This window comes from Streptomyces piniterrae (assembly GCF_005048155.1).
GTDB lineage: Bacteria > Actinomycetota > Actinomycetes > Streptomycetales > Streptomycetaceae > Streptomyces > Streptomyces piniterrae.
On the sequence record NZ_SUMB01000014.1, the window covers coordinates 115,056 to 171,908 of the forward strand.

General features: G+C 72.3%; 49 protein-coding genes, 1 tRNA gene and 1 pseudogene (1 of these 51 cut by a window edge). 27 read left to right on the plus strand and 24 right to left on the minus strand.

Annotation, left to right across the window (positions count from 1 at the left end; translation table 11 throughout):
- The 6 genes and pseudogenes from FCH28_RS32320 to FCH28_RS32345 form a co-directional block, all read left to right on the plus strand.
- Positions 1-462, plus strand: partial view of a molybdopterin-dependent oxidoreductase gene (locus FCH28_RS32320; RefSeq protein WP_136743762.1) — the 3' end only. Its footprint begins 1,773 nt before the window's first position; the window shows 462 of its 2,235 coding nt (coding positions 1,774-2,235); its start codon lies off the left edge, out of view; the stop codon is at positions 460-462.
- 134 nt (positions 463-596) lie between these two features.
- Positions 597-2,024 carry a CitMHS family transporter gene (locus tag FCH28_RS32325; protein WP_136743763.1) on the plus strand — a complete coding sequence of 476 codons (1,428 nt, stop codon included), beginning with the start codon at positions 597-599 and terminating at the stop codon, positions 2,022-2,024.
- A 3-nt stretch (positions 2,025-2,027) separates the two neighbouring features.
- Positions 2,028-3,294: pseudogene (locus FCH28_RS32330) on the plus strand (MFS transporter).
- A gap of 113 nt (positions 3,295-3,407) precedes the next feature.
- The gene (locus FCH28_RS32335) at positions 3,408-4,826 is read left to right on the plus strand and encodes an aldehyde dehydrogenase family protein (RefSeq protein ID WP_136743764.1); all 1,419 of its coding nucleotides are present in this window, start codon (positions 3,408-3,410) and stop codon (positions 4,824-4,826) included.
- A gap of 95 nt (positions 4,827-4,921) precedes the next feature.
- Positions 4,922-6,004, plus strand: a complete 1,083-nt coding sequence (locus FCH28_RS32340; RefSeq protein WP_136743765.1) for a Zn-dependent alcohol dehydrogenase — start codon at positions 4,922-4,924, stop codon at positions 6,002-6,004.
- Positions 6,005-6,217: 213 nt separating this feature from the next.
- Positions 6,218-7,585: an MFS transporter gene (locus tag FCH28_RS32345; RefSeq protein ID WP_136743766.1), complete on the plus strand. Its 1,368-nt coding sequence runs from the start codon at positions 6,218-6,220 to the stop codon at positions 7,583-7,585.
- A 33-nt stretch (positions 7,586-7,618) separates the two neighbouring features.
- On the opposite strand, the gene FCH28_RS32350 is transcribed toward FCH28_RS32345, so the two are convergent.
- Both FCH28_RS32350 and FCH28_RS32355 read right to left on the minus strand, forming a co-directional pair.
- Positions 7,619-8,695, minus strand: coding sequence for an urea transporter (locus tag FCH28_RS32350; RefSeq protein WP_246103427.1), 1,077 nt, complete (start codon positions 8,693-8,695; stop codon positions 7,619-7,621).
- 129 nt (positions 8,696-8,824) lie between these two features.
- Positions 8,825-9,469 (minus strand): TetR/AcrR family transcriptional regulator, encoded by a 645-nt coding sequence (locus tag FCH28_RS32355; protein WP_136743767.1) that lies wholly within the window; start codon positions 9,467-9,469, stop codon positions 8,825-8,827.
- Positions 9,470-9,594: 125 nt separating this feature from the next.
- Here FCH28_RS32355 and FCH28_RS32360 point away from each other — a divergent pair, with 125 nt between their 5' ends.
- The 3 genes from FCH28_RS32360 (at position 9,595) to FCH28_RS32370 (ending at position 12,841) form a co-directional block, all read left to right on the plus strand.
- Positions 9,595-10,746, plus strand: coding sequence for an acyl-CoA dehydrogenase family protein (locus FCH28_RS32360; RefSeq protein ID WP_136743768.1), 1,152 nt, complete (start codon positions 9,595-9,597; stop codon positions 10,744-10,746).
- A gap of 120 nt (positions 10,747-10,866) precedes the next feature.
- Positions 10,867-11,508: a TetR/AcrR family transcriptional regulator gene (locus tag FCH28_RS32365; RefSeq protein ID WP_136743769.1), complete on the plus strand. Its 642-nt coding sequence runs from the start codon at positions 10,867-10,869 to the stop codon at positions 11,506-11,508.
- A 115-nt stretch (positions 11,509-11,623) separates the two neighbouring features.
- Complete coding sequence (locus tag FCH28_RS32370; protein ID WP_136743881.1) at positions 11,624-12,841, plus strand: RNA-guided endonuclease InsQ/TnpB family protein; 1,218 nt, start codon at positions 11,624-11,626, stop codon at positions 12,839-12,841.
- A gap of 15 nt (positions 12,842-12,856) precedes the next feature.
- Here the strand turns inward: FCH28_RS32370 and FCH28_RS32375 are convergent, their stop codons facing one another.
- Positions 12,857-13,318: a MaoC family dehydratase gene (locus FCH28_RS32375; protein WP_136743770.1), complete on the minus strand. Its 462-nt coding sequence runs from the start codon at positions 13,316-13,318 to the stop codon at positions 12,857-12,859.
- Between the two features lie 165 nt (positions 13,319-13,483).
- Here FCH28_RS32375 and soxR point away from each other — a divergent pair, with 165 nt between their 5' ends.
- Positions 13,484-14,026: a redox-sensitive transcriptional activator SoxR gene (gene soxR, locus FCH28_RS32380; RefSeq protein ID WP_136743771.1), complete on the plus strand. Its 543-nt coding sequence runs from the start codon at positions 13,484-13,486 to the stop codon at positions 14,024-14,026.
- 73 nt (positions 14,027-14,099) lie between these two features.
- On the opposite strand, the gene FCH28_RS32385 is transcribed toward soxR, so the two are convergent.
- The 3 genes from FCH28_RS32385 to FCH28_RS32395 form a co-directional block, all read right to left on the minus strand.
- Positions 14,100-15,542 carry an amidase gene (locus tag FCH28_RS32385; protein WP_136743772.1) on the minus strand — a complete coding sequence of 481 codons (1,443 nt, stop codon included), beginning with the start codon at positions 15,540-15,542 and terminating at the stop codon, positions 14,100-14,102.
- Between the two features lie 255 nt (positions 15,543-15,797).
- Positions 15,798-16,550 (minus strand): 3-keto-5-aminohexanoate cleavage protein, encoded by a 753-nt coding sequence (locus FCH28_RS32390; RefSeq protein ID WP_136743773.1) that lies wholly within the window; start codon positions 16,548-16,550, stop codon positions 15,798-15,800.
- Between the two features lie 97 nt (positions 16,551-16,647).
- The gene (locus FCH28_RS32395) at positions 16,648-17,262 is read right to left on the minus strand and encodes a hypothetical protein (RefSeq protein ID WP_136743774.1); all 615 of its coding nucleotides are present in this window, start codon (positions 17,260-17,262) and stop codon (positions 16,648-16,650) included.
- A 261-nt stretch (positions 17,263-17,523) separates the two neighbouring features.
- On the opposite strand from FCH28_RS32395, the gene FCH28_RS32400 reads away from it, so the two are divergent.
- Together FCH28_RS32400 and FCH28_RS32405 are read left to right on the plus strand one after the other, a co-directional pair.
- A complete protein-coding gene (locus FCH28_RS32400; RefSeq protein WP_136743775.1) occupies positions 17,524-20,343 on the plus strand; it encodes a penicillin acylase family protein in 2,820 nt (939 codons plus the stop codon).
- A gap of 179 nt (positions 20,344-20,522) precedes the next feature.
- Positions 20,523-21,542 (plus strand): LysR family transcriptional regulator, encoded by a 1,020-nt coding sequence (locus FCH28_RS32405; RefSeq protein WP_136743776.1) that lies wholly within the window; start codon positions 20,523-20,525, stop codon positions 21,540-21,542.
- Positions 21,543-21,605: 63 nt separating this feature from the next.
- On the opposite strand, the gene FCH28_RS32410 is transcribed toward FCH28_RS32405, so the two are convergent.
- Both FCH28_RS32410 and FCH28_RS32415 read right to left on the minus strand, forming a co-directional pair.
- On the minus strand, positions 21,606-22,850 hold the full coding sequence (locus FCH28_RS32410; protein WP_136743777.1) for an MFS transporter: 1,245 nt from the start codon (positions 22,848-22,850) through the stop codon (positions 21,606-21,608).
- A gap of 289 nt (positions 22,851-23,139) precedes the next feature.
- The gene (locus FCH28_RS32415) at positions 23,140-24,417 is read right to left on the minus strand and encodes an exo-beta-N-acetylmuramidase NamZ family protein (RefSeq protein WP_136743778.1); all 1,278 of its coding nucleotides are present in this window, start codon (positions 24,415-24,417) and stop codon (positions 23,140-23,142) included.
- Between the two features lie 278 nt (positions 24,418-24,695).
- On the opposite strand from FCH28_RS32415, the gene FCH28_RS32420 reads away from it, so the two are divergent.
- The 3 genes from FCH28_RS32420 to FCH28_RS32430 all read left to right on the plus strand — a co-directional run bounded on the left by FCH28_RS32420 (position 24,696) and on the right by FCH28_RS32430 (position 27,893).
- A complete protein-coding gene (locus FCH28_RS32420; protein WP_187363981.1) occupies positions 24,696-25,466 on the plus strand; it encodes an SDR family oxidoreductase in 771 nt (256 codons plus the stop codon).
- Positions 25,467-25,581: 115 nt separating this feature from the next.
- Positions 25,582-27,249: an AMP-binding protein gene (locus tag FCH28_RS32425; RefSeq protein ID WP_136743780.1), complete on the plus strand. Its 1,668-nt coding sequence runs from the start codon at positions 25,582-25,584 to the stop codon at positions 27,247-27,249.
- A gap of 38 nt (positions 27,250-27,287) precedes the next feature.
- The gene (locus FCH28_RS32430; protein WP_136743781.1) at positions 27,288-27,893 is read left to right on the plus strand and encodes a TetR/AcrR family transcriptional regulator; all 606 of its coding nucleotides are present in this window, start codon (positions 27,288-27,290) and stop codon (positions 27,891-27,893) included.
- 25 nt (positions 27,894-27,918) lie between these two features.
- Here the strand turns inward: FCH28_RS32430 and FCH28_RS32435 are convergent, their stop codons facing one another.
- The 7 genes from FCH28_RS32435 to FCH28_RS32465 all read right to left on the minus strand — a co-directional run bounded on the left by FCH28_RS32435 (position 27,919) and on the right by FCH28_RS32465 (position 33,751).
- Positions 27,919-29,145 carry an acyl-CoA dehydrogenase family protein gene (locus FCH28_RS32435; protein WP_136743782.1) on the minus strand — a complete coding sequence of 409 codons (1,227 nt, stop codon included), beginning with the start codon at positions 29,143-29,145 and terminating at the stop codon, positions 27,919-27,921.
- Between the two features lie 9 nt (positions 29,146-29,154).
- Positions 29,155-30,207 carry a phosphotransferase family protein gene (locus tag FCH28_RS32440; protein WP_136743783.1) on the minus strand — a complete coding sequence of 351 codons (1,053 nt, stop codon included), beginning with the start codon at positions 30,205-30,207 and terminating at the stop codon, positions 29,155-29,157.
- A gap of 148 nt (positions 30,208-30,355) precedes the next feature.
- Positions 30,356-31,288, minus strand: coding sequence for an MBL fold metallo-hydrolase (locus tag FCH28_RS32445; RefSeq protein WP_136743784.1), 933 nt, complete (start codon positions 31,286-31,288; stop codon positions 30,356-30,358).
- Positions 31,289-31,465: 177 nt separating this feature from the next.
- Complete coding sequence (locus FCH28_RS32450; RefSeq protein WP_342781680.1) at positions 31,466-31,789, minus strand: DUF202 domain-containing protein; 324 nt, start codon at positions 31,787-31,789, stop codon at positions 31,466-31,468.
- Positions 31,790-31,831: 42 nt separating this feature from the next.
- Positions 31,832-32,242, minus strand: a complete 411-nt coding sequence (locus tag FCH28_RS32455; RefSeq protein ID WP_136743786.1) for a YidH family protein — start codon at positions 32,240-32,242, stop codon at positions 31,832-31,834.
- Positions 32,239-32,787: an NUDIX hydrolase gene (locus FCH28_RS32460; protein WP_136743787.1), complete on the minus strand. Its 549-nt coding sequence runs from the start codon at positions 32,785-32,787 to the stop codon at positions 32,239-32,241. Before FCH28_RS32460 ends, FCH28_RS32455 begins: the two co-directional genes overlap by 4 nt.
- Before the next feature lie 70 nt (positions 32,788-32,857).
- Positions 32,858-33,751 (minus strand): DMT family transporter, encoded by an 894-nt coding sequence (locus tag FCH28_RS32465; protein WP_136743788.1) that lies wholly within the window; start codon positions 33,749-33,751, stop codon positions 32,858-32,860.
- Between the two features lie 211 nt (positions 33,752-33,962).
- On the opposite strand from FCH28_RS32465, the gene FCH28_RS32470 reads away from it, so the two are divergent.
- The 6 genes from FCH28_RS32470 (at position 33,963) to FCH28_RS32495 (ending at position 42,040) form a co-directional block, all read left to right on the plus strand.
- Positions 33,963-35,618, plus strand: a complete 1,656-nt coding sequence (locus FCH28_RS32470) for an FAD-binding dehydrogenase (protein WP_136743789.1) — start codon at positions 33,963-33,965, stop codon at positions 35,616-35,618.
- A 233-nt stretch (positions 35,619-35,851) separates the two neighbouring features.
- Positions 35,852-36,823, plus strand: coding sequence for a hypothetical protein (locus tag FCH28_RS32475; protein WP_136743790.1), 972 nt, complete (start codon positions 35,852-35,854; stop codon positions 36,821-36,823).
- Between the two features lie 64 nt (positions 36,824-36,887).
- Positions 36,888-38,492: an APC family permease gene (locus FCH28_RS32480; protein WP_136743791.1), complete on the plus strand. Its 1,605-nt coding sequence runs from the start codon at positions 36,888-36,890 to the stop codon at positions 38,490-38,492.
- A 2-nt stretch (positions 38,493-38,494) separates the two neighbouring features.
- Positions 38,495-40,411, plus strand: a complete 1,917-nt coding sequence (locus FCH28_RS32485; protein WP_136743792.1) for a primary-amine oxidase — start codon at positions 38,495-38,497, stop codon at positions 40,409-40,411.
- 197 nt (positions 40,412-40,608) lie between these two features.
- On the plus strand, positions 40,609-41,370 hold the full coding sequence (locus FCH28_RS32490) for a molybdopterin-dependent oxidoreductase (RefSeq protein WP_136743793.1): 762 nt from the start codon (positions 40,609-40,611) through the stop codon (positions 41,368-41,370).
- Positions 41,354-42,040, plus strand: coding sequence for a cytochrome b/b6 domain-containing protein (locus FCH28_RS32495; protein ID WP_246103428.1), 687 nt, complete (start codon positions 41,354-41,356; stop codon positions 42,038-42,040). Before FCH28_RS32490 ends, FCH28_RS32495 begins: the two co-directional genes overlap by 17 nt.
- Before the next feature lie 109 nt (positions 42,041-42,149).
- On the opposite strand, the gene FCH28_RS32500 is transcribed toward FCH28_RS32495, so the two are convergent.
- The 3 genes from FCH28_RS32500 to FCH28_RS32510 form a co-directional block, all read right to left on the minus strand.
- Entirely contained in the window at positions 42,150-43,337 is a 1,188-nt protein-coding gene (locus FCH28_RS32500) for a sensor histidine kinase (RefSeq protein WP_136743794.1), read from the minus strand.
- Positions 43,334-44,098 (minus strand): response regulator transcription factor, encoded by a 765-nt coding sequence (locus FCH28_RS32505; RefSeq protein WP_136743795.1) that lies wholly within the window; start codon positions 44,096-44,098, stop codon positions 43,334-43,336. The genes FCH28_RS32500 and FCH28_RS32505 overlap by 4 nt, the downstream gene beginning before the upstream one ends.
- Before the next feature lie 104 nt (positions 44,099-44,202).
- Positions 44,203-44,607 (minus strand): (2Fe-2S) ferredoxin domain-containing protein, encoded by a 405-nt coding sequence (locus FCH28_RS32510; protein WP_136743796.1) that lies wholly within the window; start codon positions 44,605-44,607, stop codon positions 44,203-44,205.
- A gap of 298 nt (positions 44,608-44,905) precedes the next feature.
- Here FCH28_RS32510 and FCH28_RS32515 point away from each other — a divergent pair, with 298 nt between their 5' ends.
- Positions 44,906-46,348 (plus strand): cytochrome P450, encoded by a 1,443-nt coding sequence (locus FCH28_RS32515; RefSeq protein WP_136743882.1) that lies wholly within the window; start codon positions 44,906-44,908, stop codon positions 46,346-46,348.
- Positions 46,349-46,445: 97 nt separating this feature from the next.
- On the opposite strand, the gene FCH28_RS32520 is transcribed toward FCH28_RS32515, so the two are convergent.
- The 3 genes from FCH28_RS32520 to FCH28_RS32530 form a co-directional block, all read right to left on the minus strand.
- On the minus strand, positions 46,446-46,880 hold the full coding sequence (locus tag FCH28_RS32520) for an NUDIX hydrolase (RefSeq protein WP_136743797.1): 435 nt from the start codon (positions 46,878-46,880) through the stop codon (positions 46,446-46,448).
- 34 nt (positions 46,881-46,914) lie between these two features.
- Positions 46,915-47,589 carry an HAD family hydrolase gene (locus FCH28_RS32525; protein ID WP_136743798.1) on the minus strand — a complete coding sequence of 225 codons (675 nt, stop codon included), beginning with the start codon at positions 47,587-47,589 and terminating at the stop codon, positions 46,915-46,917.
- A gap of 131 nt (positions 47,590-47,720) precedes the next feature.
- Positions 47,721-47,805: transfer RNA gene (locus tag FCH28_RS32530), tRNA-Leu, on the minus strand.
- A 307-nt stretch (positions 47,806-48,112) separates the two neighbouring features.
- Here FCH28_RS32530 and FCH28_RS32535 point away from each other — a divergent pair.
- The 3 genes from FCH28_RS32535 to FCH28_RS32545 all read left to right on the plus strand — a co-directional run bounded on the left by FCH28_RS32535 (position 48,113) and on the right by FCH28_RS32545 (position 50,897).
- Positions 48,113-49,438 carry a M20/M25/M40 family metallo-hydrolase gene (locus tag FCH28_RS32535; protein WP_136743799.1) on the plus strand — a complete coding sequence of 442 codons (1,326 nt, stop codon included), beginning with the start codon at positions 48,113-48,115 and terminating at the stop codon, positions 49,436-49,438.
- A gap of 153 nt (positions 49,439-49,591) precedes the next feature.
- A complete protein-coding gene (locus FCH28_RS32540; RefSeq protein ID WP_136743800.1) occupies positions 49,592-49,825 on the plus strand; it encodes a chaplin in 234 nt (77 codons plus the stop codon).
- A 199-nt stretch (positions 49,826-50,024) separates the two neighbouring features.
- Complete coding sequence (locus FCH28_RS32545; protein ID WP_136743801.1) at positions 50,025-50,897, plus strand: chaplin; 873 nt, start codon at positions 50,025-50,027, stop codon at positions 50,895-50,897.
- 120 nt (positions 50,898-51,017) lie between these two features.
- Here FCH28_RS32545 and FCH28_RS32550 read toward each other — a convergent pair whose 3' ends face one another.
- Positions 51,018-51,206, minus strand: a complete 189-nt coding sequence (locus FCH28_RS32550) for a DUF5703 family protein (RefSeq protein ID WP_018537156.1) — start codon at positions 51,204-51,206, stop codon at positions 51,018-51,020.
- 47 nt (positions 51,207-51,253) lie between these two features.
- Between FCH28_RS32550 and FCH28_RS32555 the strand changes: the two genes are divergently transcribed.
- Complete coding sequence (locus FCH28_RS32555; protein WP_136743802.1) at positions 51,254-51,937, plus strand: hypothetical protein; 684 nt, start codon at positions 51,254-51,256, stop codon at positions 51,935-51,937.
- A gap of 80 nt (positions 51,938-52,017) precedes the next feature.
- Here the strand turns inward: FCH28_RS32555 and FCH28_RS32560 are convergent, their stop codons facing one another.
- Both FCH28_RS32560 and FCH28_RS32565 read right to left on the minus strand, forming a co-directional pair.
- The gene (locus FCH28_RS32560) at positions 52,018-54,423 is read right to left on the minus strand and encodes a helix-hairpin-helix domain-containing protein (RefSeq protein WP_425472054.1); all 2,406 of its coding nucleotides are present in this window, start codon (positions 54,421-54,423) and stop codon (positions 52,018-52,020) included.
- Positions 54,408-55,391 (minus strand): aldo/keto reductase, encoded by a 984-nt coding sequence (locus FCH28_RS32565; protein ID WP_136743804.1) that lies wholly within the window; start codon positions 55,389-55,391, stop codon positions 54,408-54,410. Before FCH28_RS32565 ends, FCH28_RS32560 begins: the two co-directional genes overlap by 16 nt.
- A gap of 126 nt (positions 55,392-55,517) precedes the next feature.
- On the opposite strand from FCH28_RS32565, the gene FCH28_RS32570 reads away from it, so the two are divergent.
- On the plus strand, positions 55,518-56,573 hold the full coding sequence (locus FCH28_RS32570) for an LLM class F420-dependent oxidoreductase (protein ID WP_136743805.1): 1,056 nt from the start codon (positions 55,518-55,520) through the stop codon (positions 56,571-56,573).
- Positions 56,574-56,853 lie beyond the last annotated feature (280 nt).

The following is a 56,853-nucleotide window of genomic DNA, read 5'->3' on the forward strand; positions in this document are numbered from 1 at the left end:
GTCGAGCTGTGCCCGGAGCCGATCGCCGCCGAGGCGGCCCGGCTGCGCGGCCGGCTCGGCGCCGCCCCGGACGGGGTGCTGCTGGTCGGCCGCCGCCATCTGCGCTCCAACAACAGCTGGATGCACAACGTCCCGGCCCTGAGGGGCGGCAGCAACCGCTGCACGGTCCATGTGCACCCCGACGACGCCGCACGGCTGGGCCTGGCCGACGGCGGCCTGGCGCGGCTGAAGGGCGACGGAGGCGAGCTGGAGGTCCCGGTGGAGATCACCGACGCGGTACGCCCCGGCGTGGTGAGCCTGCCGCACGGCTGGGGCCACAACCGGCCCGGTGCCCGGCTGACGGTCGCCGCCGCCGACCCCGGCGTCAACGTCAACCAGCTCAACGCCGGCCGGCTACTCGACCCGCTCTCGGGCACCGCGGTGCTCAACGCACTGCCGGTACTGCTCACCCCCGTCCCCTGACATCCCGCGTTGACCTGGGGTTTTGCTCGTATTGCTCGCACGTCAAGGCCTTGTTAACAAAACTTTGACGGACCTAACGTCGCCTGAACCGCCACCCCCGGCAGATGTTCAAGGGCGAACGTGAGGTACCCCCAATGCTGACAATCCTCGGATTCGTCATGATCGCCACCTTCCTGGTGCTGATCATGATGAAGAAGATGTCACCGATGGCCGCGCTGGTGCTCATCCCGGCGCTGTTCTGTGTCCTGGTCGGACAGGGCGCCCACCTGGGCGACTACGTCCTCAAGGGCATCGGCGACCTGGCCCCCACGGCCGCGATGCTGATGTTCGCCATCATCTACTTCGGGGTGATGATCGACGTCGGGCTCTTCGACCCGGTCGTCCGCGCCATCCTCAAGTTCTGCAAGGCCGACCCGGTACGGGTGGTGGTCGGTACGGCGCTGCTCGCCGCGATCGTCTCGCTCGACGGCGACGGCTCCACCACCTTCATGATCACCGTCTCGGCGCTCTACCCGCTCTACAAGCGGCTGAAGATGAGCCTCGTCGTCATGACCGGCGTCGCCGCCACCGCCAACGGCGTGATGAACACCCTCCCCTGGGGCGGCCCCACCGCCCGCGCCGCCACCGCGCTCAAGCTCGACGCCGGCGACATCTTCGTCCCGATGATCCCCGCCCTGGCCGTCGGCCTGGTCGCGGTCTTCGCCCTCGCCTACGTCCTCGGCCGCCGCGAGCGCAAGCGGCTCGGTGTGCTGACCCTCGGCGACACCCGGGTGCTGGCCGAGACGGTGACGGAGAAGGAGACCGAGCAGGTGCTCGTCGGCGCGGGAGCGGGCGCGAAGGGCGGCTCCCCGGCGGCCGCCCGGCCCGGCACCGGCGGCTCCGCCGCCACCGGCGCCGACGGCGGCACCCAGGAACCCGACCTCCAGGTCCTGGACCCCGAGCGGGCCACCCTGCGCCCCGGGCTCTACTGGTTCAACGCGGCGCTCACCGTCGCGCTGCTCACCCTGCTGATCATGCAGACGCTGCCGATCCCGGTGCTCTTCCTGCTCGGCGCGGCTATCGCCCTCACCGTCAACTTCCCGCAGATGAAGGACCAGAAGGCCCGGGTCGCGGCGCACGCCGAGAACGTCCTCAACGTCTCCGGCATGGTCTTCGCCGCCGCCGTCTTCACCGGCGTCCTCACCGGCACCGGCATGGTCGAGCACATGGCCCGCTGGCTGGTCAGCGGCATCCCGGACGCGCTGGGCCCGCACATGGGCATCGTCACCGGCGTGCTCAGCATCCCGCTCACCTACTTCATGTCCAACGACGGCTTCTACTTCGGCATCGTGCCGATCCTCGCCGAGGCCGGCGCCGCGCACGGGGTCGCCCCCATCGAGATCGCCCGCGCCTCCCTCGTCGGCCAGGCCCTGCACATGTCCAGCCCGCTGGTCCCCGCCGTCTACGTGCTCGTCGGCATGGCCAAGGTCGAGTTCGGCGACCACACCAGGTTCACCGTCAAATGGGCCGCACTGACCTCCCTGGTGGTCCTGGGAGCGAGCCTGCTCTTCGGAATCATCTGATCAATGGTCGCGAGCGATACCGCGGGGCCCGGCAGGAGCTGGCTGCTGCGTCTGGTCCTCACCTTCTCCTTCGCCCAAGGAGCGGTGAGCATGGCCAGACCGGCCGTCTCCTACCGGGCCCTCGCGCTGGGCGCCGATGAGCGCGCCGTCGGCGTGATCACCGCGGTCTACGCGCTGCTGCCGCTGCTCGCCGCCGTCCCGCTGGGCCGCCGCACCGACCACGGCCGGTGCGCCCCGCTGCTGGTCGCCGGCGTCGCCCTGATCACCGGCGGCTGCGCGCTCAGCGGCCTGGCCGGGTCGCTGCCCGCGATGGCCGCCTGGAGCGGGGTGATGGGCCTGGGACACCTCTGCTTCGTCATCGGCGCCCAGTCGATCGTCGCCCGCCGCAGCGCCCCCGACGAACGCGACCGCAATTTCGGCCACTTCACCATCGGCGCCTCGCTCGGCCAGCTCATCGGGCCCGATCGCCGCCGGACTGGTCATCTCCGGGCACGACGGCGCGATAGCCCGGACCAGCGCCACCGCGCTGCTCGTCTCCGGAGCCGTCGCCGCCGCCTCCTACGCCTCCCTGTGGCGCCTCGAACGGCGCACCCCGCCCGCCACCGCCGGCCGCCCGGACCGTACGTCCGGCCCGCCCGTCCCGATACGCGGCATTCTGCGCACCCGGGGCGTACCGGCCGGCATCTTCATGAGCCTGGCCGTGCTCTCGGCGACCGACATCCTCACCGCCTACCTCCCCGTCATCGGTGAGGACTGCGGTATCGCGCCCACCACCATCGGTCTGCTGCTCAGCCTGCGGGCGGCGGCCACCATCGCCTGCCGGCTGGTGATGACGCCGATGATCCGGTGGCTGGGCCGGACCGTGCTGATGGCCGGCAGCTGCGCGCTGGCCGGTCTGCTCTGCGGCGGCATGGTGCTGCCGGTGCCGGTCTGGGCGCTTGCCGTCATGCTCACGGCGCTGGGCTTCTGTCTGGGCGTCGGCCAGCCGCTGTCGATGACCACCGTCGTCCAGGCGGCGCCCGACCGGGCCCGCGGTACGGCGCTGGCGCTCCGCCTCACCGGCAATCGCCTCGGTCAGGTGGCCGCCCCGGCCGGCGCCGGGCTGCTCGCCGGTCTCGCGGGCACCGCGGCACCGTTCGTCATGCTCGGTGTGCTGCTCCTGGTCTCGGCGGGCACGGCGGCCCGCCCAGGGGAGCGGCACGAGGCCGGGGGCGAGGCGCCGACCGTCGGCCTGAAGGCGCGCCTCTCCTCGCGCACCCGGCTACGGTGACCCAGGGCACGTACCGGGCTCCCTGGCGCCACTAAACTACCGGCGCTAGTTTAGGTTCGTCCCCCTGCCCCCAGGAGGACGGATCACCACCGGCCGGTCGGGAGGACCAGGACGTGAAGCAGCACGACGCGATGTACATCGACGGAAGCTGGCGGCCCGCCGAGGGGAGCGGCACGATCGATGTCGTCAACCCGGCCGACGGGAAGGTCATCGGCACCGTTCCGGCCGGCTCGGCGCAGGACGTGGACACCGCCGTACGCGCCGCCCGCGCCGCGCTCCCCGCCTGGGCCGCCACCCCGCCCCAGGAGCGCGCCGCCCACCTGGCCGCGCTGCGCGACCAACTCGCCGCGCGCGCCGAGGAGATCGCCGAGACCGTCACCGCCGAGCTGGGCTCGCCGATCTCCTTCTCCAGGGCGGTGCATGCCGGTGCGCCGATCGCGGTCACCGGCTCGTACGCCGAGCTCGCAGCCTCGTACCCCTTCGAGGAGAAGATCGGCAACTCCACCGTGCTGCACGAACCGGTCGGGGTGGTCGGCGCCATCACGCCCTGGAACTACCCGCTCCACCAGATCACCAACAAGGTCGCGCCGGCGCTCGCGGCGGGCTGCACGGTCGTCCTCAAGCCCGCCGAGGACACCCCGCTGACCGCCCAGCTCTTCGCCGAGTGCGTGGCCGCCGCCGGCATCCCGGCCGGTGTCTTCAACCTCGTCACCGGACTCGGCGCGGTCGCCGGCCAGGCACTGGCCGAACACGAGGGAGTCGACCTGGTCTCCTTCACCGGCTCGACCGCCGTCGGCAAGAAGATCGGCGCGGTCGCCGGTGGCGCGGTCAAGCGCGTCGCGCTCGAACTGGGCGGCAAGTCGGCCAATGTCATCCTGCCCGGCGCCGACCTGGCGAAGGCGGTCAACACCAACGTCGCCGACGTCATGCGCAACACCGGCCAGTCCTGCAACGCGCTGACCCGCATGCTCGTGCACGCCGACCACTACGACGAGGCGGTGGCGCTGGCCGAGGCCGCGGTGGCCAAGTACCTTCCCGCCGACCCGGCTTCGGACGACAGCCGGCTGGGCCCCGTCGTCAACGCCCGGCAGCTCGACCGCGTACGCGGCTACATCGCGCAGGGCATCGAGGAGGGCGCCCGCCTGGTCACCGGCGGCGCGGACGCCCCCGAGGGCGTCGAGCAGGGCTACTACGTACGCCCCACCGTCTTCGCGGACGTCCGCCCGGAGATGACCATCGCCCAGGAGGAGATCTTCGGCCCGGTCATCTCGATCCTGAAGTACCAGGACGAGGACGAGGCGCTGGAGATCGCCAACGGCACCGTCTACGGCCTCGCGGGCGCCGTCTGGGCCGCCGACCAGGACACCGCCGTGGCCTTCGCCCGCCGCCTGGAGACCGGCCAGGTGGACATCAACGGCGGCCGCTTCAACATCCTCGCCCCGTTCGGCGGTTACAAGCAGTCAGGCGTCGGCCGCGAGCTGGGCGCACACGGCCTGACCGAGTACCTCCAGACCAAGTCGCTCCAGTTCTGACGCCGCGGGCCGGCGGGGTGCCCGCCCGCCGGCCCGTCTTCCCGCTCCGACGACCCGCCCTCCCTCCCGAGTTCGCCCCGCCCCGAGGAGACCCCGTGGTCCGCGCCGCCGTACTGCCCGCCGTCAACGCCCCGCTCCGGGTCACCGAGATCGACCTGCCGGAGCCCGGACCCGGCCAGGTCCGTATCCGCCTGGCCGCCGCCGGGGTGTGCCACTCCGACCTGTCGCTGTCCAACGGGACGCTGCGCCAGCCCGCCCCGGCCGTCCTCGGACACGAGGGCGCCGGCACCGTCATCTCCGTCGGCCCCGGGGTCACCGAGGTGGCCCCCGGCGACCAGGTCGTCCTCAACTGGGCGCCGTCCTGCGGCGACTGCCACTTCTGCGGCCTGGCGGAGCCCTGGCTGTGCGCCAACGCCGGGCTCGCCGGGAACGCCCCGTACGCCAGGCTCGCCGCCGACGGCACCGAGCTCTACCCCGCCCTGGGCACCGCCGTCTTCGCCGAGGAGACCGTGGTCCCCGCGCATGCCGCGCTGCCGCTGCCGGACGGAGTGCCGCTGACCGACGCGGCGCTGCTCGGCTGCGCGGTGCTCACCGGCTGGGGCGCGGTGCACCACAGCGCCCGGGTGCGGGCGGGGGAGTCCGTCGTGGTCTTCGGGGTCGGCGGCGTCGGGCTCGCCACGCTGCAGGCGGCGCGGATCGCGGGGGCGGGAGTGATCATCGCCGTGGATGTGACACCCGAGAAGGAGGAGCTGGCCCGCGCGGCCGGCGCCACCGAGTTCGTGGTGGCCGGAGACGACACCGCCAAGCGCGTCCGGAAGCTCACCGGGGGCGTGGGCGCCGATGTCGCGATCGAGTGCGTGGGCCGCGCCGACACCATCCGTACGGCCTGGTCCGCCACCCGGCGCGGCGGCCGGACGACCGTCGTCGGCATCGGCGGCCAGGACCAGCAGGTGGCCTTCTCCGCGCTGGAGCTCTTCTACTTCGGCCGGACGCTCTCCGGCTGCGTCTACGGGGACAGCGACCCGGCACGCGACCTCCCGGTCATCGCCGGTCATGTCCGCTCCGGCGCGCTCGACCTGTCCGCGCTGGTCACCGAACGGATCGGTCTGGACGGCATTCCGGCCGCCTTCGACGCGATGCTGGCGGGCAAGGGCGGCCGGGCGCTGATCGTGTTCTGACGGCGGCGACAGGCGGCGGCGGGGTCCGGGGCCGGGGCGGCGAAGTGCCCCCGGCCCCTCCTGTCATGCCAGGGCTGTCATGTCAGGGCCTCGGCGGCCACGGAAATTGATGCCGCGCAGTGCGTTGACGCCGTACCGGCCGGTCGGTACGGTCGCCCGACATCACGGCGCCGCCCCCCCCATTCCGCCCCGCACCCCCGGAGTGTGCAGCTCATGGACACGGCCCCCTCCGCACCGCCCTCCGCTCCTTCCACCGGAAACCGCCGCAAGGTCGCCACCGCGGCGGCCCTCGCCTCCGCCGTCGAGTGGTACGACTACTTCGTCTTCGGCATCGCCGCCGCGCTCGTCCTCGGCGACTCCTACTTCCCCTCGGGCAGCGAGGCGGCCGGCGTTCTCGCCGCCTTCGCCACCTTCGCCGTCGGCTTCCTCGCCCGCCCGGTCGGCGGCGTCATCGCCGGCCACCTGGGCGACCGGCGCGGCCGCAAGCCCATGCTCGTCCTCGCACTGACCCTGATGGGCCTGGCCACCACCGCCATCGGCCTGCTCCCGACCTACGCCTCCATCGGGATCGCCGCCCCGATCCTGCTGGTCGTCCTGCGCGTCCTCCAGGGCATCGCGGTCGGCGCGCAATGGGGCGGCGCGATGCTGATGGCCACCGAATACGCCCCCGAGGGCAAGCGCGGGCTGTACGGCTCGCTGGTCCAACTCGGTGTCCCCATCGGCGTGATCACCGCCAACACCGCCTTCCTCGCGGCGGGCGCGGCCACCGGCGACCGGGCCTTCGCCGCCTGGGGCTGGCGGATCCCGTTCTTCGTCGGCGTACTGGTCCTCGTCCTCGCCTACTACATCCACACCCGCGTCGAGGAGACCCCCGAATTCCAGGCCGCCGAGAGAGAGTTGGCCGCCTCGGAGAAGGCGGCCGACGCCCAGCGCTCACCACTGCGGACGATCCTCCGCCACCACCTGGGCACGGTCCTTCTGGCCGGCGGCTCCTTCGCGGTGAACACCGCCACCTTCTACATCCTCATCACCGGCGTCCTCGACTACTCCACCCGTGCGCTGCACATGCAGCGCACCTCCGTGCTGATGGTCTCGCTGCTGGTCAGCGTCACCCAACTGGTCCTGATCCCGGCCGCCGCGGCACTCTCCGACCGGGTCGGCAGGCTCCGCGTCTACGCCGCGGGCGCCGTCGGCCTGCTGCTCTGGGCGGTCCCGATGTTCCTGCTCATCGACACCGCGTCGCTGTGGCTGCTGGGCGTCGGCACCCTCGTCGGCAGCTGCTTCCTGAGCATCATGTACGGGCCGCAGGCGGCGCTGTTCGCCGAACTGTTCACGGCCGAGATGCGCTACACCGGCGCCTCTCTCGGCTATCAGATCAGCGCCATCCTGGGCGGCGGACTGGCGCCGTTCGTGATGGTCCTGCTGCTGGAGGCCACCGGCACCTCGATGTCGGTGTCCGTGTACATCATCGCGCTGTCCGTCATCGCGCTGGCCTCCATCTGGCTGCTCGCCCGCCGAGCGGGCGCGGCCGAACGGAGCGAGCGGGCTGAGCCGGCGGCGGGGGCGGCGCGGACGGCGTAGGAGCGGGGTTCCCGCCCCGGCCCCGTAGAGGAATCAGCGGGCGGCCGCCCCGGCCGCCCCGACTGCCCCGGCTCCCCCGACCGCCCTCGCCCCGGCTCTGCGCAGTCGGGGGAACGCCGGTGCCGCCGCCAGGAAGACCAGCGCGACCAGGACGAACGGCCAGGTGAAGGCATGGCCGCCGGACGGGGCGAAGACGGCGGTCAGGGTCGGGCCGAGGGCGGTCGCGGCGGCGGCGCCGGCCAGCGCGTACGTCAGGCTCCAGGCGTCCGCGACGAGAAAGACCCCGCCCAGCGCCATCGCGACCAGCACGGCGTTATGGCCCATGGTGCCCTCGGCCACCTGCTCCGCGGGTGCGCCGAGGGCCCAGGCGGTGAGCAGGGCGACGGCGCTGCCCAGGCAGGCCATCGCCGCCAGCCGGCGGCTGGCGACGAGGATGCCGGCCAGGAAGATCAGGCCGACGTACCACTGCGGCATGAAGAAGATCTGCGCGAAGTTGGCGAAGAAGGCGTGCCAGAGGTCGGTGACGGTGAGCGCGGTGGGCCCGGCCATGGGACGTGCCGTCGCGGCCGGCCCGGGACCGTGGTGCCAGACCCGGGCGAAGCCCGGCGCGCCGATCGTCATCGCGCTCGCCAGCAGGCAGAACGGCAGGGTGCAGGCCGGCAGCTCCCAGGTCGCCAGGATCCGGGCGACCGCGCCGCCGACGACGGTGACCAGCGCGCTCCCGGCGAGCGCGAGCAGCGCGGTGGAGAGATGGCCGGCGCCGAGGAAGACGGCGCAACCGACCGCCACCAGGCAGGCGTTGAACCCTTCGAGCCCGGCCGTGACCCGGTTCCGGTCCACGCCCAGCACCCGGGCGGTGGCGGTGCCGACGGCCGTCCCGGCCAGTCCGTACAGGCCGTACACCCAGCCCCCGGCGAACAGCGCGACCGAGAACACCGCGCCGGTCAGCGCGCTCGGCAGAAAGTCGACCTGCGCCAGACCGCGGAGCACCGGGACGGCGAAGCGCCCGTAGTGCGCGGTGAGTCGGCGGTACGCGGAATCGCCGGCCTCCGCAGATACGCCGGTACCCGTGGACGCGCCGCCGTTTGTGGACATGCTCGGCTCGCGCACGCCGCCTCCCCCTCATGCTGCTGCCCCTGCCCGCCAGGAGGGGATCGACGTGACAACTGTGCCGGGGAGGGGCGGTAGGGGGGTATTGGCGGATGATACGGGCCTGTCGGCCCTCGCCCGGCCGTTCCGTCAGACCTTCGGGGGCACCCGTTCCGGATGGTGCAGGGCGAGGCCGTCGACCAGCGCCTCCAGGCCGGCCTCGAAGGCGCCCTCGTCCACCTGGCGCTGATGCTCGGCCAGGAGGTGGGCCTGCCCCAGGTGCGGATAGTCCGCCGGGTCGTAGGCGCCGGGATCGTCCACGAAGCCGCGGGCGAACGAGCCCAGCGCGGAGCCGGCCACGAAGTAGCGGACCATCGCGCACACCCGGGTCGCCTGCGCGGGCGGCCAGCCCGCCTCGACCATGCCGCCGAACGCCGCGTCGGCCATCTTCAGCCCGGTCGGCCGGCGGCCCGGCCCCTGTGCGAGGAACGGCACGATATGCGGATGCGCGGCCAGCGCCGCGCGATAGGAGCGGGCCCAGTCGAGCAGCCCGGCCCGCCAGTCCCCGCCGGCCGCCAGCGTCGACACGTCGACCTTGGCGATGACCGTGTCGGCGACCGCGTCGAGGATCTCGTCCTTGGTCGTGAAGTGGTTGTAGAGGGACGGCCCGCTCACGCCCAGCTCCGCCGCGAGGCGCCGGGTGGAGAGCGCCGGCAGCCCTTCCGCGTCGATGAGCGTCAGCGCCGTGGTGACGATGCGCTCACGGCTCAGCAGGGGCTTGCGGGGTCGGGCCATGACGCACATAGTAGAGCCGGCAAAGAAAACTAGCAGTGGTAGTTATGAGTGCGGTCATGGCGGGCTCGGCGGGCTCGTCGGGCCGCCGACCGAAGTGCCGAAGACCCGAATCCCAAGGGGCCGAGATGAACCTGGAGCTCAGCGAGGAGCAGGCCGCCGCACGGCGGCTGGCCAAGGACTTCGCCGACCGCGAGATCACCCCGCACGCCACCGCCTGGGACCGGGCGGAACAGGTCGACCGCGGCATCGTCAAGAAGCTCGGCGCGGTCGGATTCCTCGGGCTGACCATCCCGGAGGAGTATGGCGGCTCCGGCGGGGACCATCTCTCCTACGCCCTGGTGACCGAGGAACTGGGCCGCGGCGACTCCTCGGTGCGCGGCATCGTCTCGGTCTCCCTGGGGCTGGTGGCCAAGACCATCGCCTCCTGGGGCGACGAGGCCCAGAAGCGGGCCTGGCTGCCGCGGCTCACCTCCGGCGACGCGGTCGGCTGCTTCGGTCTCACCGAACCGGGCACCGGCTCCGACGCGGGCAACCTGACCACCCGCGCGGTGCGCGAAGGGGACACCTACGTCATCGACGGCGCCAAGATGTTCATCACCAACGGCACCTGGGCCGACGTCGTCCTGCTCTTCGCCCGTACCGGCGGCGCCCCCGGGCCCAAGGGCATCAGCGCCTTCCTCGTACCGACCGACACTCCCGGTCTGGAGCGCCGCGAGATCCACGGCAAGCTGGGGCTGCGCGGCCAGGCCACCGCCGAGCTGGTGCTGGACGGCGTACGGGTGCCCGCGTCGGCCATGCTGGGGGCCGAGGGCAAGGGGTTCGCGGTCGCGATGTCCGCGCTGGCCAAGGGGCGGATGTCGGTCGCGGCCGGCTGTGTGGGCATCGCCCAGGCCGCCCTGGACGCCGCCATCGGCTACGCCGGCCGGCGCGAGCAGTTCGGCAAGTCCATCGCCCGGCACCAGCTGGTGCAGGAGCTGATCAGCGACATCGCCGTGGACGTCGACGCCGCGCGGCTGCTGACCTGGCGGGTCGCCGATCTGATCGACCGCGGCGAGCCGTTCGTCACCGAGGCGTCCAAGGCCAAGCTGTTCGCCTCGGAGGCGGCGGTGCGCGCGGCCAACAACGCCCTCCAGGTCTTCGGCGGCTACGGCTATATCGACGAGTACCCGGTCGGCAAACTGCTGCGCGACGCCCGGGTGATGACGCTTTACGAGGGCACCAGCCAGATCCAGAAGCTGGTCATCGGCCGCGCGCTGACGGGAGTCTCCGCCTTCTGACCGCGCGCCGCCCGGAGCGCGGCCGCCCCCCCCGCACCCCTAAGCGCTTGCTCAGCAGCGCGGTATGGTGTTCGATCCGTCAGAGGAAGGTCCCTGGCGGATCGAGGAGCGGGGTAGGCGATGGGTGCGGCGGCTGAGCGGGCGGCGGAGGAGAGCGAGGAGTGGGCCGGTGTGAGCCCTGACGCCGCGCGGCGGCTGGTCAGCGCCGCCGTCGAAGCGTTCGCCGAGCGCGGCTACCACGCCACCACCACCCGCGACATCGCGGGCCGCGCCGGGATGAGCCCCGCCGCGCTCTACATCCACTACAAGACCAAGGAAGAGCTGCTCTACCGCATCAGCGGCATCGGCCACGAAAAAGCGCTGCGCATCATGGGCGCCGCCGCCGAGGCCGAGGGCAGCGCCACCGAACGGCTCGGCGATGCCGTACGGACCTTCGCCCGCTGGCACGCCGAACACCACACCACCGCCCGGGTCATCCAGTACGAACTCCAGGCGCTGAGCCCCGAGCACTACACCGAGATCACCGATCTGCGCCGCCGGACCGACCGGCTGCTGCGCCAGATCATCCAGGACGGCCAGGACAGCGGCGAGTTCCGCGCCGACGACGTACCGGGCACCACCCTCGCGGTGCTGTCCCTGTGCGTGGACGTCGCCCGGTGGTTCACGGCGGACGGCCCGCGCACCCCCGACGAGGTCGGCGCGCTCTACGCCGACCTCGTCCTGCGCATGGTGGGTGCCGCGGTGGGGCCGGCCCGGGTCTAATCGCAGTGCTCCGCCCTTCAGGGCGGTGGTGAAGCGATTCTGAGGATTGCTCTGACCTCTACCAGTGCCGATGGTGTCGCACTCAGCCATAACCCAAGTACGTATGGTGTTCGCCATGCAGCTTCGGTACAGCTTCCGCCTGTACCCGAACGGTCCTCAGCGCTCGGCGCTGGCCCAGGCGTTCGGGTGTGCGCGAGTGGTCTACAACGACGCGCTCCGCGCTCGTGAGACCGCCCGCGCCGCAGGTGAGGCGTTCCCGAAGGCCGGGGACCTGTCCAAACAGCTGATCACCGAAGCGAAGAAGTCCGAAGAGCGCGCCTGGCTTGGCGAGGTGTCAGCCGTCGTGCTGCAACAGTCCTTGCGAGACCTGGACACCGCCTACCGGAACTTTTTCGACGGCCTCAAGGGCAAGCGCCCGCGCATGGGAGCCCCGCGCTTCAAGTCCCGCAAGGACAACCGCCAGGCCGTACGGTTCACCGCGAATGCCCGGTGGAGGATCACCCCCGGCGGCGATCTGTCCCTGCCGAAGATCGGGGACGTGCGGGTGAAGTGGTCCCGCACGCTGCCCTCGGTCCCTTCCACAGTGACCGTGATCAAAGACGCGGCTGGTAGGTACTTCGCCAGCTTCGTCGTGGAGACCGACCCCGAGGTGCTGTCCGAGGTCGAACCGGTCGTCGGCATCGACCTCGGCCTTGGACACTTCGCCGTCCTCTCGGACGGTACGAAGATCGACGCCCCGCGCTTCCTGCGCCGGGCGGAGAAGAAGCTGAAGCGTGCACAGCGGGCTCTCAGCCGCAAGGTGAAGGGCTCGAACAACCGGGACAAGGCCCGCGTCAAGGTCGCCCGCGCTCACGCACGGGTGGCCGACGCACGGCGCGAGTTCCACCACCAGCTCTCAACGAAGCTCATTCGCGAGAACCAAGCGATTGCCGTTGAGGATCTGGCGGTGAAGGGACTCGCCCGTACGCGCCTGGCCAAGTCTGTGCACGACGCCGGATGGTCCGCGTTCGTCGCGATGCTGGAGTACAAGGCCGCGAAGTTCGGCCGGACCTTTCACCGCATCGGACGGTTCGAGCCGACCTCTCAGGTCTGCTCGGCATGCGGCGTCAAGGACGGCCCCAAGTCGTTGCACTTCCGCGTGTGGGAATGCGGAGCCTGCGGGACCGTCCTCGATCGGGACATCAACGCGGCGGTCAACGTCGCCAAGGCCGCCGGACTGGCGGTGACAGCCTGTCGAGCGCAGGTAAGCCGGGTATCCATGCCCGCACAGCGCGGCGAAGCAGGAACCCACCGAGGCGGTCAGACGACCGTGGTAGGAATCCCCGGCCCCTAGGCCGGAGAGCGGAAGTCAAAGGTAGAAACGGCTGACCGACTCCGCGACGCACACCGGCCTGTCACCGTCCTCGCGCTCGATCGTCACCACCGTCGTGAGCTGCACGCCGCCCTTCACCTCGGCGACGTCGGCGATCTTCGCCGTGGCGCGCACCCGCGAGCCGACCGGGACGGTGGCGGGGAAGCGCACCTTGTTGGTGCCGTAGTTGATGCCCATCTTCACGTTGTCGACCCGCATCAGCTGCGGTACGAGCGCGGGCAGCAGCGACAGCGTCAGATAGCCGTGCGCGATGGTGGTGCCGAAGGGGCCGGCCGCGGCCTTCTCCGGGTCCACGTGGATCCACTGGTGGTCGCCGGTGGCCTCCGCGAACAGGTCGATCCGCTTCTGGTCGATCTCCAGCCAGTCGCTGGTGCCCAGGTCCTCGCCGACCGCGGCCCGCAGCTCGTCGAGCGATCCGAACACTCGGGGCTCTGCCATCTCCGTCTGCCTCCTTGGGATCCGTACGCCGCCGCCGTCTCCGGCTGCACAGGGCGCCGCTTACTAAGCGCTTGCTCAGCATGCTGAGTGGGGCCGCCGCTGTCAACGCCCCCGCGGCCCCGCCTGCGCAGCGGCCTCCGACAGCCCTGCGATTAGGGTTGAGCCGTGCCTCAGCTTCCGTTCAAGGTCCATGAGCTCTCCGTCGGCCAGCTCTCCGCGCGCAGCGGCGCCGCGGTCTCCGCCCTGCACTTCTACGAGTCCAAGGGGCTCATCAGCAGCACCAGGACGGCCGGCAACCAGCGCCGCTACACCCGTGACGCGCTGCGCAGGGTCGCGTTCGTCCGGGCGGCCCAGCGGGTCGGGATCCCGCTCGCGGTGATCCGTGACGCGCTGGCCGAGCTGCCGGACGAGCGCACCCCCAACCGTGACGACTGGGCCCGGCTCTCCGAGGCCTGGCGCTCCGAGCTCGACGAGCGGATCGGCCAACTCGTCGAGCTGCGCGACCGGTTGACCGACTGCATCGGTTGCGGCTGCCTCTCGCTGGAGAGGTGCGCGCTGTCCAACCCGTACGACAACCTCGGCGAGCAGGGCCCCGGCGCCCGGCGCCTGCGTGTCGACCGCGCCGCGAAGGACCCGGTGGCGGTATGCGAGGGCGCCGGCGGCGAGCGGCGGGCCCCGGGCGAGCAGGGGAGCGCGACGGAGTCATGAGGCGTCATGAGGTCCCGTCCCGGGCGGCGGATTCCCGGGCGGGGCCTCATGGCGGCTGGTCAGGCGTTCCCCGTCACCACACCTCCGGCTTGCGTCCCGCCCACGGGCGGGCCCGCTCCAGCTGTGCGGACAGCGCGATCAGGGTGGCCTCGTCGCCGTACCGGCCGCCGAGCATCACACCGATCGGCAGGCCCTCGGCGTTCCAGTGCAGCGGGACGCTCACCGCGGGCTGACCGGTGGCGTTGTAGAGCGCGGTGAACGGCGTGAACGCGCCGATCGCCGCGAACTCGGCCTGCGGATCGGCGTCGTCGCGCAGTCCGCCGACCGGGAACGGCGGCTGGGCGACGGTCGGCGAGAGGATCACGTCATAGCCGCCGTCCGCCGGCATCAGACCGTCGGCGAGGGTCTGGGCCAGCGCCCGGAACGCGTACATACCGCGCGCGAAGTCCATGCCGGAGATCTCGGCGCCGCGCCCGCGCAGATAGCGGGTCAGCGGCATCAGCAGCTCCTCGCCGTCGGGCGGCACCGGGCGGTTCGCGGCCATCACCGACCACACGCGGGTGAAGGCGTAGCGGATGCCGTCGTCGGCCGGGATCGACAACTCCTCGACCTGGTGGCCGAGTTCGCCGAGCAGCGCGGCGGTCTCGGTGACGGCGGTGCGGCAGTCGGTGTGGATCTCGACGTCCGGGATGGGCGCGCCGGTCAGGCAGGCGATACGCAGCCGCCCGGGGTCGCGGCGGGCGTGCCCGGCGAAGGTCTCGCCGGCCGGCAGCGCCGGCGCCGCGTACGGATCGCCGGGCATCGGGCCCGCCAGGGCGTCCAGCAGCGTCGCGGCGTCGGCGACCGTACGGGCCAGCGGCCCCGAGGTGCTCAGGCCGGTGACGTCGTGCAGCAGCGGGCCGGCGCTGACCCGGCCGCGGCTGGGCTTGATGCCGTACAGCCCGCACAGCGACGCCGGAATGCGGATCGAGCCGCCGCCGTCGCTGGCATGCGCGAGGGGTGCCAGGCCGCCGGCGACGGCCGCGGCCGCCCCGCCGCTCGAACCGCCCGCCGAACGCGCCAGGTCCCACGGGGTGCGGGCGGGCGGCGCGACCGCGTTCTCGGTGTAGCAGGGCAGCCCGAATTCGGGGGTGTTGGTCTTGCCGAGCATGATCGTGCCGGCCGCGCGCAGCTTGTCGACCACGTGGTCGTCGACGGTGGGGACGTACTCGGTCAGCGCCCGCGAACCCATCGTGCAGCGCACACCGGCGACCTGGTTGAGGTCCTTCACGGGCACCGGGACGCCGTGCAACGGCGGCAGCTCCCGGCCCTCGCGACGGGCCACGAGGGCCTCGCTCTCGGCGTCCGCGGCCTGCTTGCGGGCCAGCTCAGGGGTGCGGGTGATGAAGGCGCCCAGCGCGTCGTCCAGCCGGTCCATCCGCGCCAGATAGTGATCGGTGAGCTCGACGGGGGAGAGCTCGCCCGAGCGGATCCCCTCGGCCTGTTCGAGCGCGGTCAGATCGTGCAGTTCGGCCATGGACGTCCACCCTCTCGTGTGGCGTCCGCACGGCCCTGCTGCCGCGCGGACGGGAGGAGCTGACGCCTGCGCGGGTCGGCATACGCGGGTGGTCAGCCCGTGAACAGTTGTTTCAGCTTCGGGGCGAGTTCGTAAAGGGCGTCGGCGAACGGCACGCCGACTCACGGCCGGACGAGCACGGGTGGTGGTGTGACGGGCGGTCATGGGCCGGCTTCCTTCGGGGCGGCGGGCTCCCTGCCCGGCTCGCCGGCCCGTTCACCGTTCAGGGGGCCGGGCCGCCGGGGACACCGGCAGGGTATCTGTCAACTCCCGTGCTGCGGTGACCAGTTGGGCATTGTTCGCGGCCGGTGTGCCATCCGGCAGCAGCAGGGTGTCCTCGATGCCGATGCGGATGGCGAGGCCCAGCTCCGCGGCCAGTCGCAGCACCGGCCAGGCTCCGCCGTCCGTGCCGTGCAGCAGCACCGGGCGGCCGTGCGGTGCTGCGGCCGGCGTGGCCAGCAGTGCGCGGGCGGTGGCGGGGGCCGACCCGGCGTCGGTGTCGGTCACCGTGGCCAGTACCCGCAGCACCCGTGGCGCCAGCGGGGAGCGGGCGAACAGCTCGGCGCCGTCCGTGCCGGACCATATGCCGGCGGCTACGCCGATGCCGCGCTCCAGGAGTGTGGCGGCGACGGACTCGGCCCCCGGCTCATGCCAGTTCACCGAGGCGTGATCAGGCAGCACCGGCCAGGCCCTGACGCGCTCCACCATGCGCACCACATCCGGCTCGGCCCGCGCGCCGACCGTCACCCCGACGGGCACGTCCACCACGGCCCGTATCGCCTCAAGGACCGGCGCCACCACACGCGGTGAGAGGGAGTCCTGGCCGCAGGGGGTCTTGGGGTGGACGTGCACCTCGTCGGCACCGGCCGCGACCGCCTCCCGAGCGGCATCGGCGAGCGCGGCCGGCGACATCGGCACGGCCCCGGAATCGGCCGCCGTCCGGGCCCCGTTGAGACATACCTGAACCATGCCTCGATGATGACAGGGGGGTCTGACAACGAGCCGGAAGCCGGAGCCGGCCGGCCGTGACGGCGGGTCGGGGATGCGCGGAGCGAACCGCTTCCCCTCAGGCCGCCGCGAAGGCCCCGTTCCCCCGGGCTCCGCCCGCGGCAAGCAGCGCGTCGGGCGTCAGGACGGACGCGGGGGCCAGCACGCCACACTCGCGGCACGCGGGGCCGGAGGCCGGGCAGCCGGACGGCTCCGGGAGCCAGCTGAAGCGGGTGCCGCCGCACACCGGGCAGTCGCGGCGGGGGCGGCCCGACTCCATGGCGGCGATCATGCGGCGGAGCACCACCGCGAGGCGGGCGGCCGGGTGCCGTTGGGGTGACTCGCAGGGCACGATGTCACAGCCGCCCCAGGTGCGCCGGTGCCAGTCGTCGATGGCGCTCGGCTGACGGATGCCGTGGAACTTCTCCCTGCGGCGCCGGGCGGCGAACTCGTCCTCGTACGCCAGCCAGAGGGTGCGGGCCTCCTCCAGTTCGGCGAGCGCGGCGACCAGCCGCTCCGGGTCCGGGTCACGATCGTGTGTCGCGATCCCGACCCGGGTGCACAGATGGTGCCAGGTCGCCCGATGCCCGTACGGAGCGAAGCGCTCCAGGCATTTGCGCAGGGCGGTGCGCCGCTGAGCCGCGACGAGTCGTGGATTGCGGACCTGTTCCGCGAGGGCTCTGAAACCGGCCATTTTCTACCCACCTCCGTGGGGAGGACCCGACTGGACAGGGAAGGGACGTAGCCGATCACCAGCTGGATCCATCGAATTTTCTTGCGGATCCGGGGTGGTGCGGCCGTGTGGTGCGGAGTGCGGCGCCGCCCGGCGCCGTCTGTGGGGAATTCGAAAAGGTGACTGTTGTTCACCTTCCGGTAACAGGTAACCGCCGGTAACGTCCGCTCCACCCTGCTCCAGGCCCTCCAGGAGCAGGGCGGACCCCACCGAGGAGCAGGAATGCGACGACGTACCGGAAGGCTCAGGACCGCCGCCGCGGCAGCCCTGTTCGCCTTGGGTGCCACGGTTCTGGCACCGCCCCCCACCGCGGCCGCGGAATCCTCCGAGGCCACCGACTACTGCCAGGGCCAGTGCGCCGACATCCTGCCGCCGGGCGCAAACGGCAACGCCACCCTGATGGAGATCCTCGGCAACAAACTGTTCGGCACCCACCCCGGGCACTCCACCGACCAACTCGCCCCCTACGGCGCGCTGGCCGGCGGATACCAGTCGCTCACCGACGACACCCTCACCAACTTCTTCAACGACGCCTCGTTCGGGGTCCCCGAGGGCCAGGTCGGCAAGGTGACCTCGCCGCGCGACGACGTGACGATCACCCGGGACGAGAAGACCGGCGTCCCGCACATCAAGGGCACCACCCGCTACGGCACCGAATTCGGCGCCGGCTACGCCGCCGGCCAGGACCGCCTGTGGCTGATGGATCTCTTCCGTCACATCGGACGCGGCGAGCTGACCTCCTTCGCGGGCGGCGCGCCCGCCAACCAGGGCCTGGAGCAGCAGTTCTGGCCGTCGGCCCCGTACACCGAGGCGGATCTTCAGGCCCAGGTCGAGCGCATACGGGACAGCAACGGAGCGCGCGGCAAGCAGGCCATGGCGGACGCCCAGGCGTATGTCGACGGCATCAACGCCTACCGGGAGCAGTCGAAGAACGGCCGCTACTTTCCCGGCGAATACGTCCTCACCGGACATGTCGACGCGATCACCAACGCCGGTGAGATCAAGCCCTTCAAGCTCACCGACCTGATCGCGCTGGCCTCAGTCGTCGGCGGCCTCTTCGGCAACGGCGGCGGGGGAGAGGTCCCGCAGGCCCTCGCCCTGCTCGCCGCCCAGCACAAGTACGGCGTCGAGAAGGGCACCAAGGTCTGGGAGTCCTTCCGGGAGCGCAACGACCCCGAGGCCGCGAAGACCCTGCACAACGGACAGAGCTTCCCGTACGCCGGCAAACCGGCCAGGGCCAAGGGCACCGCGCTGCCCGACCGCGACTCCGTCACCCCGGAACCGCTCGTCTTCGACCGCACCGGCGCCGCCGCCTCCAAGGACGCGACACCACCACGTAACCCGGTCAAGGCCCCGAAGAAGTTCCGGAAACTGGAAGGGCTGTTCAAGGACGGGGTGCTCCCCAAGGGCAGCCTCGACCCGACCCAGCGCCGCGGGATGTCCAACGCCCTGCTCGTCTCCGGCAAACACACCGCCAGCGGCAACCCGGTCGCCGTCTTCGGCCCGCAGACCGGCTACTTCGCGCCACAGCTGCTGATGCTCCAGGAGATCCAGGGACCGGGCATCAGCGCCCGCGGCGCCTCCTTCGCCGGCGTCGGGATGTACGTCCAGCTCGGCCGCGGCCAGGACTACTCCTGGAGCGCCACCTCCGCCGGCCAGGACATCACCGACACCTACGCCGTCGACCTGTGCAACGCGGACGGCTCCCAGCCCACCAAGGACGCCACGTCCTACCGCTACCACGGCCGCTGCACACCCATGGAGAAGCTGGAGCGCACCAACTCCTGGAAGCCCACCATCGCCGACCCCACGGCCGCCGGCTCGTACCGGATGCAGATCTTCCGGACCAAGTACGGGACCGTCACCCACCGCGCCACCATCGACGGCAAACCCGTCGCCTACACCGCGCTGCGCTCCACCTACCGCCACGAAGCCGACTCCATCATCGGCTTCCAGATGCTCAACGACCCCGCGTACGTCCGCGACGCCAAGACCTTCCAGAAGGCCACCCGGCACATCGGCTACGCCTTCAACTGGTTCTACGCCGACTCCCGCGACATCGCCTACTACAACAGCGGCCTCAACCCGGTCCGCAACCCCGACGTCGACCCCGCACTGCCCATCAAGGCCGCCGCGGCCTACGAATGGCAGGGCTACGACCCCACCACCAACACCACCGACTACACCCCGCCCGCCCAGCACCCCCAGTCCGTCAACCAGGACTACTACATCTCCTGGAACAACAAACAGGCCGAGGACTACGACTCGGCCGGCTTCGGCAACGGCTCGGTGCACCGCGGCAATCTGCTGGACGACCGGGTGCGCGCGCTGACCGAGGACGGCGGGGTGACCCGCGCGTCCCTGACCCGGGCGATGGCCGAGGCCGCCGTCACCGACCTGCGCGGCGAGGACGTCCTGCCGGAACTCCTGCGGGTGCTGCGCAGCAAGCCGCTCACCGACCCCGGGCTGCGGACCGCCGTGCAGCAGCTGGAGGCCTGGCGCAAGGACGGCGCACAGCGCCGCGAGACCACCGCCGGCTCGCACACCTACACCCACCCCGACGCGGTACGCCTGATGGACGCCTGGTGGCCGCTGCTCATCGAGGGCGCCTTCAAGCCGGGCCTCGGCGGCGACCTCTACGACGCGCTGCGCGCCAACCTCGCCATCGACGAGTCCCCGTCGGCCGGTCACGGCCCGACCGGGGCGCACGCGGGATCGGCGTTCCAGTACGGCTGGTGGAGCTACGCCGACAAGGACCTGCGCGCGGTGCTCGGCGACAAGGTGGCGGGACCGCTCGCCGCGCGGTACTGCGGCCAGGGCCAACTGGCGGCCTGCCGTGACACCTTGCTCGCCACCCTGAAGCAGGCGACCGGGAAGACGGCCGAGCAGGTCTACCCGGGCGACGACAGCTGCAAGGCCGGCGACCAGTGGTGCGCGGACGCGATCATCCACCGCGCGGTGGGCGGTCTGACGCACGACGCCATCAGCTGGCAGAACCGGCCGACCTACCAGCAGGTGGTGGAATTCCCCGCGCACCGGTAGGGGGAGGAGCCGAAGGAACGACGCAGCAACTACGCAGCCGGCCCCGGGTATTCGCCCGGGGCCGGCGTTCGCGTGCGTGGCGGACCGTGTGACGGTGGCTACCTCGGGGCCGGTTCCGGAGCCGGGTTATGCTGCACAGTCCTGAATTCCCGGGGGAGTTGGAAGGCGAGTAGGCGCGCATGGCCTTGTTGGGTCCGCAGCAGTATCCGTCCGAACTGCTTGACACGACCATGGACCAGTTGCGCACGCTGATCGTGGTGCGGGAGACCGGTACCGCGCTCGGCGCCGCCCGCAGGCTGGGCCGCGAACAGTCCAGCGTGCAGAAGCAACTGGACACCATGAACCGCACCTTTGCCGCGCTGTGCGGCGAGGAACTGGTCCTCAAGCAGGGGCGCGGGAGAGACGCCCTGTTCACCGCCACCGGCGAGGCGATGGTCGATCTGGCGCGGCGCACGCTCGGAGAATGGTCGGACGGCGTGCACGACGCCCGCCGCCGGCTGGGCCGAACGCTGTCCGTCGGCACCACCCGCTACACGCTCGGCTTCCTCCTGGACGCGGTGGAACGCGTCAGCGAGGACTACGAACGCGACGACGTCGACCTGAAGGTCACCCACGTCCGCACCGGCGACCTCTTCACCAAGCTGCGCTCCAAGGAACTCGATCTGGTCTGCGGCAGCGTGGTGGTCACCGAGGGCGAGGAGGCGGAGCTGCTGGCGCCGTACGAGGTCATGGAATGGCGGCGCAGCGGGCTGTCCCTGCTGACGAACCTGCCGCAGGACCGGCTGCCCGGCACCTCCTTCCGGGCCCGTGACCTGCCCCGGCTGCCCCTGGTCGTCTCGGGCGGTGTGATCGGCCGGGTGCTCAAGGCGTGGTACGGGCCCGAATACCGCCAGAAGCTGTCCATCGCCGCGGAGATAGAGGCCGCGCACTACGGCTTCGAGCTGCTGCGCTCCGGTGTGGTGAGCGGCGCGATGCTGGTCACCCGGGGCATCGGGGAGGCGGCGGCGGACGGCCGCCTCCCGGAGGCCGGCGGGCTGCGGACCCTGGACATCGTCGGGGACGTGGGGCCCACGACCGAGGTGCTGGTCGGGGTGTTCACCCGCCGCGGCGAGCGGGACTCCTACGGCGCGGGCCATCCCCTCAACCTCCTGTGGGAGGCGCTGACCGCGGAGAGCGAGCGGTGGTGGCTCAGGCCGTGACCGGGTGACACGTTCCGGTTGACGGGGGATTCAGCGACACCGAGCGGTCAAACCCCGCTCGCCTCACACCAGTTCGCGCTCCCGTGTCTCGGGCAGTGCCAGCACACACAGCAGCGAGACGACCGCCATGGCGCTGACGTACCAACCCACGGAGGCGGACCCGAAGCCCGACTGCAACCGGGTGGCGACCAGCGGGGCCACCGCGCCGCCCAGCACACCGCCCAGGTTGTAGGCGAGCGACGCACCCGAGTAGCGCACCGCCGTGCCGAACAGCTCCGGCAGATAGGCGCCCATCGGGCCGTACACCACACCCATGCAGAACAGCGCGCCGCCGAGGCCCACGGCGATCAGCACCGGCTGTCGGGTGTCCAGCAGCGGGAAGAGCACCAGTCCCCAGACGGCCGCGAGGCCGCACCCGGTGAGGACCAGCCTGCGGCGGCCGGAGCCGTCGGAGCGGGTGGCGGCGAGCCAGGTGCCGGCTGCCAGGAAGAGGCAGGCGACCAGGGAGAGGCCCAGCATCGTGCTGCGGGGGACACCGAGGGGGCCGGTGACGTAGGAGAGGCAGTAGGTCGTCGCGGTGTAGAAGAGGCCGTACGCGACGATCATGCCGCCCGCGCCCAGGAGCAGTTCGCGCGGATGCCGGCGGAAGACGTCGACGGCGGGGACCCTGCTGGCCTCCCGCGCCTTCATCGCCTTCGCGAAGACCGGCGTTTCGCTGATCTTCAACCGGACGAACAGGCCCACCCCGACCAGCAGGAACGACAACAGGAACGGCACCCGCCAGCCCCAGGAGCGGAACGCCGCGTCGTCGAGCCCGGCGGACAGCAGCCAGAACACTCCAGTCGCCGCCAAGAAGCCGACGGAAGGGCCGAGTTGAGGGAATGCGGCATACAGCCCGCGGCGTTTCCTGGGCGCGTGCTCGACCGCGAGCAGCGCCGCCCCGCCCCACTCCCCGCCCAGCCCGATGCCCTGCAGAAAGCGCAGGGCGATCAGCAGCAGCGGCGCCCAGATGCCCCACGTCCCGTAACCCGGCAGCAGTCCGACGAGCGCCGTGGAAAGCCCCATCAGCAACAGCGAGGCGACCAGCACCGACTTGCGGCCCACCCGGTCGCCGAAGTGGCCGAATATCACCGAGCCGAGGGGCCGCGCGGCGAACGCCACCGCATAGGTGGAGAAGGCCGCGAGGGTGGCGTTGACCGGCGCGAGCGTCGGGAAGAACGCCTGGTTGAGAACGAGCGCGGCGGCCGTCCCGTAGATGTAGAAGTCGTAGAACTCGATGGCCGTCCCGATGAACGAGGCCACGGCCACGCGCCGGAGACTCTCGGTGCTCCCGGCGCTCCGGGCGGGCGCCGCAACGGCCCCGCCTGATGTGGTGTCACTTTCCTTACTCTGCACGGGCCGCACTCTCACGCCGGGTACAGCCGGCAGTCAACAGACACAATGGCCGGTATCGGGTGGCGGCCAGGGGAATACCGCCCGCCTTCCCTGCGTTGTGGACCCGCAGGGGGCCTTCGCGTCCCCTAGGGGATCTGTTCGAAGACCCCCTAGGGGTAGCTCAAGGCACAGCTTCCCCCCACCAGTTCCCCTACGCGGCCCCCTACCGGTACCGCAGATACCTCTCCCGCACCGCACGGAACCGCTCCAGGTCCTCCTCCCAGGCGGCCACCACCTCATCCGTCCCCGCGCCCGCGTCGATCATCTTCCGTACCCTCGGCGAGCCGGTCAGCCGGTCGATGCCGTGGTCGGGGCGCCAGGCGAAGCCGTCCCAGATCCGCTTCGCGGTCACCAGCAGCCCGATGCCGGTGCGTACCGGGTCGAACGCCTCGCGGTCGTGGACGTGCAGCTGGACGCCGCCGATCGTCTTGCCCTGGAACTTGGAGAACGTCGGGGCGAAGTACGCCTCCCTGAAGTGCACACCGGGCAGGCCGAGGCCGCCGGCGGCCTCCGCCCACCGCCGGTCGATGCCGTCCGCGCCCAGCAGCTCGAACGGCCGGGTGGTGCCGCGCCCCTCGGAGAGGTTGGTGCCCTCGAACAGGCAGGTGCCGGAGTAGACCAGCGCGGTGTCCGCGGTGGGCATGTTGGGGCTCGGCGGCACCCACGGCAGGCCCGTCGCGTCGAAGAAGTCGGCCCGCCGCCACCCGGTCATCCGGACGGTCTCCAGCCGCACCGGCCGCCCGGCCGACTTCGGTACGAACTCGCCGTTGAACAGCAGCGCCAGCTCCACCACCGTCATCCCGTGCGCCTGCGAGATCGGCTCCCGGCCGACGAACGAGGCATACGCCTTGTCCAGCACCGGACCGGTGGCCGAGCGGCCGGTGACCGGATTCGGGCGGTCCAGGACGACAAAGCGCTTGCCCGCCAGTACGGCGGCCACCATGCAGTCGTACAGCGTCCAGATGTAGGTGTAGAAGCGCGCGCCGACGTCCTGGATGTCGAAGACGATCGTGTCGACACCGGAGGCCCGGAAGATGTCGGCGAGTTCCTTGCCGCTCTTGTTGTACGTGTCGTACACCGGCAGCCCGGTGGCCGGATCGTCGTAGCGGCCCTCGGAGCCGCCCGCCTGTGCGGTGCCCCGGAAGCCGTGCTCGGGCCCGAAGACGGCGGTCAGCCGCACCCGGTCGTCGGCGTGCATCACATCGACGATGTGCTCCACCCCGGGGGTGACGCCGGTGGGATTGGTGACGATGCCGACCCGGCGGCCGTCCAGGAGCCGGTAGCCGTCGGCGGCCAGCAGATCGAAGCCGGTACGCACCTTACGGGCGCCACCGTGCGGCGGCCGCGTGGCGTGGGCGGGTCCGGCGGCCGCGGTGACCGCGGCTCCGGCCGCTCCGGTCGCCGCCAGGTGTCCCAGAAGAACGCGTCTCGACAGGGCCATGCGCACACCTCCGTGGATCGGGGTAGTGACGGACGTTCGGCCGACGCTGATCGATCGACGCCCGACGACCGACGTTCAGCGATCGACGAGCGTCTCGATGCGGCGATTCCGTGTCGTGCGCACGCTAACGCGGCCGATGTCATTACGGAACGCACCTCGCCCGTGACCGTCCGATGACCGATACCGGCGCTTCCGCCGGGACGCGCTCTTCCGCTGGGACATACCGACTGGTTAGTCTGCTCGTCAGTCGTGTCGACGCTACCGAGGGAGAAACCAGCGTGGAAGCCGTACGGGACAAGGCCGTCGTCGTGACCGGGGCGGGCGGGGGCATCGGTGCGGCACTGGCCCGCCGGTTCGCCGCCGAAGGCGCCCGGGTCGTGGTCAACGACCTGGACGAGGCCAAGGCGAAGCAGACGGCCGCCGAGATCGGCGCCCAGGTGGTGCCCGGCGACGCCTCCGCCATCGTCCCGGCCGCCCGCGACGCGCTCGGCGGCGCCATCGACATCTTCTGTGCCAACGCCGGCGTCGGCACCGGCGGCGGACCCGATGCCCCCGAGGACGACTGGGCGCTGGCCTGGGACGTCAACGTCATGGCGCATGTACGGGCCACCCGCGAGCTGGTGCCGGAGTGGCTGGCGCGCGGCAGCGGGCGCTTCATCTCCACCGTCTCCGCCGCGGGGCTGCTCACCATGGTCGGCTCCGCCCCGTACAGCGTCACCAAGCACGGCGCCTACGCCTTCGCCGAATGGCTCTCGGCGACCTACCGCCACCGGGGCGTCGAGGTGCACGCCATCTGCCCCCAGGGCGTACGCACCGACATGCTGGCCGCCACCGGGGCCGCCGGTGACCTGGTCCTGACCCCGGGCGCCATCGAGCCGGACGCCGTCGCCGACGCGCTGTTCACCGCGATGGAGGAGGGCCGCTTCCTGGTCCTGCCGCACCCGGAGGTGGCCGGCTACTACACCGCACGGGCCGCCGACCCCGACCGCTGGCTGGGCAGCATGAACCACCTCCAGCAGAAGCTGGAGCAGGCCGAGGGCCGGGCGTAGGAGGCTCCGCGCAGGGCGGTGGCGGCCCGGCAGTGCCCGGACCGCCACCCCCACGGCACCCCAGGTGTTCCGCACAGGGATGATCAGGCGATCAGGAAGAAAGGGCCGCACCCCGATGACCTCCTACCAGGACAAGCCGTGGCTGGCGCAGCTCAACGACGCCCAGCGCGCCCCGGTCCAGCCGCCCCCGTCGACACTGCACGCCTTCCGGGCCGCGGTCCGCGGCGCCCCCGACCGCACGGCGCTCGCCTATTTCGACGGCCGGCTGTCCTACGCCGAGACCGACGCGCTCTCCGACGGCATCGCCGCCCACCTCGCCGGCCGCGGATTCCGGCCCGGCGACCGGGCCGCGGTCATGCTCCAGAACACCCCGCACTTCGTGCTGGCGCTGCTCGGCGTCTGGAAGGCGGGTGGCGTGGCGGTGCCCGTCAACCCGATGTACAAGTCCGGTGAGCTGCGGCACATCCTGGACGACGCCGAGGCCACCGCCGTCATCTGCGCCGACCACACCTGGGACGGCTGGCTGCGCGCCACCGCCGCCGCGACGCCTTCCGTGCGGATCGCGCTCACCACCTCGGAATGGGAGTTGCAGACGCGCGACGACGCGCGGGTGCTGCGCGGCGAGCGCCCGTCTCCGGGCTCTCGCGACGGCGCCGACGACCTGCTGACCGTGGCCCGTACGGCCGGGAAGCCACGCGGCGTGCCGGACGAGCCGGAGCCGACCGCCGACGACGTCGCGCTGATCAGCTACACCTCGGGCACCAGCGGCACCCCGAAGGGCGCCACCAACACCCACGGCAACGTCATCTACAACGCCGAACGCCAGCGCATCGGCCACGCCCTGCCCGAAGGCGCCACTTACTTCGCGCTCGCCCCGCTCTTCCACATCACCGGCATGGTCTGCGAACTGGCCACCTGCCTCGCCAACGCCGGCACCCTCGTCCTCGCCTACCGCTTTGAGGCGGGCGTCGTCCTGGACGCCTTCCTGGAGCACCGGCCCGCCTACACGGTCGGCCCCTCCACCGCGTACATGGCGCTGATGGCTCACCCCGACGTCACTCGTGACCACTTCGCGTCGTTCGCCCTGATGTCCTCCGGCGGCGCGCCGGTGCCGCCCGCCCTCATCGAGAAGTTCCGCACCGGCCTCGGCCCGTACCTGCACAACGGTTACGGCCTGACCGAGTGCACCGCCCCCTGCGCCAGCGTCCCGCCCGGCCGGGAGGCGCCGGTCGACAAGGCCTCCGGGACGCTCGCCGTCGGTGTGCCGGGGCCCGACAGCGTCGTGCGGATCATCGACGAGAACGGCCGGGACCTGCCGTTCGGCGAACCGGGTGAGATAGCGGTCAGCGGACCGCATGTCGTCCCCGGCTACTGGCGGCGCCCCGACGCCACCGCGGAGGGCTTCCCGGGCGGCGAACTGCGCACCGGCGACATCGGCTTCATGGACCCCGACGGCTGGCTGTATGTCGTCGACCGCAAGAAGGACATGATCAACGCGTCCGGATTCAAGGTGTGGCCGCGCGAGGTCGAGGACGTCCTGCACACCCACCCGGCGGTGCGCGAGGCGGCCGTCGTCGGCGTGCCGGACGCCTACCGCGGCGAGTCGGTCAAGGCGTATGTGAGCCTGCGTGCGGGTGCACCGGCGGACCCCGCGGAGCTGGCCGCCTACTGCAAGGAACGGCTCGCGGCGTACAAATATCCCCGGGTGGTGGAGATCCTGCCCGAGCTTCCGAAGACGACGAGTGGCAAGATCCTCCGACGGGAGCTGCGCCACCGCGCATGAACCCGCAGGCGCGTACGCACGAAGGACAGGTGAGGGCGATGGCCGGCACGACGGAAGGCAACGGCAACGGGAGCGCGAAGCCCGTGGCACAGCGACTGCTGGCCACCGCCACCCGGCTCTTCGCGGAGCAGGGCTACGACCGCACGTCGGTCCAGGAGATCGTCGACGCGGCGGGCGTCACCAAGGGCGCCCTCTACCACTACTTCGGCTCCAAGGACGATCTGCTGCACGAGGTCTACGGCCGGGTGCTGCGGCTCCAGCAGGAGCGGCTGGACCACTTCGCGGACGCCGACGCGCCGGTCGAGCGGCGGCTGCGGGACGCCGCGGCCGACGTCGTCGTCACCACCATCGAGAACCTCGACGACACCAAGATCTTCTTCCGCTCGATGCACCATCTGAGCCCCGAGAAGGACAAGCAGGTACGGGCCGAACGGCGGCGCTACCACGAGCGGTTCCGGGCGCTGATCGAGGAGGGCCAGCACACCGGGGTCTTCGCCGCCGACATCCCGGCCGACCTCGTCGTGGACTACCACTTCGGCTCGGTGCACCACCTCGGCACGTGGTACCGCGAGAACGGGCCGCTCAGCCCGCAGCAGGTGGCCGACCACCTGGCCGACCTCCTGCTGCGCGCGCTGCGCCCGTAACGCCCTCGCTGCGTCCGTAACGCCGTTACAGATACTTCTTGATCTCCCGGCGCGCCAGCGACCGCTGGTGCACCTCGTCCGGGCCGTCCGCCAGACGCAGCGTCCGCGCGCCCGCCCACAGTTCCGCCAGCGGGAAGTCCTGGCTGACCCCGGCCGCGCCGTACAGCTGCACCGCCTGGTCGAGGATGTCCACGACCGTGCGCGGCGTGGCGATCTTGATGGCCTGGATCTCGGTGTGCGCGCCCTTGTTGCCGACGGTGTCCATCAACCAGGCGGTCTTCAGCACCAGCAGCCGCAGCTGCTCCACCGCCACCCGCGCGTCCGCGATCCACCCGTGGACCACGCCCTGCTGGGCCAGCGGCTTGCCGAAGGCCGTACGGCTCACCGCGCGCCGGCACATCAGCTCGATGGCGCGCTCGGCCATGCCGATCAGCCGCATGCAGTGGTGGATCCGGCCGGGGCCGAGCCGGGCCTGGGCGATGGCGAAGCCGCTGCCCTCCTCGCCGATCAGGTTCGACGCCGGCACCCGGACATTGTCGAAGATCACCTCGGCGTGGCCGCCGTGGGAGTGGTCCTCGTAGCCGTAGACCTGCATCGCGCGCTTGACCACCAGCCCGGGGGCGTCGCGCGGGACGAGGATCATCGACTGCTGGCGGCGGATGTCCGCGCCCTCAGGGCCATCGGCAGTGGCAGTCTTGCCCATCACGATGAAGATCTCGCAGAGCGGGTTCATCGCCCCCGAGATGTACCACTTGCGGCCGTTGATGACGTAGGAGTCGCCATCCCGCTCGATCCGGGTCTCGATGTTGGTGGCGTCCGACGACGCCACCTCGGGCTCGGTCATCGCGAACGCCGACCGGATCTCGCCCGCCAGCAGCGGCTCCAGCCACCGCTTCTTCTGCTCGTCGTCGCCGAACTGCGTCAGCACCTCCATGTTGCCGGTGTCCGGGGCGGCGCAGTTCAGCGCGGTGGGGGCCAGATGCGGGCTGCGCCCGGTGATCTCCGCCAGCGGCGCGTACTGAAGGTTGGTCAGCCCGGCACCGTACTCCTCGTCGGGCAGGAACAGGTTCCACAGGCCCTGCCGCCGCGCCTCGGCCTTCAGGTCCTCGACGATCGCGGGGGTGTCCCACGGCGAGGCGAGCGCGGCCCGCTGCTCGTGGGCGGTCTCCTCCGCCGGGTACACATGCTCGTCCATGAACGTCAGGAGCTTCTCGCGGAGCTCCTCCGTACGGGCGTCGAATGCGAAGTCCATGCGGGTGCCTCAGCCTTCCTTGAGGGTGGTGAGTCCGTGGTCGATGAATACGGGCACCAGCTCGCCGATCCGGTCGAAGCCGGCGCCGACGGTCTGGCCGAGGGTGAAGCGGTAGTGGATGCCCTCGAGGATCACGGCGAGCTTGAACCAGGCGAAGGCCGTGTACCAGGCGATGGCCGAGGTGTCACGGCCGGAGCGGGCGGCATAGCGCTCGATCAGCTCGGCGGGGGAGGGGTGGCCGGCGGCGCCGCTGGTGGTGCTGACCGGCGACTCGGTCAGGCCCAGGTCCGAGCTGTACATCACCAGCAGCCCGAGGTCGGTCAGCGGATCGCCGAGGGTGGACATCTCCCAGTCCAGTACGGCGTTGATGGTGTCGTCCGAGCCGACCAGGACGTTGTCCAGGCGGTAGTCGCCGTGCACGACGGTCGGCGCGGGCGAGGCGGGCAGCGCCCGGCCCAGGGCCTCGTGCAGTTCGTCGATCCCCGGCAGGTCGCGGTTCTTCGAGGCGCTCAGCTGCTTTCCCCAGCGGCGCAGCTGGCGCTCCAGGAAGCCGTCCGGGCGGCCGAAGTCGCCGAGCCCCACCGCCTCCGGGTCCACCGCGTGCAGCTCCACGAGCGTGTCGACCAGGGAGAGCACCACGGCACGGGTGCGCTCCGGGCCGAGCGGCGCGAGCTGCCCCGCCGTCCGGTACGGGGTGCCCTCGACCAGCTCCATCACGTAGAAGGGCGCGCCGATGACCGACTCGTCCTCGCAGAGCAGCAGCGCCTCGGGCACCGGCACCGGCGTCTCGTGCAGCGCGCTGATCACCCGGTGTTCGCGCCGCATGTCGTGCGCGGTGGCCAGGACGTGGCCGAGCGGCGGCCGGCGGACGACCCAGGAGGCCCTGCCGTCGGTGACGCGGTAGGTGAGATTGGACCGCCCGCCCTCGATCAGCCGGGCGCGCAGCGGCCCGCCGGTCAGGCCCGGTCGCTCCCGGTCCAGATGGGCGCGCAATCGCTCCAGGTCCAGGCCGGGGGGTGCCTCCCGGTCCGCCGGCTGCGGGGGAGGGGTGCCCTTGCTCATCGTGCTCCTCCGTACGGAGTGGACGGTTCATCGTTGGTCGCAGCACGATCATGCCGACTAGTCGGTATGGAGTCCAGTGCCGGGGCGTGGGGCGTGGGTCACGCGACGGTTTCCGGCCGTGCCGGGCGCCCTGCGCCGGGGCGTCCGGTCATGCGTGGCAGGCCATCGGGACCCCGCCGTTCATCACCGTCATATCGCCGAATCCGGCCACCGCGTCGAGCGGGGAGCCCGGCTCCGCGCCCGCCAGCTCCGCGTACGCGCGATGCAGATTCGCGACCAGCCGCTCGCTTTCGGCCAGCGCCGCGAACGGGCTCCCGCTGAGATTCGCCTCCCTGGCAACCTCCAGCGGCGTACGGCCGGCCGCCCGGCCCTCCCGCGCCAGCCCGTCGACGAACCGCAGATAGCGCTCGACGCCGTCGTACACCTCGGGGCCCGCCACCGGCCCGTGCCCGGGGACGACCGTGACCGCGTCCAGTGCGCGCAGCAGCTCCAGGGCGCGCAGCGAACCGGTCAGCGAGCCCATGAAGACGAACGGGGTGCCGCCGTGGAAGACCAGGTCCCCGGTGAAGACGACGCGCTGCCGGGGCAGCCAGACGATGGTGTCGCCGGGGGTGTGCGCGACGCCGGGGTGGATCAGGTGCACCTCGATGTCGCCGATGTGCAGCGTCAGGCGGTCCGTGTAGGTGACGGTCGGCGCGGTGAGGCGGATGTCGCCGTACTCCACCTGCGGCCACATCGCGTGCAACTGGTGCCCGGCGGTGAGCAGTTCACGGCGGCAGGCGGTGTGCCCGATGATCGTCGCCTCGGGGGCGAAGACGCTGTTGCCGTAGGTGTGGTCGCCGTGGTGGTGGGTGTTGACCAGCGTGCGGGGCGTCGGCGCGCCGCTCTCCGCGATCCGGTCGCGCAGCAGACGCGCCCGGCGCTCGGTGGCGGCGGTGTCGACCACGAGAGTGGTGTCCCCGTCGGTGACGAACCCCGCGTTGTTCAGGCACCAGCCGCCGTCCGGCTGGATGAACGCATGGACGCCGGCGGCCAGTTGGGTGAGATACGGCTCGGACACGGCCGGCTCGGTGCTGGTCATACGTGTGGTCTCCTCGGGTGATGGCCGGTCACGCCCCGTCGCCGGAATGCGGGTTGAGCCGCTCCCGGCGCCAAGAGGGTCGCGTCACGGTACCCCCGGCGCCGGCTCGCACGGGCCCGGGGAAGCGGGGCTTGTTCTCCGGGGGGCGGGGCTTGTTCGCCGGGCCGCCCGCCGCGCTCACAGCGCCGCGACCGCCCCGCCGACCGCCGCGCCGACCGCCGCCAGCGCGACGGTGCAGCCGACCAGTACCCACGCCGGCCCGTGCGGCAGGTCCGGCGGGCGGCCGGTGGCCAACGACCGCACCCTGCGGTCCGCGACCGCCAGGAAGACGATCCACACCAGCCCCGTCAGCGCCGCCAGCGACACCACCACGGGGACCGGGGCGCCGCTCCGCAGCAGCGCCCGGCCGCCCAGCACCACGACGGCCGCGCAGGTCAGCGTCGTACGCCGCCAGGCCAGCCGGGTCCGCTCCGGCTGCAGCCCGGGGTCCCGGTCGGGCACCGGAAGCCGAGGCGGCGGCCCCTGCGGCTGCCCGCCCATCCGCTAGCCCGCCCAGCCCAGCAGGACCACCACGACCACCGCCGCCGCCAGCGCACCGACGGCCAGCGCCAGGGCCGACGGGAAACGGGAGACCGGCAGGTCCTCGCCTCGCCGCATCGCACGCTCGCAGCGCATCCAGTGGTTGACCGCCCGCAGCGCACACGCCGCACCGCCCACCAGCAGCACGACGGTGAACGTCAGCCGCACCCCCTCGTGCAGCCGGGGCAGGAACTGGTCCACCGCGAAACCGCCGCCCACCAGCGCCAGGCCGGTGCGCAGCCAGGCGAGGAAGGTGCGCTCGTTGGCGAGCGAGAAGCGGTAGTCGGGGGTCGTGCCCTCCTCGCGGATCCGCGCGGGCGAGAACCACAGCCGCACACCCGCGCCGATCGACCGCGGTCCGCCGGCGCGGATCACGGCCGGGACCCCGGGGCGTCGCCCGCCGCCCGCCGCGCGACCAGCTCCCGGTAGGCGGCCAGCCCGTCCGGCGTCCACGGCCACTCGTCCAACCGGCGGGTCAGCTCCTCCTCGGTCAGGAACGCGTGCCAGTCGATCTCCGACTCCTGCGGGGCGACCGGCCGGGTCCAGCGCACCTCGTAGACCGCGGACCACCAGGTGTGCTCCGGCGTCTCGTAGAGGAACTTGAACAGCGGCTCCGGTCGCGCCAGCCCGGTGACGCCGAGCTCCTCCTCGGCCTCCCGCAGCGCCGCCTCGTCATAGCTCTCGCCGGCGCCGACCACCCCGCCGACGAACATGTCGTAGTGCGCGGGGAACACCAGCTTCCGCGGTGTGCGGCGGTGTACGAAGATCCGGTCCTCGGCGTCCCTGACCAGGATGAAGGCGCAGCGGGTGCGCAGCCTGCGGGCGTAGCTCTCAGCGCGCGGGGCCTGCCCCAAGACCTCGTCGTTCTCGTCGACGACATCCAGGAGCTCGTCCGCGTTGAGCGGTTGCTGATCGGTCATGGGGCCATGCAACCACCAGCCGCCGGGACCGCACCGCCCGGTGCCGGCCAGGGCTCTCCGCACAGCGCACCTAGTGCGGCTGCAACTCCCGCACGTTCTCCGCCCGGCCGGCCCCCGGCGGCATCGCCGGATGGCTGCCGATCAGCACGATGCCCGTGATGACGGCCGCGATCCCGGCCGCCTCCCAGGCCAGCGCCGCCGTCGTCACCACCAGTTGGTCACCGAGGAAGCCCACCCCGCAGGCGATACCGGCCAGCGGCTGGGCGGCGGTCAGCGCCGGCAGCGACATCCGCAGCGGCGCCGACTCGAACGCGCTCTGGACCATCACCAGCGCCAGCACACCGAGCACGATGATCGCGTACAGCTGCCAGCCCGTGAGCAGGGCCACCCAGCCGCCGTTCGACAGACGGTCCCCGCTGATCCGTGTCAGCGCGTCCTGCACGCCGTACAGCAGTCCGGCTGCGACGCCCAGCAGCGCCGCCTCCAGGCTGATGTGCACCCGCTCCCGTTTGGCGACGGCCGCCAGCAGCAGGGCGGTGCCCAGCACCACTCCCATGATCAGCCACTGTGTCGGCTGGCCTACGTCGCTGTCGCCGCCGTGCGGCTGGCCGGCCACGATGAACGCGGTCACGCCGCCCGCCAGCAGCCACAGTCCGGCCCAGCCGGTCCGGCCGAGGCGCTGCTTGGTCAGCCACCGCGACAGCGCCATGGCGAACAGCAGATTCGTCGCCAGCAGTGGCTCCACCAGAGTGATGTCGCCCTTGCCGAGCGCTATCGCGCCGAGCGCCATACCGACCACCATCAGGCCGATGCCGGCCACCCAGCGCGGCATCCGTACCAGGTCGAGCAGCAGCCGCAGGGAGAGGTAGTCCTGCTTGGGCGCGTGCTGGGCGGCGGCCTGCTGAAGCACGAATCCGAGTCCCAGACAGCAGGCCGCGCCAAGGGCGAGCAGAATCACCGTCACGTCGCACACCTCGTTCAGGCGGGGCGGGGATGCGCTCGAGGATAGCCATCCGGCGGCGGCCGTGTGGTGGCCCTCGTCACCACCCCATTCTCCCGCGCACCCGTCGGTACCACCCGGTAACAACCGGTTGACGCCCGCCGTTCGTGCGCTGAGGATCGTTTCCACCACGACGGCCAGGGCGTCCGGCGTGCCCCGGTGAGGAGAGCGGAAGATGGCGTACGACGCTGATGTGATCGTGATCGGAGCGGGCCTGGCGGGGCTGGCGGCCACCGCGGAGCTGGTGGACGCCGGACGCAAGGTGATCCTGCTGGACCAGGAGCCCGAGCAGTCCCTCGGCGGCCAGGCCCACTGGTCCTTCGGCGGCCTCTTCCTCGTCGACTCGCCCGAACAGCGCCGGCTGCGGATCCGCGACAGCCACGACCTGGCCTGGCAGGACTGGCTGGGCACGGCCGGCTTCGACCGCCCCGAGGACCACTGGCCGCGCAAGTGGGCCGAGGCGTACGTCGACTTCGCGGCCGGCGAGAAACGCTCCTGGCTGCACCGGCAGGGCATCCGGATCTTCCCCGTCGTCGGCTGGGCCGAGCGCGGCGGCTACGACGCGACCGGGCACGGCAACTCCGTCCCCCGCTTCCACATCACCTGGGGCACCGGGCCGGGCCTGGTCGCGCCGTTCGAGCGCCGGGTGCGGGCCGGTGCGGCCCGCGGCCTGGTGGACCTGCGCTTCCGGCACCGGGTCACCGGGCTCGCGCGCAGCGCGGGTGCCGTGGACACGGTCAGCGGCGAGATCCTCGCAGCGGACGACATGGAGCGCGGCCGGCCCAGCAACCGAGAGGTGACCGGCGCGTTCGAGCTCACCGCCCAGGCGGTGATCGTCACCTCCGGCGGCATCGGCGGCAACCACGACCTGGTGCGCGCCAACTGGCCGGAGCGGCTGGGCACGCCTCCGCGGCGGATGCTCTCCGGGGTGCCGGCGCACGTCGACGGCAAGATGCTGGGCATCGCCGAGGCGGCCGGCGGCCGGATCATCAACCGCGACCGGATGTGGCACTACACCGAGGGCATCGACAACTGGAACCCCATCTGGCCGATGCACGGCATCCGGATCCTGTCCGGCCCGTCCCCGCTGTGGCTGGACGCGCGCGGCAAGCGGCTGCCGGTACCGCTGTTCCCCGGCTTCGACACCCTCGGCACGCTCGAGCACATCATGAGAACCGGCCACGACCACACCTGGTTCGTGCTCACCCAGAAGATCATCGAGAAGGAGTTCACCCTCTCCGGCTCCGAGCAGAACCCGGACCTGACCGGCAAGAGCATCCGCGACGTGCTGGGCCGCGCCAGGGCCGGCGCACCGGGCCCGGTGCGGGCGTTCATGGACCACGGCGCGGACTTCATCGTCGAGCGCTCCCTGACCGACCTGGCGCGCAGGATGAACGAGCTGACCGAGGAGCCGCTGATCGACGAGGCCGCGCTGCGCCGCGAGATCGTCGCCCGGGACCGGGAGATCGCCAACTCCTTCACCAAGGACCTCCAGGTGACGGCGATGCGCGGGGCCCGCAAATACGTCGGCGACCGGCTCATCCGCACCGCCGCGCCGCACCGGCTGCTGGACCCCAAGGCCGGCCCGCTGATCGCCGTACGGCTGAACATCCTGACCCGCAAGACGCTCGGCGGGCTGGAGACCGACCTGTCGTCGCGGGTGCTGACCGAGGGCGGCGAGCCCCTGCCGGGGGTGTACGCGGCGGGCGAGGTCGCGGGCTTCGGTGGCGGCGGGGTACACGGCTACCGTTCGCTGGAGGGAACGTTCCTCGGCGGCTGTCTCTTCTCGGGCCGCACGGCGGGCCGGGCGGCGGCGAAGGCGGTGTCCTGAGGGGCGGTGTCCCGAGGGGCCGGGGCCGGACCTCGGTGCCGGCCCCGTAAAACCCCGCCCCCACAAGGCGAGTTGGTGAATTCGGCCATTCCGATTGCAACCTTGACGCGGAGCACTGCCTACCGCTTTGCTGTGCGTGATGATTTTGTGTGGACCGCGCCACCGCAGTTGCGCAGGCGGGACAATTCAGTGAGGTGAAGATCGGTGCAGCGTGCCATGGAGTCCCCTGGTCCATGACTCCCCCGCCGCCCCCACCACCACCTCCGCCGCCTCCCCTGGGACGTCCCCGCCGCAAGGACGCACCCGTCGTCACCCCGGCCCTGGACGACACCGAACTCGCCGCCGCCACCGACGCGTTGGCGCACGGCCGATGGTCCCGCGTCCGCACCCTGCTCGCCGAGACCGGAGAGGACTGGGACCTCCGCGGCCACCGATTAGCCGTCCTCGGCCGCTGCCCCGGCGGCGCCGCCTGGGCCGGCGACTGGCAGCTCGCCGAACCGGAGAGCGGCGACGCGGCCACCCTCCTCGCCTTCGCCACCGTCCAGCTCGCGTTACGCGGCAAGGGCAGCCCCGAGGCCGCGGACGCCGCCTGCCGGACCGCCGCCCGGATGCTGCCCCACGACCCCACCCCCTGGCTCGGCGTGCTGACCCTCGCCCGCCGCACCGGCACCGTCGACGAACGCGAGCACGCCTTCGACCAGATCAGGGCCCGCCACCCCGACCACCACCACGCGCACCACCTGATGACGGCCTGCCTCGCCGAGCACCAGGAAGGCGACACCGACGACCCGTTGCACCAGGTCTACGACTTCGCCGCCTGGGCCGCCGAACAGGCCCCCGCCGACTCCCCGCTGGCCGTCCTCCCCGTCGTCGCGCACGCCGAGCGCTACCGCGTAATGGCCGCCGCAGGCCTCGAACCACCCGACCCGGCCGCCTCCGGCCACTGGTCCACCCGCCGCGCCCGGCAGGTCATGAAGGCCGCCTTCGACTGGTGGCTGGAGTGGGAGGGCGAGGGCCACCCACGCCGCAAGGTCGACCTCAACTTCCTCGCGCACGCCAAGTTCTACGAGGGGAGGATGGCCGAGGCGGCGGCGCTCTTCCACCGCATCGGCCGCTACGTCACGCCCGCACCCTGGGCCTACACGGGCCGCGACGCCAGAAAGGCCTTCAAGGCCGCGCGCGACACCGCGTACCGCGCCACCTGACCGGGTCCACCACCACCCGAGGTCAGCCTGTTCCTCCATCCCCACTGGAAAGGACAACCCCGCCATGCCTACGGGCAGTTCGAGAACGACGAGCGGCGCCGCCCGCGCCGACGGCGCAGGGCCGCACCCTGTCCACGGCGGCCCCGGCATCAGCACCTTCAAGGGCCAGGAACGGGCGCTGCGGGCCGACCGGATCGGCACCCCTGGCCTGCTGCTGTCCGTCCTGGCCGCCAGCGCCCCGCTGATGGTCGTGGCCGGCGTCATGGTCACCACGTACCAGGTCATGGGCATCGTCGGACAGCCGCTGCTGTTCGTCATCCTGGGCGTCGTCATGGCGCTGTTCAGCGTCGGCTACGCGGAGATGAGCCGGCACGTCCACAACGCCGGCGCGTTCTACGCCTATATCGCCCGCGGCCTCGGCGGCACCGTCGGCGCCGGCGCCTCCTTCGTCGCGCTCGCCGCCTACAGCACCCTCCAGGTCGGCATCTACGGCATGTTCGGCTTCGAGATCGCCGGGCTGCTCGACCGGCATCTGGACACGCAGACCGCCTGGTGGGTCCCGGCGCTCCTCGGCGTCCTGGTCACCGGAGCGCTCGGCGCCCTGAAGATCGACCTCAACGCCAAGGTCCTCGGCGTGCTGCTCCTCATCGAGGTCGCCCTGATCGTCGTCTTCGACATCGCCTTCGCCGCCGCCCCCGGGCCGCAGGGCCTGTCCCTGCACGCCTTCAACCCGGCCACCCTCGGCGGCGCGGGCCTCGGCACCGCCCTGTGCTTCGCCGTCGCCGCCTTCGTCGGCTTCGAACAGGCCCCCGTCTACGCCGAGGAGACCAGCCGCCCGCAGACCGTCGTGGCCCGGGTGATGTTCCTCGCCGTCGGCTTCGTCGCGGTCTTCTTCGCCCTCAGCTCCTGGCTGATCGGCGTCGCCACCGGCCCCGGCAACGTCGTGGCGAGCGCCGGACACCACGGCCCCGGGCTGATCTTCGCCCTCACCGGACCCCGCCTCGGCGGCACCTTCACCGACATCCTGCATCTGTTCTTCGTGACCGGGATCTTCGCGTCGATGCTCAGCTTCCACAACGTCGTGGCCCGCTACGCCTTCGCCATGGGCCGCGAGGGCCTGCTGCCTGCGGCCCTCGGCCGCACCACCAGGTCCAGCGGCGCGCCCGCGCTCGGCTCACTGCTGCAGACGGTCATCTCGCTGCTCGTCGTCACCGGCTTCACCCTCACCGACGAGATGCCGGCGGGCGACCCCACCACCCCCGTTCTGAGGCTGTTCACCTGGGCGGGCAACGTCGGCGCGCTCGGTGTGATCCTCCTGATGGCCACCGCCTCCCTCGCCGTCATCGTCTTCTTCGTCCGCCGCGGCGCGGGACGCGCACAGGCCGGCCGGCTCACCGCCGCCGCCCTCGCCGGCCTCGCCCTGCTGGTCGTCCTCGGCTTCGCCGTCACCGACTTCGACGTCCTGGTCTCCGCCGAACAGGGCTCCCTGCTGAGCTGGCTGCTGCCCGCCCTGATCGGCGTCGCCGCCCTGATCGGCCTCGTCCACGGCCGTGTACTGCGCGCCACCCGCCCCGGGACCCACGCCAGGATCGGGCTCGGCAACGAGGCGTTCCAGCTGGAGAAGGCGGCCGCCGCCCCCGCCCCGGCCACCCCGCACAAGGAGAGCTGACGATGCACCCGCACCCACTCGACCCGCTGACCGCCGACGAGATCACCACCGCCCGCGCCGTCCTGACGGAAGCCGGCAAGGCCACGGACACCACCCGGTTCCCGCTGGTCCTCCTCGACGAGCCGGACCGCCACACCGTCTCCGCACACCGCCCCGGCACCCCCGTCGTCCGCCGCCTGCGGGTCACCCTCCTCGAACCCGCCACCGGCGCCGGCCACGAAGCCCTCGTCGACGTCACCACCCGCACCCTGCTCGCACACCGCCCGCTGGATCCGGATGCCGACGGTCAACCACCCCTCCTCTTCGAGGAGTTCGAGCGCTGCGACGCGATCGTCAAGGCCGACCAGGGCTGGCGCAAGGCGATGGCCGAGCGCGGCATCACCGACACCGAACTGGTCGTCTGCGCCCCGCTCGCCGCCGGCAATCTCGGCATAGAAGGGGAGCGCGGCCGGCGGATGCTGCGCTCGCTGACCTTCCTGCGCTGCGACGAGACCGACAACCCCTTCGCCCACCCCGTGGGCGGCCTGGTCGTCGATGTCGACCTCACCGCCCGCCGGGTCGTCCGCCTCATCGACACCGGTGCCGTCCCGCTGCCCGCCGAATGCGGCCGCTACGAGGCCGAGTTCACCGGACCGGCCCGTACGGACCTCAAACCGCTGGCGATAAGCCAGCCCGACGGCCCCTCCTTCACCCTCGACGGCCCCCTCCTGACCTGGCAGAACTGGCAGCTGCGGGTCGACTTCAACGGCCGCGAGGGCCTGGTACTGCACCAGCTGGCGCACCGCGACGGAGGCCGGCTGCGCCCCGTCCTGCACCGCGCCTCACTCGCCGAGATGGCCGTCCCGTACGCCGAACCCGACCCCGCCCGCAACTGGGTCTGCTACCTCGACGTCGGCGAGTACACCCTCGGCCGCAACGCCAACGCGCTGCGCCTGGGCTGCGACTGCCTCGGCGAGATCCGCTACCTCGACGCCGTCGTCGCCGACGACCTCGGCAACCCGGAGACCCTCCCCAACGCCATCTGCATCCACGAGGAGGACCACGGCCTCCTGTGGAAGCACACCAACATGTTCGACGACTTCTCCGCCGAGTCCCGCCGCTCCCGCCGCCTGGTCATCTCCTACATAGCGACCCTCGGCAATTACGACTACGGCTTCTACTGGTACCTCTACCAGGACGGCACCATCGAGTTCGAGGTCAAGTCCACCGGCCTGGTGCAGACCTCCGCCACCGTGCCGGGCACCCGCACCCCGTACGCCACCGAGGTCGCACCCGGCCTCCAGGCCCCGTTCCACCAGCACCTCTTCTGCGCCCGGCTGGACCCGGCGGTGGACGGCCACGCCAACACCGTCGAGGAGGTCGACGTGGTCCCGCTCCCGATGGGCCCCGACAATCCCCACGGCAACGCCTTCACCACCCGTGCCACCCCGATCACCGACTCCGCCGACGCCGGCCGATACGCCGACCCGGCCGCCGGCCGCCGCTGGCGGATCAGCAACCCCGCCTCGTACAACCGCATGGGCCAGCCCGTCGCCTACACCCTGACCCCGCAGCCCGGCCCCACCCTCCTCGCCCGGCCCGGCTCCCCGGTCGCCCGCCGCGTCGGCTACGCCACCCGCCATCTCTGGGTCACCCGCGGCCGCCCCGAACGCCGCTTCCCGGTCGGCGACTACCCCAATCAGCACCCCGGCGGGGCCGGCGTCCTCCAGTGGTCACGCCCCGGCGAGCCGCTCCTCAAGACCGACCTCACCCTCTGGCACACCTTCGGCCCCACCCACCTGCCCCGCCTGGAGGACTGGCCGGTCATGCCCGTGGACCGCTGCGGCTTCACCCTCCGCCCGACCGGCTTCTTCGACCACAACCCGGCACTCGACCTGCCCCGCGAGAGCGGCGGCCACTGCGGGGCAGACAAGGGGTAGCCAAGGCGTAGCCACCGGTCCGGATGGGGTACGCATTGGTCTGGGGCGCCGCCGTCCCCTAGGGGATCCCTTGCGGGATTGCCCTTACGGGATTTCCCCTACGGGTCCCTAAGGGATTTCCCCGCAAGGAATGACGAAAGTCTGACGCCGGGCCCCGGACACTGGCCCCCGCCGCCGCCCGGTGTTCGAATCTAAGGGTGACCAAGGACGCGAATCCCGCCCGCGCGGCGGACGACGACGGCGGCGGCGAGGACGGGCGCGGCACCCCCGTCGGCCGCCGCGTCGTGCTCGGCATGCTCGCCGCGGGCGCCGCCGGCGTCGCCGCGGCCCCCGCCCTCCAGCGGGCCTGGGACAACACCCTCGGCGCCGCCGCCCAGAAGGACCCCACCGGACTGACCGGGCTGCTGCCCGCCGGCGGCGGCTTCCGCTACTACTCCGTGACCAGCTCCACCCCGCCCAAGGACGAGCGGACCTACCGCCTGACCATCGACGGCCTGGTACGCCACCACGCCGCCTACCGGCTCGCCGACCTGCGCGCGCTGCCGCAGACCCGACTCGTCCGCGACGTCCAGTGCGTCACGGGCTGGCGGGTGCCCGGCACCCCCTTCGAAGGCGTCCGCCTCGCCACCCTCCTGGACGCCGCCGGCGTCCGCCCCGAGGCCAGGGCCGTCCGCTTCACCTGCTTCGACGGCGCCTACAGCGAGTCCCTCACCCTCGAACAGGCCCGCCGCGCCGACGTCCTGGTGGCCCTGCGGATGCAGGACAAGCCCCTGAGCCACGCGCACGGCGGCCCGGTGCGCCTCTACGTGGCACCGATGTACTTCTACAAATCGGCGAAGTGGCTCTCCGGGATCACCCTCACCGAACGCGTCGAGCCCGGATATTGGGAGGACCGCGGATATGACGTCGACGCCTGGGTCGGCCGGTCGAACGGACGCGACGATGCGCCGACCACCTGAGCGCACCGCGGCCGGCCCCCGCGTTGCCCGCTTCACCGCCGCCGAGCACTGGGTGCACCGCGCGACCGCCACGCTGATGGCCGTCTGCGTCCTCACCGCCGGCTGCCTCTACCTCCCCTTCCTCGCCGAACTCGTCGGCCGCCGCGCCCTCATGGTCACCGTCCACGAGTGGTCCGGCATCCTGCTGCCCGCCCCCCTTCTGCTCGGTCTGGCCTCCCGCGCCCTGCGCGCCGACCTCACCCGCCTCAACCGTTACGGCCCCCACGACCGCCAGTGGCTGCGCGCCGCACTGCGCCGCCGCGGCGGCCGCCCGGCCGGGAAGTTCAACGCCGGCCAGAAGCTCTACGCCGCCTGGATCGCCGGCGCGGTCCTCGTGATGGCGTGCACCGGCCTGCTGATGTGGTTCACGCACCTGGCACCCCTCCTCTGGCGCACCGGTGCCACCTTCGTCCACGACTGGCTCGCCCTCGCCATCGTCATCGTGATCGCCGGCCACATCTGGCGGGCGTACGGCGACCCCGAGTCGCGGCGCGGGCTGCGCACCGGGTCGGTGGACGCGGACTGGGCCCGGCGCCACCATCCGCTGTGGCGGCCCGGGAACGGCGCCGGGGCCGGGGAGGCGGAGGGCGGCGGGGAGCGGAGAGGGCAGCCCCCTGAGCCTCAGGGCTGAGGCTGAGAAGACGGGCCGAGGGGGCACTGGCTCACGCCGGTGCGGTTCCGGGGCACCGGCGGCTTTGGGGCCCCGAGCTCACGCCACCGGAGGTTTTGCGGCCCCGGGCTCACGCCACCGGCGGCCCCGCCTGCGTCGGCGCCTCCGCCGACGGCAGTGCCACCTCGAACCGGCAGCCGGCGCCGGCGTTGCGTACCGTCGCCCGGCCCTGGTGGGCCTCCACGATTCCGCGGACGATCGCGAGTCCGAGCCCCGCGCCGGTCTCGCCGAGGGGGGCACCTCCCGCTCGGGCGAAGCCGGGAGTGGGGGAGCGCGGCGTACGAGCCGGTGCCCCCCGCCAGCCGGTGTCGAAGACCCGCGCCAGATCGGCCGACGGGATGCCGCCACAGCCGTCCTCGACCGCCAGCACCACCCGGCCCGTCTCATGCCGCGCGCTGACCGCGACGGTGCCGTCCGCCGGCGTCGCGCGGATCGCGTTGACCAGCAGATTGCTCAGTACGCGGGTGATCTGCTGGGCATCGACGCGGACCGGCAGCGGCGCCACCCCGCCGTCCACCAGCCGCACCCCGCGCGCCCGCGCCAGCGGCCGGGCGCCCGCCAGCGCGTCGTCCACCAGGTCGTAGACCGACACCCGCGACAGGGTCAGGGCCAGCGCACCGGCCTGGATACGGGCGAGTTCGAAGAGGTCGTCGACCATCGCGGCCAGCCGGTCCACCTCGACCCGCATACGGGAGTGATAGCGCTCGGTGTCCTCCGCGACGCCGTCCTCCAGCGCCTCGGCCATCGCCCGCAGCCCGGCGAGCGGGGTGCGCAGATCGTGCGAGATCCCGGCGATCAGTTCGCGCCGTGAGGCGTCCAGCGCGCGTTCGCGCTCACGGGACTCCGCGAGCCGTGCGCTGGTTTCCTCCAACGCCCTTGACAGCGCGGCCAGTTCGGCCGTCGGCGGGTCCGCGGGCGCCGCGAAACCGCCCTCGCTGCCGACCGTACGGGCGGACCGTGCCAGCTCCCGGCTGCCCGCCGCGATCCGCCGTCCGAACAGCAGGGCCGCGGCCAGCGACACCACCCCGGAGACGCCGACCACGGCCATCACCACGCCCAGGTCGTGCCCGGACAGGAACATCGCCTGCGCGACCGCCACCGTGCCCGCCGCCATCGCGGCCACCGCCAGCGCCGCCACCGCGAACAGCGAGAGCGCGACCGAGCGCCGCCGCAGGGCGCGTACGGCGGGCGCGGCGAGCAGCCCCACGACCGCCGCGCCCAGTGCGGCCAGCCCCACGATCACCAGGAAATCCGTCATGGCCGCGCCCCTCCGTCCGACGACCTGCCCTGCGCCGACCCGCCGTCGAAGCGGTAACCCGCGCCCCATACGGTGGTCACCAGCCGCGGCGCCGCCGGATCGTCCTCGATCTTCTCCCGCAGCCGCCGCACATGCACCGTCACGGTCGACAGATCACCGAACTCCCACCCCCACACCCGGTGCAGCAGCTCGTCCCGCGAGAAGACCTGCCCGGGGTGCCGCATCAGGAACACCAGCAGATCGAACTCGCGTGAGGTCAGGGCGAGTTCGCGCCCGGAGCGGTCGGCCCTGCGGCCGCCGGGGTCGGCGCTGAGGTCACCGGCCCGCAGCACGGGGGCGGGCGCCGCGGCCGGCGGCGCGGCCTCCGCCCGCCGCAGCACCGAGCCGATACGCAGCACCAGCTCACGCGGGCTGAACGGCTTGGTGACATAGTCGTCGGCGCCGAGCTCCAGGCCGAGGATGCGATCCGCCTCCTCGCCCCGGGCCGTCAGCATCACCACCGGGACCGCGGGCCCGTCCTCGGCCCGCCGTAGTCGTCGGCACACCTCGAGGCCGTCGATGCCCGGCAGCATCAGGTCGAGTACGACCAGGTGCGGACGGAACTCCGCGGCACGGTCGAGGGCGGCGAAACCGTCGGCCGCGTGGTCGGTGGCGTACCCGGCGCGGGTGAGATAGCCGGTGACGACCTCGGCGACGGTCGGATCGTCCTCGACGACCAGGACCCGGCGGGGCGGCCCGGGGGAGGCGGCGAAGTGCGTCATGCCTCCAGCCAACACCAGACGCGGGCGCGATGGGCGGCAGGGGCCGCCCCGTAAGACTCCGGTAACCGGCGAACCGGCGAACCAGCCCCCCTGGCCCCCAGCCGCTAGCCGCCCTCCAACCCCTCCCGCACCCGCCGCGACACGGTCATCGCGTACAGGTCCAGCACCCCGGGAGGCTCCGCGATCCCCGGGCCGCCGGCACGTATCCATGCCGCGATGTCCGCCAGCGCTTCGTCATCGTTGACCAGCCCCAGCCAGACGGGGCGGCCGCCCGCGGCCCGGCCCGCGGCCGACGGCTGGACCACCACCACATTCGCCTGGTCGCAGACGTCCAGACACTCCGACGCCCGTACCGGCGCCGCGCCGTCGAGGGCCGCCCGCAGCCGCGGGATCTGCCCCGCGTGGTCGACGCCGGGGATCTTGGCCCCGTCGCCGCAGCAGCAACCGCGGCAGACGGTGACCCGGCACGGGGTTTCGGCGGCCGGCCGGCCGGAACGCTTGGTGATCATCCGGCCCATGCTACGGGGGACGGCGCGGCGCCCGGCTTCGGGATAGGAACCTGAGCATGTGACGCCCCGAACGCAGCGGGGTAGAGATGTGGTTGGGGCACTGTGGACCCCTAGGGGATTTCCCTCACAGGGCTTTCCCCTAGGGGTCCACAGTGCCCCAGGCCGATCCCTACCCCGTATCGGCCTGGCTGAGCCTGGGGATAGGACCCCCACCATTCGGGATAGAAATCCGAGCATGCCCATCACCCCGTCCCAGCCCCAGCCCCAGCCCCGGTCCGGTCCCGCACCGGAATCCGGGATGCCCGCAACCGAGATACCGGGCCCGGCCGGCCTCCCCGTCCTCGGCTCGATGCTCGACCTCCGCCGCGATTCCCTGGGCGCCTTCTTACGCGCCCACCGCGAACACGGCGACGTGGTCCGCCTCCAGGCCGGCCCGCCCGGCCTGCGCAGCGTGTTCCACGCCGTGTTCTCGCCGCAGGGCGCCCAGCAGATCCTGGCCTCCGAAGCCGCCAACTTCCGCAAGGACCACCCGCTCTACGAGGAGGTCCGGCAGTCCTTCGGCAACGGCCTGCTCACCAGCCAGGACGCCGACTACCTCCGACAGCGACGGCTGGTGCAGCCGCTGTTCACCAAGCGCCGGGTCGACGGCTACGCGGCGGCCGTGACGACCGAGGCGGGCAGCCTCGCCGAGCGCTGGCGGACGATGGACGGCGGCACGGTCGACCTGGTCGGCGAGATGAACCGACTCGCACTGCGCACCGTCTCCCGGATCCTCTTCGGCACGGATGTGGAGGCGGCCGTGGACGTCATCCACCGCTGCGCGCCGGTCATCAACGACTATGTCGTGCGGCGGGCTTACGTACCCGTGAAGGTCCCCCGCGAGTGGCCCACCCCGGGGAATCGGCGCGCACGGGAGGCCACCGAGGAAGTGACCGCCGTCTGCGACCGCATCATCGCCGAACGCCGGGCGGCGGCCGCCACCGGCACCGGGACCAGCACCAGCACCAGCACCAGCACCGGAACCGGAACCGGCACCGGGACCACCGGCCCCCTCCCCGCGGACGATCTGCTCTCGCTCCTCGCCGAGGCGGCCAACGAACAGGACGGTTCCCTCGACGCGACCGAGGTCCGCGAACAGGTCCTGATCTTCCTGCTGGCCGGCCATGAGACCACCGCGATCTCCATGGCCTTCACCCTCCACCTCCTCGCCTCGCACCCGAAGGAGCAGGCACACGTCCGCGAGGAGATCGACGAGGTCCTGGCGGACGGTACGCCCACCGCCGCCGACCTGGACCGCCTCCCGCGCCTGACCCGGGCCCTCAAGGAGGCCATGCGGCTGTATCCGCCGGCGCCGGTCGTCAGTCGCCGGGCCGTGGCCGCCACCGAGATCGGCGGCTTCCGCATCCCGGCCGGCGCGGATGTCGTCGTCGCGCCCTGGGTCACCCACCGTGACCCGCAGTTGTGGGAAGACCCGGAACGCTTCGATCCGGACCGCTTCACCCCGGAGCGCGAGGCCGGCCGGCACCGCTACGCCTGGTTCCCCTTCGGCGGCGGTCCGCGCGCCTGCATCGGGCAGCACTTCTCCATGCTGGAGTCGGTACTGGCGCTGGCGACCCTGCTGCGTGCGTACGAACTGGAGGCGGTGGACGAGGAGGTGCCGGCCTCCGCCGGAATCACCCTCCAGGCGACCGGCCCGGCACGCGTACGCCTCCACCCGCGCGAGCGGACCACTGCGGGCTGACCGCCCGCCGGCGGCCACCGATCACCCCGTACGGCCCGTTCCTCCAGGGCCTGTCCGATGGGTCAGGGCATTCCGACCCTGACCCATCGGACACGCCCTAGCCCCGGCCCACCGCGTCAAGGGCGCCGAACATCGCCAGGCTCTCCCCGCACTGCGAATGCAGCGGCGCCGGCAGCGCGTTGGGCGCGAACCACTCCAGCGCGTCGAACTTGTGCGGCTCGCCGATGGCCACCTCGTCGGGGGCCACCCGTACGGCGAAGACGAGCGCGACCCAGTGCGAGTCGACCGGATCGCCGCGCAGCACATTGCGCACCCCGATCCGCTCGATGCCGAGCGGCCGCGCACCGTACTCCTCGCGCACCTCCCGCGTCACGGCCGCCTCGAACGTCTCACCGAACTCCAGCGCCCCGGCGCCACAGTCCCAGGTCCCCGGCTCATCGCGGGCCCCCGCGCTCCGCCGCGCCAGCAGCACCCGGCCGCCCCCGTCATGACACACGAACACACAGGAGACCTTGGGCCCCACGCCGCTCATCGTCCGTCCCTCTCCCTCATCCGTCCCCGCGCCCTCAGAAGTGCCGCAGCAGGTCGCCGAACGCCGACAGCCGCAGCACCTTCTTGTCGTCGGGGTCGAGCTCACTGTGCTCCAGCACCCAGGTGTGATCGTTCGGGATGAAAACCGCGTTCATCCCGGCCGCCCGCGCCGGCAGAATGTCCGACTTCGGCGAGTTCCCAATCATCCATGTCGCGGCCGGCACCAGCTCGTACGCCCGGGTCAACTCCTCATACGTGGCCACGTCCTTCTCCGCCACTATGTGCACACCCCGGAAGTGCCGGGTCAGCCCCGACGCCGCCACCTTCCGCTCCTGCTCCTGGGTGTCGCCCTTCGTCAACAGCAGCAGCTCGTGCCGCCGCGCCAGCTCGGCCAGCGTCTCCGGCACCCCGGGAATCAGCTCCACCCGATGCCCGTCGAAGGCCGCCGCCCACCCCGATATACGCGCCGACTCGTCGGCCGTCGCCGCCCGCCCCCGAAGCCGCTCGACGCACTCCCCGAGGCTGCGCAGAAACACCTTGCTGCCGTATCCGTGCGTCACGGCGTTCGCCGCCTCGATCCCGTCGAGGACGGCCCGCACCCCGTCCCGGCCCAGCTCGGGATGGGCCATCCACTCCAGAAACTCGTCGATGACCCGCTCGAAGATCACGTTGTTCTCCCACAACGTGTCATCAGCATCGAAGATCAGCACCCGACAGCCCCTTTCACACCGCACCGACCCGCGCACCCTACGCACGGGCGGTGCGCGGCCGCATCGCAAATATCGGCTGCAGGCTGCCCGGGAAAAGCAAAAGACCCCAGATCAACTGGGGTCTCAGCCGGTGTCCGAGGGGGGACTTGAACCCCCACGCCCGATAAAGGGCACTAGCACCTCAAGCTAGCGCGTCTGCCATTCCGCCACCCGGACAAGGTGTCTGCCGTTCCGGCCTGGGCCGTTCCGACGTGGAAAACAATAGCAAACCTTCCGGGGTGGTCGATCACCCCCGCTTTCGGCCAGGCACGGGGCTGTGACCAGGGCATGTCGGGAATATTGCGGCCTTGGGCGGAGCGCTCCCGGGGTGGAGGATGGCGGTGGACCCCCGCTGCGGTCGGTGCTCCCCGGGAGCGCCCCGCGGCCGTGAACCAAGAGGAGGCACTGTGAGCGAGCTCCGCGAGCGAACCGAGGAGAGGTGCGAGCCCCGCGAATGCGGGGCCGAGCGAAGCGAGGTTCTGGCATGAGCGAGGCGCGTCCGGCCCGTACGGTCACCGGTGAGGACGAGGTCGTCGACCTGTGCCGGGATCTGATCAGGATCGACACCAGCAACTACGGGGACCACTCGGGCCCGGGGGAGCGGGTGGCCGCGGAGTACGTCGCGGAGAAGCTCGCCGAGGTCGGCCTGGAGCCGCAGATCCTGGAGTCCCACAAGGGCCGTGCCTCGACCGTGGCCCGGATCGAGGGCGAGGACCCCTCCCGGCCCGCGCTGCTCATCCACGGGCACACGGATGTGGTGCCGGCCAACGCCGACGACTGGACGCACCATCCCTTCTCCGGGGAGATCGCCGACGGGTGCGTGTGGGGCCGTGGCGCGGTCGACATGAAGGACATGGACGCGATGACGCTGGCCGTCGTCCGTGACCGGCTGCGTACGGGGCGTAAGCCGCCGCGCGACATCGTGCTGGCGTTCCTCGCGGACGAGGAGGCGGGCGGCACCTACGGGGCGCGTTATCTCGTCGACAAGCACCCGGGCCTCTTCGAGGGGGTGACGGAGGCGATCAGCGAGGTCGGCGGCTTCTCCTTCACCGTCAACGAGCAGCTGCGGCTCTATCTCGTCGAGACGGCGCAGAAGGGCATGCACTGGATGAAGCTGACCGTGGACGGCTCCGCCGGGCACGGGTCGATGATCCACAAGGACAACGCGATCACCGAACTGTCCGAGGCCGTCGGGCGGTTGGGGCGTCATGAGTTCCCGGTACGGGTGACCAAGACGCTGCGGGCCTTCCTGGACCAGCTCGGGGACGCGCTGGGCACCGAGCTCGACCCGGAGAACATGGAGGACACGCTGGCGAAGCTCGGCGGCATCGCCAAGATGATCGGCGCCACGCTCAGGAACACCGCCAACCCGACGCAACTGGGCGCCGGCTACAAGGTCAACGTCATCCCGGGGCAGGCCACCGCGCATATCGACGGCCGCTTCCTGCCGGGCTTCGAGGACGAGTTCCTCGCCGACCTGGACCGGATCCTGGGCCCGCGGGTCAAGCGCGAGGACGTGCACTCCGACAAGGCGCTGGAGACCACCTTCGACGGCGCCCTGGTCGATGCGATGCAGTCGGCGCTGCAGGCCGAGGATCCGATCGCGCGCGCCGTTCCGTACATGCTCTCCGGCGGCACGGACGCCAAGTCCTTCGACGACCTCGGGATCCGCGGCTTCGGTTTCGCGCCGCTGAAGCTGCCGCCGGAGCTGGACTTCGCGGGGATGTTCCACGGCGTGGACGAGCGAGTGCCGGTGGACGGACTGAAGTTCGGGGTGCGGGTCCTCGACCGGTTCATCGACCAGAGCTGAGGTGCAGTCGAATTCGGCGCGGATTTCCTGCCGTTCGCGCCGTCTTCGCTGAAAAGAGTGAATGCGGCGAGGCGTTGGTAGCCGCCGCAGGGATTTCCTCGTTGTCATACTTGCGGTCCGCGGCTGGGACCGCCTTGTCTACAAGGAGGAATGATGATCAAGAAGATCGTCGCCGCTGCGGCAGTCGCCGGTGGTGTGACTCTCGCCGGTGCGGGCCTGGCAGTTGCTCACTCCGGGGCCCAGGGCGCTGCTGTGAAGTCCCCTGGTGTGCTTTCCGGCAACGTCGTTCAGGCGCCGGTTCATGTGCCGGTGAACGCCTGCGGCAACACGATCTCCGTGGTTGGCCTGCTGAACCCGACCTTCGGCAACACCTGTACGAACAGCTGAGGTTCTGACGCTGTACCTGAATCCGCAAGGGTTCTGGGCCCGGTTCGGCTCCGGAATGCGAGTTCCTGCATTCCGGAGCCGCTGGGTATTTCTGCGGGCGGGTGTCTCTCTCCGCGTATCTCCGGGGTATCTCCATGGATTCACGTTGAGTCTGCTCGCGCGCATTTCCGGTTAAGGCATCAAGGCAGGGGAGCAACCTATGAGGCAGGTCGCGCGAAAGGGCCTGATCACCATCGCGGCCGCGGGGGGTGTACTGGCCGCCGTCGGCGGCTACGCACACGCGGACTCGGGAGCCAGCGGCGGCACCGCGCATTCTCCCGGTGTGGCGTCCGGCAACAACGTCCAGGCGCCGGTCGACGTGGAGGTGAACGCGTGCGGCAACAGCATCAACGTCGTCGGACTGCTGAACCCCACATTCGGGAACAAGTGCTCCAACGACGGGGGCGGTAAGCACCGCGGCCCGAGCGGTGGCGACCACCGCGACCACCACGGCAACGGCGGCAAGCACCGGAGCGGCTCCGGTGGGCACCAGGGGTCCGGTGCCTCGGGCAGTGCGGTGGATTCCCCCGGTGTGGCGTCCGGCAACAACGTCCAGGCGCCGGTCCACGTACCGGTCAACGTCTGCGGCAACAGCGTCGACGTGGTCGGGCTGGTCAACCCGACGTCCGGCAACGGCTGCGACAACGACTCGTCGATGGTGCCGCCGACGAGCCCCGACTCCCCGGAGCACCACGGCGGCCACCACCCGCCGACGGGACAGCAGCCGGGAGACCGGCCGGGCAGCCCGGAGCGGCCGTCGGATTCCGGACAGCCTTCGGCGCCGGAGGACCGGAACGGGCCGGGCGTATCGGACAGCACGGACACCCCCGACACCACGGGGATGCGGCCGCAGACCGAGTCCGAGCCGCGCTCCGAGATCGTCACCACGCCGGGGGCCGCCAAGGCCAAGCCGCAGGGCGGCGGCCAGCTCGCGCACACCGGCTCCGGGGCGATGGACTACGCCGCGCCGAGCGCCGCGCTGCTGCTCGGCGGAGCGGTGCTCTACCGTCGGGCACGCAGCGCGCGCAGGTGACGGGAACCACATAGCGCAGCGCTTACCACCGGTGGCGCACAGCGCGTACGACGGAGCGGGCCTCGCCGTGGCGGGGCCCGCTCTGCCGTGATCACACGGTTGCGTTCACACGATTCCGGCTTACCAGGTGGCGCGGAGCTGTCGGATGATCCGGCGGCGCAGCCGCACCCGGCGGCTGCCGTCGGGATTGAGGCGAAGTCGGTCCAACTCCCAGTGTCCGTACTCGGCATGGTCGGTCAGCAGGCGTGTGGCGGCCTTCCGGGAGACCCCCCGAGGCACATACACATCGCAGAATTCGTATTCCGGCATCGCATCTATTGTGCGGGACCGGCCCAGGTACGGATAGCGTCTGCACTATGTCTGATGCTGCGCAGCCTTCCGCTGCCGAGGTACGTGCCGCCGCCGAGGCGGTCAAAGCCGCGCTGGACCGTCACCTCGACGCGGTCGAACGCCGCTCGGGGCAGGACGACCCGGCCGTCTACGCCGCGTTCGACGAGCTCGCCGCGGCGGCTGAGGTGTACGACGAGCTGCTGTACGACACCTACGACGAGGTCACCCCCTTCGAGATCCCCGGCAGCGACACACTGCCGGCGTACGCGGGCCCGGAGGAGCCGAGTGCGCTGAGCGTGCTGATCCGCCGCGATTACACCGTCGCCGAACCGCAGCGGCTGCTGCATCAGGCACAGCGCATCGCCGATCTGGATCCGGACGCCGCCGACGAGGCGGTGGGCAACGGCGCCGCGCGCGCCGACGCCGCCGGTGTGGTCGGCAGCAGTGTGCACGCGGCGCTCGGTGTGCTCTTCGGCGAGTTCGAACCGGACGAGATCGCCTCCCGGCACAAGGAGTTCGGCCTGGAGGAGGGTGACTCCACCCTGTGGGTGGCCGCCGCCGATGATCCGGCCGAGCCGGGGGAGTGGCTGTCCACCCCGTTCGACCAGGCCGATCCCGAGCGGGTGGTGTGCCGCTTCGACGTCAGTGCGGTCTTCGACGAGGAGCTGGACGACGACGATCTGCTGGAGGCACTGGACAAGGAGCGGTGAGGCAGCGCTGAGCGAGCGGTGAGCGGCCGCCGGGCCCTTCCGGACCCGGCGGCCGAGCTGTGCCCGGCGGCGTACGGGGCTCAGCCCGTCGCCGTGTCCGCCGCGCCGCTCTGCAGCTGCAGCAGGGTCCGCAGCCGGGTGGTGCGCTCCTTGACGGGCACCTCCGCGACCGCCCGGGGCAGCGCCTGGTCGACGCCCTGGACGACCGACAGATGCCGCTCGCCGCGGCTGAAGGCGGTGTACGCCCAGGCGCGGGTCAGGCCGGCCGCCGCGTCACCGGGCAGCACGACCACCGCGGCCGGCCAGCGCATACCGGCCGCCTGATGCGCGGTGAGCGCCCAGCCGTGCCGTACCGCACCGGCGCCGACCTGCTCGCGCGGCACCACGACGGGCCCGCCGTCGCAGTCGAGACGCAGGCCCGCGGCGTCCGTGCCGATGACCGTGCCGGGTGTGATGCGGCCGGGCGCCGGGGCGTAGGCGACGCGGTCACCGGGGTCGAATCCGCCGAACCGGCCGGGGCCGGGGTTGAGCCGCTCCTTGAGGGCGGCGTTCAGCGCGCGGGTGCCGGCCGCGCCGCCATGGCCGACCGTGATGACCTGCGTCTGGTCCGCGGGGACGCCCAGCGCCCGGGGCACCGAGTCGGCGACCAGCTGGACGGTGCGGTGCACCGCCTCCCCGGCGTCGCGCACCGGGACGATCACCACCTCCTTGCCGGGCGCCTCGACCTGGCCGAACTCGCCGACGCCGATGCCGGACACCAGCTCGCCGATCGGGCCGAAGTCCGGGGTACGGGAGGCGACCTGGGGGCAGAACCGGGCCGCCAGGAGGTCGGCGAACAGCCGGCCGGGACCGGCGGACCACAGGACGCCCGGATCGCCGCTGAGCACCAGCCGGGTGCCGTCGGACAGCGACTCGACGAGCATCGCGGCGGTCTCCAGATCCAGCTGCGGCGCGTCCAGCACCACCAGCAGATCGAGCGCCAGCGCGCCGTCCGCGTCCCGGCCGGGCCCCTCCCGCCCGGAGAGCAGGCCGGCCACGGTCACGGCCGCCGAACTCGGGCCCTCGGCGCCCCCGGGGGCGCCGGACGCTTCGGCGAGGTGGGCGGCCAGCCGGCGGCGGCCGTTCTCGCTGTGGGTGGCGCCGAACGCCCGCAGCCCCAGCGAGCGGGCCGCGGCGATCAGCGCGGCGGGCTCGGCGCGGGCCGCCTCGGCGCCGGTGTGCGCCACCAGGCCGCTGTGCGCGGCGGCCCGGATCAGCTCCCCGGCGGACGGCGACGGGGCGGCGGCCGCCGCGGCCTCCCACTCGGCGGCGGAGGGCTGGGCTGGGCGGCGGGCGGGCTCCTCGTCGGTGGGGCGGACGTCCCCCTGGCCGGGGCCGCCGGGGCCGGCGTCCCCGCGGTCGGCGTCGGCGTGGTTCTCGTCCCCGTGATCGACGTCCTCGTGACCGGCCTCGGCGTCCGCCTCACCCGCACCACCCTCGGCCACCGGCTCGAACGTGTTGAGCAGACGGGCCAGGCCGTCCGCGACGCTCTCCTCGGCCATCGCGAAGCGGTCGAGGCCGAGCAGGATCCGGACCGGTGCCTCCTCGTCGTCTTCCGCCGCGGGCGCGGACCGGCCCGGTGTGTCGATCGCGTCCTGGAACACCAGCACGGTGCCGTCGGCGATCGCCGTCTGGAGGGCGTCGTCGGGGTCCGGCACGGAGCGCTGGGCGAGCGCCGCACGCAGTGCGGGCGCCTCCAGGGCCGAGTGTCCGGCGACGGCGGCCTGCTCCAGCAGCCAGCCGACCAGTGCCTGGGCGCGCCGCTCGTCCCCCGGTCCGCAGGCGGGGCCGAGCAGCGCCCGTGCGTAGCCGTCGGCCTGCTCGGGACGCACCCCCGGCACGCCGAGCAGCTGCCACGGGTCCGCGGCCAGCGTCTCGGCGGCCCGCTCGCCCAGCACCTCGGCGGCCTTCTCCGCCAGCGCCTCCGGAGCGCCGCCGGCCGCGAGGACCTTGCGTACGCCCTCGATCCCGGGGGCGGTCGCCATGGCGGGGCGGGGAGCGGCCGTCGGGGCCTGGGCGGCGTCCCCAGGAGCGCCGCCGCCCGCGACGGACGGGCCGGACGGCTCTGCGGTCCCGCTCGCGGCGCGCTCACCGGCCCCGTCCTGCGCCGGGCGCGCAGGGCCGGCCTGCGGCGCCCGTCCTTCGGCGGCCGGCGCGTCCTTCCGCGGCCCGGCGGCGGGGGCGGCCGGCCTGGCGGTGCGCGGCGCCTCGTTGAAGAACGAGGCGGCCGACCGCTCGCCGCTTTCCACGGCCCGCACCGCCGCCGCCAGCGCCGCGGCCGTCGCCGCGGCGGAACCGGCCGCCGCGGCACCCGTCGCCTCGCCCTCGCCCCGCGCCGTCGCCGCGTCCTCGGCCGTGCGGCCGTCCGGAGTGCGGGGCGATGACGCTGCCTCCTGCTCGGGCTGGGTCTCGCCGGCGGGGCGGTCGGTACTCACAGCGTGCTCCAGTCGTGATCGGGATAGTGGTGCACCGGAGCTGACACATCGTCCAGCGCCCGGCGAATCTCGTCAGGAAGACTAAGGGTCTCCACTGACAATGCCGCCCTGAGCTGCTGCGCAGTACGCGCGCCGACGATCGGGGCGGTGACTCCGGGACGGTCGCGGACCCATGCGAGCGCGACCTGGAGCGGGGTGGCGGACAGGCCGTCGGCGGCGGTGGTGACCGCGTCGACGATCCGGCCGGCCGGCTCGTCGAGATAGGGCGCGACGAACGGGGCGAGATGATCCGAGGCGCCCCGTGAGTCCGCCGGGGTGGCATGGCGGTACTTGCCGGTGAGGACGCCGCGGCCGAGCGGCGAGGACGGCAGCAGGCCGACGCCGAGATCGAGGGCGGCGGGCAGCACCTCGCGCTCGATGCCGCGCTGGAGGAGCGAGTACTCCATCTGCGTGCTGGCCAGCCGGGTGCGCAGGCCCGGTGCCGCGAGCTGCCAGGTGGCGGCCTTGGCGAGCTGCCAGCCGGAGAAGTTCGACAGCCCCGCATAGCGCGCCCGGCCGCTGCTGACGGCGAGATCGAGGGCCTGGAGCGTCTCCTCCAGGGGCGTGTGCCGATCGAAGGCGTGCAGCTGCCACAGGTCGACGTAGTCCGTGCCCAGCCGTGCCAGCGAGGCGTCCAGGGCGGCCATCAGGTGACGCCGGGAGCCGTCGACGCGGCGGTCCGGCTCCAGGACGCTGCCCGCCTTGGTGGCGATCACCAGGTCGTCGCGGGGCACCAGGCTCTCGGACAGCCGGCCCAGGAGGTACTCGGCACCGCCGTCGGCGTAGATGTCGGCGGTGTCGACGAGGGTGCCGCCGGCCTCCCAGAACGTCTTGAGCTGGTCGGCGGCTTCCTGCTCGTCCGTGTCACGCGCCCAGTTCAGGGTGCCGAGCCCGAGGCGGGACACGCGAAGGCCCGTATGGCCGAGGTGCCTTTGCTCCATGAGCCTTGAGATTACGCGCCGCACGTCAGGATCAGGGGACCTGTGGACAACCCGCAGATGACGCCCTGCGTGGCAGGGACTAGAGTCCCCGCAACAACGACGTTACTGATGGGTAAGGGGAGCGGCATGAGGCTTGGCATCAACCTCGGCTACTGGGGTGCCGGGATGGACTCCGACAATCTCGCGGTGGCGCAGGAGGCCGACCGCCTCGGCTACTCGGTCTGCTGGGCCGCCGAAGCCTACGGCTCCGACGCTCCCTCGGTGCTCTCCTGGGTCGCCGCCCAGACCGAACGCATCGACATCGGCTCGGCGATCTTCCAGATCCCGGCGCGTACGCCCGCGATGACCGCGATGACCGCCGCGACGCTGGACTCCCTCTCCGGCGGCCGCTTCCGGCTCGGGCTCGGCGTCTCGGGACCGCAGGTCTCCGAGGGCTGGTACGGCGTCAAGTTCGACAAGCCGCTGGCCCGCACCCGCGAGTACGTCGACATCATCCGCAAGGCCATGTCGCGCGAGCGGCTGTCCTACGAGGGCCAGCACTGGACGCTGCCGCTGCCCGGCGGCCCCGGCAAGCCGCTCAAGCTCACCGTGCACCCCGAGCGCGAGCACATCCCGCTCTACATCGCGGCCATCGGCCCCAAGAACCTGGAGCAGACCGGCGAGATCGCCGACGGCGCGCTGCTGATCTTCCCCTCCGCCGACCACCTGGAGGAGACCGCGATCACCCACCTCCGGGCGGGCCGCGAGAAGGCCGGCAGGACGATGGACGGGTTCGACGTGTGTCCGACGCTGCCGCTGGCCCTCGGCGAGGACAAGGACGTCAGCGCGCTGGCCGACATGTTCCGCCCGTACACCGCCCTGTACGTCGGCGGCATGGGCAGCCGCAAGCAGAACTTCTACAACCAGCTGGCCCAGCGAATGGGCTACGAGAAGGAAGCCGCCGAGATCCAGGACAAGTACCTGTCCGGCGACAAGGACGGCGCGGCCGCCGCGATCCCCGAGCGGCTGATCGACCAGACCACGCTGCTCGGCTCCGTCGAGCGGATCGCCGAGCGGATGCAGGCGTACGCGGCGGCCGGGGTCACCACGCTGACCCTGGCGCCCGCCGGCTTCACCCTGGACGAGCGGCTCGCGTCCCTCCGGGCGGGCACCGAGGCCCTGGAGCGCGCCGGGCTGGCGTGAACGCCGGCCTCTGCCCCCCACCCCCCACCCCCACCCCGCCCCCTCCCCCGAAGGGGGAGGCGGGGGAGGGGGCGGGGAAGCACCCGCGGGGCGGGGGAACACCCGTGTCGTACGCGTCCGCCGTCAGGCCGTAGCGAGGAACACCCGCGGGGCGGGGGAACACCCGCGGGGCGGGGGAACACCCGCGGGGCGGGGGAACACCGCGGGACGGGAACACCGCGGGACGGGAACACCGCGCGGCGGCGAAGCGCGAACTGCGGCGGGGAAGCACCGCGCGGCG

Bases quoted from the DNA above. Each gene is read 5' to 3' on its own strand.
- FCH28_RS32325 (WP_136743763.1), top strand. From the start codon at position 597: ATGCTGACAATCCTCGGATTCGTCATGATCGCCACCTTCCTGGTGCTG.
- FCH28_RS32345 (WP_136743766.1), top strand. From the start codon at position 6,218: ATGGACACGGCCCCCTCCGCACCGCCCTCCGCTCCTTCCACCGGAAAC.
- FCH28_RS32355 (WP_136743767.1), bottom strand. From the start codon at position 9,469: ATGGCCCGACCCCGCAAGCCCCTGCTGAGCCGTGAGCGCATCGTCACC.
- FCH28_RS32360 (WP_136743768.1), top strand. From the start codon at position 9,595: ATGAACCTGGAGCTCAGCGAGGAGCAGGCCGCCGCACGGCGGCTGGCC.
- FCH28_RS32365 (WP_136743769.1), top strand. From the start codon at position 10,867: ATGGGTGCGGCGGCTGAGCGGGCGGCGGAGGAGAGCGAGGAGTGGGCC.
- FCH28_RS32370 (WP_136743881.1), top strand. From the start codon at position 11,624: ATGCAGCTTCGGTACAGCTTCCGCCTGTACCCGAACGGTCCTCAGCGC.
- FCH28_RS32375 (WP_136743770.1), bottom strand. From the start codon at position 13,318: ATGGCAGAGCCCCGAGTGTTCGGATCGCTCGACGAGCTGCGGGCCGCG.
- FCH28_RS32385 (WP_136743772.1), bottom strand. From the start codon at position 15,542: ATGGCCGAACTGCACGATCTGACCGCGCTCGAACAGGCCGAGGGGATC.
- FCH28_RS32390 (WP_136743773.1), bottom strand. From the start codon at position 16,550: ATGGTTCAGGTATGTCTCAACGGGGCCCGGACGGCGGCCGATTCCGGG.
- FCH28_RS32395 (WP_136743774.1), bottom strand. From the start codon at position 17,262: ATGGCCGGTTTCAGAGCCCTCGCGGAACAGGTCCGCAATCCACGACTC.
- FCH28_RS32400 (WP_136743775.1), top strand. From the start codon at position 17,524: ATGCGACGACGTACCGGAAGGCTCAGGACCGCCGCCGCGGCAGCCCTG.
- FCH28_RS32405 (WP_136743776.1), top strand. From the start codon at position 20,523: ATGGCCTTGTTGGGTCCGCAGCAGTATCCGTCCGAACTGCTTGACACG.
- FCH28_RS32415 (WP_136743778.1), bottom strand. From the start codon at position 24,417: ATGGCCCTGTCGAGACGCGTTCTTCTGGGACACCTGGCGGCGACCGGA.
- FCH28_RS32425 (WP_136743780.1), top strand. From the start codon at position 25,582: ATGACCTCCTACCAGGACAAGCCGTGGCTGGCGCAGCTCAACGACGCC.
- FCH28_RS32430 (WP_136743781.1), top strand. From the start codon at position 27,288: ATGGCCGGCACGACGGAAGGCAACGGCAACGGGAGCGCGAAGCCCGTG.
- FCH28_RS32435 (WP_136743782.1), bottom strand. From the start codon at position 29,145: ATGGACTTCGCATTCGACGCCCGTACGGAGGAGCTCCGCGAGAAGCTC.
- FCH28_RS32440 (WP_136743783.1), bottom strand. From the start codon at position 30,207: ATGAGCAAGGGCACCCCTCCCCCGCAGCCGGCGGACCGGGAGGCACCC.
- FCH28_RS32445 (WP_136743784.1), bottom strand. From the start codon at position 31,288: ATGACCAGCACCGAGCCGGCCGTGTCCGAGCCGTATCTCACCCAACTG.
- FCH28_RS32460 (WP_136743787.1), bottom strand. From the start codon at position 32,787: ATGACCGATCAGCAACCGCTCAACGCGGACGAGCTCCTGGATGTCGTC.
- FCH28_RS32470 (WP_136743789.1), top strand. From the start codon at position 33,963: ATGGCGTACGACGCTGATGTGATCGTGATCGGAGCGGGCCTGGCGGGG.
- FCH28_RS32475 (WP_136743790.1), top strand. From the start codon at position 35,852: ATGACTCCCCCGCCGCCCCCACCACCACCTCCGCCGCCTCCCCTGGGA.
- FCH28_RS32480 (WP_136743791.1), top strand. From the start codon at position 36,888: ATGCCTACGGGCAGTTCGAGAACGACGAGCGGCGCCGCCCGCGCCGAC.
- FCH28_RS32485 (WP_136743792.1), top strand. From the start codon at position 38,495: ATGCACCCGCACCCACTCGACCCGCTGACCGCCGACGAGATCACCACC.
- FCH28_RS32495 (WP_246103428.1), top strand. From the start codon at position 41,354: ATGCGCCGACCACCTGAGCGCACCGCGGCCGGCCCCCGCGTTGCCCGC.
- FCH28_RS32500 (WP_136743794.1), bottom strand. From the start codon at position 43,337: ATGACGGATTTCCTGGTGATCGTGGGGCTGGCCGCACTGGGCGCGGCG.
- FCH28_RS32505 (WP_136743795.1), bottom strand. From the start codon at position 44,098: ATGACGCACTTCGCCGCCTCCCCCGGGCCGCCCCGCCGGGTCCTGGTC.
- FCH28_RS32510 (WP_136743796.1), bottom strand. From the start codon at position 44,607: ATGATCACCAAGCGTTCCGGCCGGCCGGCCGCCGAAACCCCGTGCCGG.
- FCH28_RS32515 (WP_136743882.1), top strand. From the start codon at position 44,906: ATGCCCGCAACCGAGATACCGGGCCCGGCCGGCCTCCCCGTCCTCGGC.
- FCH28_RS32520 (WP_136743797.1), bottom strand. From the start codon at position 46,880: ATGAGCGGCGTGGGGCCCAAGGTCTCCTGTGTGTTCGTGTGTCATGAC.
- FCH28_RS32535 (WP_136743799.1), top strand. From the start codon at position 48,113: ATGAGCGAGGCGCGTCCGGCCCGTACGGTCACCGGTGAGGACGAGGTC.
- FCH28_RS32540 (WP_136743800.1), top strand. From the start codon at position 49,592: ATGATCAAGAAGATCGTCGCCGCTGCGGCAGTCGCCGGTGGTGTGACT.
- FCH28_RS32545 (WP_136743801.1), top strand. From the start codon at position 50,025: ATGAGGCAGGTCGCGCGAAAGGGCCTGATCACCATCGCGGCCGCGGGG.
- FCH28_RS32550 (WP_018537156.1), bottom strand. From the start codon at position 51,206: ATGCCGGAATACGAATTCTGCGATGTGTATGTGCCTCGGGGGGTCTCC.
- FCH28_RS32555 (WP_136743802.1), top strand. From the start codon at position 51,254: ATGTCTGATGCTGCGCAGCCTTCCGCTGCCGAGGTACGTGCCGCCGCC.
- FCH28_RS32565 (WP_136743804.1), bottom strand. From the start codon at position 55,391: ATGGAGCAAAGGCACCTCGGCCATACGGGCCTTCGCGTGTCCCGCCTC.
- FCH28_RS32570 (WP_136743805.1), top strand. From the start codon at position 55,518: ATGAGGCTTGGCATCAACCTCGGCTACTGGGGTGCCGGGATGGACTCC.